Below are 43,625 nucleotides of genomic sequence, written 5' to 3'. Positions count from 1 at the left end.
CATTTTCAGCCCGTGCCGCTAGCCGCAACGCGCTGACCAGCATCGATCCCCGACCTGACCCACCGAAACCCCGCCGAACTGTGGAAGCCGGGTCCGAAGACCTGTGCGCCCCCGAAACAGAAGTCCCCGAACTTGCCCTCGGTGAGCGGGCCTTCGAGATTGTGCTCGCACGACGGGTGGAGAAGGGTGAGGCATCGGGCGAGTGGTTCAGCCGGCACGGCTCCACCCCCATTACAGAGATGCCCGACCGTTGGTCCGACGCCTACAAGGCCATCGTCCAGAAGCGCATCGATGTCATTGAGTCGTCCCGGGCCATCGGCATGGTGGAGCGTCCCGAGTACAAGCGTCGCTGGGCAACAGATGGTTGGGACGTCCTCCAGGAGCGTGCCCTCAAGTCCTGGCTGCTCGACCGCATAGAGAATCGCGACCTCTGGTTCCAGGATGAGCAGCCCACACTGCTCACGCGCGCTCAGCTCACCTCCGCTCTCTCCCTCGACGAGGACTTCGTGTCCGTTGCCGAGCTGTACGCGCCTCGCAAGGAGTTGGCGACCATCGTCACCGAACTCCTCGCCGATGAGCACGTGCCCTTCCTCCCGGCCCTCCGCTACAAGCCCTCCGGCCTGAAGAAGCGCGCCGACTGGGAGCACGTGTGGGAGCTCCAGCGTGAGGAGGACGCTGCTCCGGACGAGCCGGCCAAGCGGAAGATCCGGGACTCGATTCCCGTACCGCCGAAATACACCTCAGCCGACTTCCTCAAGGCGTCCTACTGGCGCGCTCGCGGCAAGCTGGACGTGCCGAAGGAACGGTTCATCTCATATGCGACGGGCGCGATCTCCGGGACGCCCGACCTGTTCGGCTGGGCGGGCTGGGATCACCAGGAGCAGGCGCAGGCGCTCACCACGTACTTCACCAACGATGACGGGCTGTCCTCCGAGGAAATGGCCCCACTCCTCGCTGGCGTCCTGGAACTTCAGCCCTGGCTCGGCCAGTGGCACAACGAGTTCGATCCGCTGTACGGCAGTACGCCCGCCGCTTTCTTCGCCGGTTACCGCGCCACCCAGCAGGGCGAGCACGGTCTGACCGATGACGACCTGCGTGCCTGGCGTCCTGCCCCGGCCGCCCGTCGCGGTCGGCGCCCGGCAGGCAGCTGAGGGACCGCGCAGCACGGACACGGCGTACAGGTCAGACCGGCATGACCTGTACGTCGTACTGCGGGATCCATTTGTTCCGGGTGACCAGGACCATCCCTTCGGCCTGTGCCTGGGCAATCAACATCCGGTCGAAGGGGTCCGTGTGCAGCATCGGCAGTCGGCCGGCCCGCACTCCGTGCGCGGCGGTGATGGGCAGGCCGGCGAAGTGGAGGTCACGCACCTGCTCGGCCAGATCTCCCGGGCCTTCGAACGTGCCGAGAAACTGCTTGATGGTGATCTCCCACGGTGACACGGCGCTGACGTACGCACCGGGATCGGTGTCCAGCAGGTCCTTGACCTTTGGGGACAGTTTCGATGAGTCGTCCAGCCACCACATGACCACGCGGGTGTCGAGTAGCAGTCGCATCAGCGCATCCCAAATGCTTCGGCGATGGTGGCAGGCGGGTCGTCGAAGTTGGCGGGGATACGGATACGGCCCCGGAGCGAGCCACGACCCGGCCGCTGCACCTTCGGCCGTGGCGGCAGCACCTTCGGTACCGGCTCACCAGCCTTGCTGATCGCGACCAGTTGGCCGCCGATCACCTGCTGCAGAGTGCCGGTGAAGCGCGGACCGGCGCTGCGCACGATGCGCTGACGGACCCTCTTCCACAGCCCCCTCACGATGTGACCTCCGGGCCAGCGGTGGGCTGCTCCTGGCTCTCAATGTCACGGGGTGCGCCTGCGGCAATTGCCTCCCCGGTCCGCACGGTCACCGGTTCTGCGGCGTGCAGTCGCAGGGCCGGGCCGTCGTCCAGCCCGATGACGACAAAAAGCCCGCCCGAGGCGTACCGCTCGCTCCGCACGCTGTGGACTGTTCGCCACGTACCCCACACTCGTACGCTCTGCCCAGGCCTGACGGTCACCGCTGCGACGTCCATTTCTGCGGGTGCGGGGTCGATGCCGGGGGCCACCAGCTCAGCCCATACGGTCTTGCCGATCCCCGCCTGACGTTCGTCCACACCCCAGCGGTGTGCCAACGTCTCCACGAGCAGCAGCCCACGCCCGGCAGCATCCATCTCACTGGGCCGCTGCACCTCTGGCCGACCCGCCCCCGCATCGCTCACCTCCAGCCGCAGCAGTTTGCCCCTCCCCCGGCACACGATGCGTACGCCCACCAGCCGATCCCCCGGTGCGGGTACCCGCAGCGCGTTGGTCACCAGCTCCGAGAGCACCAACTCGCTGTCCTCTGCAGTGCCGTGACCGGCTCGCCACTCCCCCAGCTTCGCCCGTAGCACCGCCCGAGCCCTGGGCACGCTGCTGCGGCAGCGAGAGAGCCTGAAGTTCATTTCGTACGGTTCGCCCATCACAGCACCCGCCGATTCCGCGAGCAGTCCGCGCCCCAGGATGAGAGCCAGCGCTCACTCGTCTATCAGTCGTCGCACGCATCCCGTGCAACCGAGCGGACGCACCCACTCTCAGCTTTCGACCGAGTGCGGTACGTCACAGAAGCTAAACTGGACCCTCTGCCAGGCATCGTCAAGTCACCTGCCTGTCAATTGACAACGCAGATAGCAATTGATCGCTATCGGCCAATTTCGGTCCATGATTGCCATCAACTGAACGGTCCGACCGGCTCGTTCGCAGACCCAGGGGGAAGCCATGTCCGGCAACAGCAGCACCTTGCTCATGTCCCGCGTCACTTTCGGCCGAACCCTGCGCCGCCTCCGCAACGAGGCCAACCAACTCACTCTCGCGGAGGTCGCCGCGTCTCTGGCCTGCGATCTCTCACTGATCAGCCGCATCGAGAACGGCAAACGAGTCTGCTCCCAGGCCCACTTCGCCAAGCTCATGGACCTCTATGAGGTACCCGCCTCCCAACGCGACGAACTCGCCGAACTGCACGCAGCCACGCGCGAGCGGCGCCCGCCGTGGTGGTCCCCGTACAGCGACGTGATCAGCGCGCAGTACGAACGATTCCTCGGATTCGAAGCAGCGGCCTCGACTGTGCACGAGTATCAAGTCGGCATCCTGCCAGGCCTGTTGCAAACAGAGGCGTACGCACAGGCCGTCACCGGCGTGGGCTTCACCTCGCTCGGACCGGATCAGATCGATGCCCTCGTTGAGGTACGTGGCCTCCGACAGCGGCACTGTCTGCTGGAGACTTCAGCACCACTGGAGTGTCGCTACGTCATCACGCAAGCCGCCTTGGACTTCCAGGTGGGAGGCAAGCGCACGCATCAGGAGCAGTTGGACTACCTGCTGGAGATCTCGACGCACGAGAGCGTCGAGCTCCGAGTCGTTCCGTACACGAAGGGTGAAGAGGCCGCCCAAATCGGTGCGTTCAGAATCCTGCAGTTCTCGGACGAGGACGTGCCCGACGTGGCCTTCGGCGAGTCGGTCGCTGGTAGTTTGACAATGGACGACCCCCGAGACTTGCGGCGCCTGCATCGCCTCTTCCGCAGCCTCGTGGATGCGGCACTCTCCCCGGACGAGAGCCGCGACATCATCGCAGTTACCAGAAACAAGGAAGACTGACGCATGGAGAAGGCAGACCTCTACTCGATCGACACCTCCACACTCGCCTGGCAGAAGAGCAGCTTCACGGCCAACAACGGCGAGTGCTTCGAGCTGGCGCCCCTCCCCGGCGGCGGCGTGGCGGTCCGCGACTCGAAAAACCCGTCCGGCCCGCATCTCTGCTTCACCCCCGGCGAGTGGCGAGCCTTCAAGTCGGGCATGACCGCCGGAGACTTCGACAACCTGTAACGCTGAGTGCCAGGCGTTCGTCCCGGGCCGCCCTCACCACGCTCAAGACCCCGACCCCGACCGTGGCACCCGGTAGCACACCGCGCCCCACCCCGCGTACCGTAGCCCCATGAGCGCACAGCCTGAGATCACCCAGCGTGATCTCCGTAACCGGTCCAAAGAGATCATGGACGCTGTCCAGGGCGGGCAGTCGTTCACCGTGACCAGGGACGGACACCAGATCGGGGAGCTGATTCCGTTGCGGCGGCGCCGGAGGTTCGTCCCGCGCGAGGAGTTCGCCGGCATGTCGCGTACCGCTCCCGACATCTCCCTCGACGCCTTCCGCGCCGATCAGGACCGTACGGCCGAGCAAGGAACGGACGACCCGTATGTCCGTTGAAGAACCCGCTGCGGCTCCGCCCGTCGCGTACCCGCAAGGCCTGCTCGACACCAACATCATGATCCTTCGCAAGTGGCTGAACCCCGCCGAACTCCCCGCCGAGATGGCAATCAGCTCCATCACTCTCGGCGAGCTCTCCGCAGGACCCCACGAGGTCCGCCGTAACGAGGAGCAGTCCGACTACGACGAGCACGCCGAGCGCGCCAGAAGGCTCGATGTCCTCCAGCGGGCCGAGAACGAGTTCGACCCCATCCCCTTCGGCGTGGAGGCCGCCCGCATCTACGGCAGGGTCTGCGCCGCCGTGATCGGCGCGGGCCGCAAGCCCAGACGGCGGGTCGCGGACCTGATGATCGCGGCGGTCGCGGTCGCCGAGGAGCTTCCGCTGTTCACCACCAACCCGGACGACTTCAAGGGGCTGGACGGCCTCCTCACGGTGGTGCCGGTCACGCGCCCCAAGGTGCTCCACGACCGGTGAAGCGAAAGGGGGGCCGCCCACGCAGGCCCCCTCTGACCAGTCCCTCGTACGATGTGCGCGGGAAAGACGGAATGGAACGGAAGCAGCAGACCCCATGGCCCCGAACGCGTCCCAAGCCCCGCTCCTCCGCGACGTCATCGACATCAAGACGTCGATCTCCACCTCCGACTTCGTTCTGAAGCTCGCCGAGGCGGTCACCGAGGAGGGCGCGGCTCTCGCACTGCGGGACTATGTCGTCACCGAGCGGCTGCTGGAGAACTTCGACGAGGCGCTGGGCCTGATCAAGGCGTCGCTCGACGGGCACACCTCGAAGGCCGCGTATCTGCACGGTTCGTTCGGTTCCGGTAAGTCGCACTTCATGGCCGTGCTGCACGCCCTCCTGCGTGGGGACGAGGCGGCGCGGGCCCGGGCCGACTTCGATCCGGTGCTGGGCAAGCACGAGTGGCTGAGCGGTGAGCGGAAGCGGTTCCTGCTGGTGCCGTACCACATGCTCGGGGCGAAGTCCCTGGAGCAGCGGGTCCTCGGCGGGTACGTCAGCCATGTCAAGGCGCTGCACCCGGAGGCGACGACGCCGCAGGTGTACCGGACGGACTCCCTCTTCGAGGACATTCGCTCGCACCGGCAGCGGATGGGCGACGAGAAGTTCATCGAGGGGCTCGCGGGCGCGGCCGCGGACGACGTGTCCGTCGACGCGGACGACGACGGTGACGACTGGGGCGAGGCCTTCGCCTGGACCTCCGAGCTCCTGTCCACCGCGCTCGCCGCCGAGGAGCTGGACGGCGGTGAGGTCAATCTGGATCTCGTGAATCCGAGCACCCCGGCCGAGCTGCGGGCCAAGCTGGTGCACGATGCGAGCGCCACCTGGTTCCCCGGGTTCGCGAGGAACGCCGCCGAGGACGAGCACGGCTTCATCTCGCTGGACGCCGGTCTCGCCGTGATCGCCGAGCATGCGAAGTCGCTCGGCTATGACGGGCTGATCCTCTTCATGGACGAGCTGATCCTCTGGCTCGCCAACCGCGTGCACGACCAGAAGTTCGTCTCCCGCGAGGCGGACAAGATCACGAACTTCGTGGAGGGCGCCGACTCCCGGCGGGCCGTCCCGATCGTGTCGTTCATCGCCCGCCAGCGCGACCTTCGCGAACTGGTCGGCGAGGAGATCTCCGGCGCGGCCGAGGCCGCCATCCAGGACAGTCTCAGGCTCGCCTCCGGCCGCTTCGACACGATCACGCTGGAGGACCGCAACCTCCCCCAAATTGCTCATGCCCGTCTCCTCAAGCCGAAGGACGCAGAGGCCGCCGGCAAGCTGGACGCCGCCTTCGCCAAGGTCAAGCGGGTCGGGCCGCAGGTGTGGGACGTACTCCTGGGGTCGGACGAGGGGACGACGGGGGCCGACGAGGAGTCGTTCCGGCTGACGTATCCGTTCACGCCCGCGTTCATGGACACACTCGTCCACATCTCGTCCGCGCTCCAGCGTTCCCGTACCGGTCTGAAGCTGATGGGTCAGCTGCTGGCCGATCACCGGGACGACGCGACGCTGGAGAATCTGATCCCGCTCGGCGATCTGTACCCGGTGATCGCGGACGGCGGCGACAAGCCGTTCGTGGACAGCCTGAAGGTGGAGTTCCAGGCGGCGGACAAGCTGTACCGCGCCAAGCTGCGACCGCACCTCCTCGCCACGTACGAGATCACCGAGGAGGACATCGAGCGCTACCGGCACCGGCGCGACTCCCTCACCGATCCGCAGCTCACCAACCGGTGCAGGGGCTTCATCGGTGACGACCGGCTGATGTGCACCCTGCTGCTGTCCGCCCTGGCTCCCAGCGTGCCCGCCCTGCGGGACCTGACGATCCGGCGGCTCGGCGCGCTCAACCACGGTTCGGTGATCTCGCCGATTCCCGGCGCCGAGGTCGGCGTCATCAAGGCGAAGGTCGACGAGTGGGCCTCGCGGTTCGCCGAGATCAAGGCGACCGGCACCGGTGCCAACCCCGGTGTGCGGCTCGAACTGGCCGGGGTGGATGTCGACTCCGTCATCGCCAATGCCGACGTGAACAACAGCCTGTCCAACCGCCGTGCCCTCGCCAAGCGACTGCTCGCCGAGGAACTGGGGCTGCCGCTCCAGGAGCGGCTGGTCGCGGACGAATTGCAGCTCGTCTGGCGCGGCTCGAACCGTACGGTGGAAGTCGTCTTCGGCAATATCGCCGATCACGACATCCTGCCCGACCACGAGTTCTCCCCCAGCCGGGACGGCCAGTGGCGCGTCGTCATCGACCTGCCCTACGACGAGGGCGAGTACGGGCCCATCGAGGACGCCAACCGGATGCGCGAGCTCCGCGCGATGCCCGGCACCCGGCCCCGTACCGTCGCCTGGATTCCCACCCACCTGTCGGCCGCCCGGTTCAAGGACTTCCAGCGGCTGGTCGTCATCGACTACACCCTGGCCGATCAGCGGCGGTTCGACACCGTGTACGCCAGGCATCTGAACGCCGACAACCGGGCCCGCGCCAAGGCGCTCCTCGAAGGGCAGCGGGAAGCCCTCGCCAAGACGGTGAAGGCGGCCTTCAAGCAGGCGTACGGCTGCGCGGACAAGAAGCCGACCGACGTCGACGTGTCGTTCAACGACCACTTCGAACCACTGCCGGACGTCGCCGAGCTGCGGGTGTCCATCGGGATGACGCTGCACGCGGGGGTCCGCCACATCGCGGACAAGCTGCTGGCCCATCAGTTCCCGGCCCATCCGAATCTCGACCCGGAGAACACCGGCACCGCCGTCCGGCCCGCCGATGCCCGGACCGTCTTCGGGTACATCAGGGCGGCGGCGGAGGCCGGTGACCGGCAGGCCGAGATCCCGGGCAAGGACCGCGCGGTGATGCGTCGCGTCGCCGCCCCGCTCGGACTCGGCCAGCAGAAGGAGGCGTACTTCCGGCTGTCGGGCCGCTGGGTGGACCACTTCGGTCTCCAGGCCCGCAACGAGGGCGGACCGGGTGACCTGAGCGTCGTACAGCTCACCGAATGGCTGGACCGGCCCGAGCCGATGGGGCTCGACCCGTTCCTCGCCAACCTGGTCATCGCCGCCTACGCCGAGATGGACGACCGGGTGTGGGTACAGGGCGGTTCGCTGCTGGACCCGGCGCCCGAGCCGTCGGCCGTCAAGCCGCAGTACGCGCTGCGCTCGCAGCCGCTGCCGGACGAGTCGGTCTGGGAAGAGGCCGGGCGGCGCTTCTGGGACATCTTCGGCGAGCGGCCTCCGACGCTGCGCCGGGGGCGGATGGTCGGCCAGTTCGCACGGCAGATCAGCAGCCAGGCCCGCGTCCACCAGCCGCACGCGGCCGATCTCGTACGCGAGTTGGAGAGGCATTCCACCGTGCTCGGTCTGGACGGGACGGACGAGTCCGGCAGGCTCGCTCTCGCCCGGCGCTCGCGCGATCTGCTCGACGAGCTGGTCGGTCTGGACCGGGGGGCGGCAGGCGGTTCGGCCGGCGCCAAACAGGTCATCACGGCCCTCGCCTCGTTCGACCTCGGCGAGGTGTCGGCCGGGCGGTACGGGGCCTCGGTCAAGCAGGCCGAAGCTGTCACCACCGCGATGGTCGGGGCTGCCTGGGACATGCTCAAGCTCGCCCCCAAGTACGGTGCCCGGGGTGAGGCGGTGCTGGAGGCGCTGCGCGGGGCCGCGCAGGCCGACCAGCGCACTGCAAAGCTGGAGGACGCGCTGCGGGACGCCCGGACGGCGATTGTGGTGGTGATCGACCGGAGCAACACGAGGGACGTCCCTCCTGTGGCACCCACCCCGACGCCCGTGTCCACGGCCACCCCTCTCAGGACACCCAATGCGGTGGATCTGAACACCGAAACCAGTCAGCCTCCGGTGCCGACCACGCATCCGGGTCCGACGCGCGCCCCCCGCCGCTCGGGCGGTGGCAGGACGACAGCCGCGCGGGCAATCGCCGAGTTGCAGGCCGAACTGGCCGGGCTGTCGGCCGCGGAGCCCGACGCAACGATCGAGATCAGCTGGCGAGTCGTGGAATGAGGCGCGTGAAGTGAGTACGGCGACGAGCGTGACGGCGTCGGCGACGGCTGCCACGAGCGCGGTGCGGCTGAACACGGCCACCGTGACGCAGTACCTGGCCTCGCAGTCCGGCCTGACAGCCGACAAGCGCCGGGCAGTGCTGCTGCGCGCCGCTCCGGTGTGGGACGGACCGACCGAGGTGACCTGGGGCGAGCAGCGACAGGCGATTGTCAGGGGCGCGCCGTCGCCGCTGGCCGTGCACGAATTGGTGCTGGCGCACCAGGACCGGTCAGCCACGGGCCCGGAGGTGCTGGTGGTGCTGACCGATCGGGAAGAGGCGGAGCTCGGCCCCGATCTGCTGGCCAAGGTGCACAAGCAGCGGGTCAACGCCGTCAATACCTGGGACGTGGTGCGCGAGGCGTTCGGTGCGGTCGACACCGACCGCCGGCTCTACGACGAGAACTGGGCCGCCGAGTCACTGCTCGACGCCGCCCCGCCCGGCGGCTGGCCGCAGCTCGCGGGCGGGATCCTGACCCGGCGTAAGTCACTCACCGCGCTCGCCCTGCGCAGGCTGGGTATCGGCCGGTACGACCCCGACCGCGAACCCCGCGCGTCCTCCCCGGACTTCGCCACCGGATCGGGGGCGGACGCCGACAGCGGTTCGGAGGGCTTCACCGTCGGCCCGCTGTCCTCTGCCGCTGCCGCGAGCGGTGACGGATTTGACGTGCACACTCTGCTGCGGTGGTCCCTGACACCCGGTGGCCCGGAGCGGCTGCTGGCGCTTCGGACGCCCGAACGGGACGGACTGACCCGATTCCTGAGCGAGGAGGACCAGGCCGGGCTCGCGGGGCGTGCCCTGCTCGCGCTGGTCGGTGCGGAACACGGGCCCGACGCCGTGGCCTTCGGTCTGGTCTGCGCCGCTCTGTGGGGGCACGCCGACCCGACAGCGGACGCGGAGGACTACCGGGCCCGGGGGCGGGCCGAGCGCTGGTTCGGGGACGAGCCACCCGCGCGGGGTGAGGCACTGGACGCACTCGCAGCGGCGTTCGGCCGGTCCTGTGAGGAGTTCGTCGCCGGGCTGCTGCTGACGGGGCGGACCGGCCGCGACGAGGTCGCGGCAGGTGCGCGTCGGCTGTCGGGCGCCGCGCTCGACCGGGCGGCGTCCCTCGTCCGGCAGTTCGGCGCGGAACGGGCCGCCCGGACAAGTCCCGTACTTGCGGAGGGACTTGAGGCGTTGTTCGGTGATGCCGGCAGGGCGCTGCTGGGCGGGGACGCGGAAGTGATCGCGCTTGCCGTGAGCGCGCTCGACGGGCATCGGCAGGCGGTGGACCCCGACGCCCGGACGCGTATCGAACGGGCGAAGATGGCCCAGCGGCTCACCCAGTGGCTCGCCACCGGTCCGGCGGTGGAGAGCGAGACCGTGGCAGCAGGCGTCGGCCGTCATGTCGCCGAGACCGGCTGGGTGGACCTGGCGCTGGACCACATCGAGGCGGGGGGCGACCCCGACGCCACTCTGAAGTCCGCCTACGACGCGTTGTGCACCTCTGTGCGTACGCGACGCCGGGCGATCGACCGGCACTTCGCCGAGGCCCTCGCCACCTGGACGGCGAGCGGCACGGAGTCCGGTTCGATGCTGACCGTGGAGACGTTCCTTCCCACCGTGGTCGCCCCAGTGGTGAAGGCCGGGGAGCGGCGTGTCCTGCTGCTCGTCCTGGACGGGATGAGCGCGGCGATCGCCGCCGAACTGGGTGAGGAACTGCGCGAGCACTGGGTCGAGTACGACCCGCTGCCGAAGGCGAAGGACACCCCGCGGCGCCGCGGCATGGCCGCGGCACTGCCCACAGTCACGTCGGTCTCGCGGACCTCACTGTTCGCCGCCCGGCTGGTGTCGGGCACGCAGGCCGACGAGAAGCGGGTGTTTCCCGCCCACCGGTTCTGGGGCGGCGAGGACGTGGCGGTGTTCCACAAGGACGACCTTCGAAGCGAGAGCAGCGGGGACACGGTCGGACCCGAGCTGCACGATGCCCTGGTCGGGGACCGTACGCATGTCGCGGTGGTGCTCAACACGATCGACGACCGTCTCGCCAAGGAGCAGAAGCTCGGTGACGGCGCCTGGCGGCTCGGCGAGATAGGGCGACTGCGGCAGCTGCTGCGGCTCGCTGCCGGGCAGGGCCGTGCGGTGATCCTCACCAGCGATCATGGCCACGTCATCGACCGGCACGGGGTGAAGGCGGACGCGGAGGGCGTGCAGTCGGCCCGACACCGGAGCGTGGGCGGCGTCGTCCGGGACGCGGAGATCGCGCTCTCGGGTCCACGGGTCGTCGCGCCGGAATCGGGTGGCGAGATCGTCGCCCTATGGGACGCCGACACCCGCTACACCGCCCAGAAAGCCGGCTACCACGGCGGGGCGGCCCTGGCCGAGTTCACCATCCCGGTGCTGGCCTTCCTCCCCTTCGGCGCCGAGCCGCCCCATGGCTGGCGTGAGCTGGGCAGTCCGCAGCCATCGTGGTGGTCGCTCACACCGCGGTCGGCCGGGCAGCGGGCGGAGCCCGCGGCCTTGTCCGTGGCCGCCGCACCGAAGAAGCCCGCCAAGCGGGCGAAGGCGGACGCAGTAATCACCCGGAGCCACGATTCGCTCTTCGATGTGGTGGTGACTGCGACGCCCGAGGCACCCATGTCGGACGGTGCGATGCTCTCCGTCGAATTGGTGTCGCCGGACGAGGCTTTGGTCGCTGCGCTGTTGGCGTCCGAACTCTTCGAGACGCAGGTGAAGGTGCTGGCCCGTAAGCCGAACCTGCTCCAGGTCGAGAAGGCCATCCGCGCGCTGCTCGACGCGGGCGGCACGCTCCCGGTGACGGCGCTGGCGCAGCGAGCCGGCGTGCGGGCCAGTGGGGCGGACGGTTTCGGGGCCGTACTGCGGCAGCTGCTGAACTACGACAGCGCCCAGGTGCTGGAGAACCTGCCGGACGGCCGGACGCTGAGGTTGGACGAGGAGCTGCTGCGGGATCAGTTCGGGCTGGGGTAAGAGGTCCGGGCCGAGCGCGCCATGGGCGGCCCGGCCCGGCAGGCGAATCAGGTGATCTGCCGGAGCAACCCGACGAACTCACGAAGTTCTCCGGACAATTTCGGGGTCAGCGGCTTGGCATCGAAATGGGCGATGCTGTTACGGATGTCGCGCACCCGGTCGAGCTGGCGCACGAACTGGCCCCGGTCCACCCCTGGCCAGCCGAGCGCCTCCCAGTTCTGGTCCGCCCGGGTGCGCAGCGCGGGGTTCTGCTGCTCACCGTCCAGCAGCTTCACGTAGCCGTTGAACATGAGATCGGTGATCAGGCCGGTCTGCATCTTGGCTTGATTCGGCTGCACGGCACGAATGGCATCCTCGCCGATCTTCGCACCGAGGCATTTGCGCAGCCTGGACTCGATCTCCCCCACGACGAAGAACGGCCAGGCCGTCGCGTCGAAGCGGTCGGTGATGTCAGCCGCCGTGACGATTCCGCAGAACGTGCCGTTGTTGGCCCTGACCAGCAGATATCCGTCCTCGCTGACCCGGGGCAACAACTGGAAGAAGTCGTGGTGTGCTTCGACGACCGGCGGGTCCTCCACCATCGCCTCCGCGAGGACGGCGTCGGACGTGGTCTCGTACACCTTGGCAACCGAGCTCCAGGTGACGACGCCGTGAAGCGTCGAGCCACCTTCGATGACGGGAATCTGGGAGTACTTCTTCGTCCGCATCAGGTACGTCACCTGGGTCAGCGCCGTGTCCGGCGTCACGGAGAACAGTCCGCCCACCGCGGACGGGATGTCGCCGATACGCAGGGGTCGCGCCGGCAGTCCGCCGGAAGGCAGCTCCTCGGCGTCGTCAGCGGTCTCCTCAGCCGCCCCGTCAGCCGGCTCCTGTACCGCCGTTTGCTTCCATGCCACCACGTGAATATCGGCACCGTGGTTGCACGTGCCGAAGTACGGCAGGGTGGACAGGCCGACGTCCTTGAGCGCCTGCTCGACGCGCGGGACCGTCAGATCGTTGCGCAGGCGAGTGCCGAAGAGCGCAAGGAGCTCCAGGACGGGGATCTGCTTGCCTTTGAGCGCGAGGAGTTGCTCCTCGGTGGGATTCTGCGACATGGCTGCGCTCACCGTTCCGTTGCGTCACGGAAGACGGTCCGCTTACCCATGGCCGCCATCACCAGCTCGAGAAGCTGCTTAGCACGGTTCTCGTAGAAACGCATGAAGTCGCCCTCGTGCAGGGCACTCACGTCGACGAGGTGGGTGGCCACGACGTCCTCGAACCACTCGGGCCGCATGCCGGATTCCAGTGAGAGAGTTTTCAGATACGCGCTGGGTGGCCCCGACATGCTCTTGCTGGCCCTGAGCGACAGCGGCGTCTTATTGACGATGGACGTTGCGTGCAAGGTCCTGGTGGGCGCGTTCTTGGCAATCCACGCCTTGGGGAAGATCAGCCGTACGTCCACTGCATGCTCGACGAGTTGTGACGGAGCAATCGGGGTGTCGGTGAAGTACCAGTCCACGGCTCCCTGCTTGATGAGCAGGGCGTAGATCCCCTTGTAGGCCGCGCTGTTCCGGGTGGCCAGCGTGTCCAGCCGGTCGTCGAGAAAGGCCGCCTCGCCGACTGTGTCGGGGGCAGCATCGGCCTCGCCGCGAATCCAGTCGATCAGTTGCTCCACGTCTCGCGTGAAGCGCGTCTCCAGCGAGCCGCCGTACATCTCGCCGAGGACACCGCACCAGTACCACTGGCTGATCCGCTCTTCTGCCCCCGGAGCGTCCGTCTCATCGGCGATGAGTGCGCGAACGGCTGCAAGCGGGACCAGTTGAGTGCGATACGGCAGATCCCCCGTACGGACGATGGACTGTCGCTCAAGGAAACTACCGACCCAGCCGAAGGCTGCCGCCACACGAGGCGCCAGCCGCCGGAAGTCGGCCAGCGGCAGGTTCAGCAGGTCCCGGCGCTTGCAGGATACAGACGTTCCGGAGCCCGCCCGTTTGGCCTCCCACGTCCGAACCAGAGAGACCGCTTGGAGGAAGTCGCTACTGCTCAGCCCGTCTTCAGGACCGTCCTCCGGACGGCCGAACACGGGGTATGCGGACGTCAGCACCTTCTTGATCTGCTGCCACTCGTCCGGAAGTCGGTAATAGTCCCCATTGTCCGCGACGTGCTCCTGGTTGCCCGCGTAGGTGGCTGTGAGCAACTCGAAGACGTTCAGCGGCACACCACCGGTGTTCACTCGCTCGAACACCGCGCAGACGGCGTCCGTGGTGGTAGTGGCAGCCAGCTTGATCATCGGTACGTCGAACGAGAGCATGTTGTGCAGGACCTGTTCCTGAAACAGCGTCCACAGACCCCAGTTGGCGTCGTTCGCCCGCACGAACTTCTGGTGCCAGGCACCCACTCGCTGCGCATCGAAGACGAAATGCAGCGGAAAGTACCCTTCTGCGCACTCACGCTCGGTCGTACTCAGGTCGAGAACCACCTTGCGAGCGAAATCCCGCTTGAGGACGCGGTCCTCGGGCACGGACACGATCGCGTCGTCACGGTCGGCAGGGGATCCGACCGCCTTGGCGATGTCGACGTAATACCAGCACTTCAGATCCCTGTTGCGGGTATCGCGCGTCTCGACCGGGCCGTCCTGGTGCAACGCCTGGAAGAGCGAGGTCAGCCGCTGTTGTCCGTCCAGAAGCAGGAGGTCCGGGGTGCTGTCCTCAGCAGATTCCGCCCCCTTGAGCGTCCGGGCCTTGAACTGAGAGGTGCCACCGGTGTGGAGGGACATCACCACGCCGAGCGGGTATTTGAGCGTCACCGTCGCGATAAGCGCCCTGATCCGCTCGTCGTCCCACTTCCAGTCCCGTTGGAAATCCGGGAGCTGAAGGGCGCCGGACGCAACGTCCTTGAGTACATCCTTGAGGTTCGGATTATCGAGCGCCACGCCGTGTCTTCCCCCACCTCGGACCAGAACAGTGCAACTGGAAATTTGACCAACCGATCGACCGGGTGTCAATCGATCCGCGACAGCACGGTCTGCAGCGGCGTAATCCAGCCAAGTCCCCTAGAACTCGCACCGGATGGGAGACTGACCGGGTGAGTACCGACAGACCCGAACGAACCGGCCCCATCGGTGCCGCCCGGCGTCGCGATGTGATCGACGCCCTTCGACGGGGCGCCGTTCCCGAGAGCGGCCTCGACCTGCTCGCGACCGGCCTGGACCGATTCGAGGCCGCGCTCGACGCCGAACTCGACGCCGTGGCCTCGGGAGCCTCCGTATTCAAAGCGGTACGGGGCGAGTACGGGTCCGGCAAGACCTTCTTCACCCGGTGGCTCGGGGAGCGCGCCAAGCGGCGTAACTTCGCCGTCGCCGAGATTCAGGTCTCCGAGACCGAGACGCCGCTGCACAAGCTGGAAACCGTCTACCGTCGCCTCACCGAGCGGCTGACGACGTCCGGATTTCCACCGAGCGCGCTGCGCCCGGTCGTGGACGCCTGGTTCTATGCGCTGGAGGAAGACCCACTCGCCGCAGGTGCCGCCGAGGAAGACCTCCCGGACGAGGTCGAACGGCTGATGTCGGCCCGGCTCACCGAAGTCTCCCGGCACGCACCGTCCTTCGCGACCGCGCTGCGGGGGTACAGGACCGCACTCACCTCGGGCGACGAAGTGACCGCCGCGGCTGTGATGGCCTGGCTGGGCGGTCAGCCACATGTGGCCGCCTCTGCGCGCAAGGCCGCAGGAGTCCGCGGCGACCTCGACCATTTCGGTGCCTTCGGATTCCTCCAGGGGCTGCTCACCGTGCTGCGCGACTCCGGGCACAAGGGGCTGTTCGTCGTACTGGACGAGGTGGAGACACTGCAGCGGGTCCGTTCCGACGCGCGGGACAAAGCCCTGAACGCGTTGCGCCAGCTCATCGACGAAGTGCACTCCGGGCGCTTCCCCGGCCTCTATCTGCTGATCACGGGGACTCCGGCGTTCTACGAGGGGCAGCAGGGCGTACAGCGGCTTGCACCATTGGCGCAACGTCTCGCAACAGATTTCACCACCGACCCGCGTTTCGACAATCCGCGTGCCGTGCAAGTGCGGCTGTCCGGCTTCACCCAGGACTCGCTGGTGGGTCTGGGCATCACCATCCGCGACCTGTACGCGGACGGAGCACGCGACCTCGAGCGCGTCAGGGCCGTCGTGGACGACGCGTACATCGCTGAACTGGCCAATGCGGTCGGCGGGGCACTGGGGGGAAGGGTGGGGGTGGCGCCACGGCTGTTCCTGAAGAAGCTCGTCGGCGACGTCCTGGACCGTGTCGACCAGTTCGACGACTTCGACCCTCGTCTGCACTACGCCCTGACCGTGAAGGCGGCGGAGATGAGCGAGGTCGAACTCAACGCAGCGGCAGCCGCCGGCGCCGACGGGGTCGAACTGGAACTCCCGTGACCGAAGCCCCCGATCCACTGGATCTCCTGCACCCGGGGATCGTTCACCACGTGGTGAACACCCTGGGCTGGCCAGGCCTGCGGCCGCTCCAGGAGGAGTCGATCGCGCCTGTCGCCGACGGCTCGGACGCTCTCCTGCTCGCACCGACCGCCGGCGGAAAGACCGAGGCCGCCTGCTTCCCCCTGCTCTCGCGCATGGCGCGGGAGAACTGGACCGGCACCTCCGTGCTCTACGTCTGTCCCCTCAAGGCGCTGCTGAACAACCTGTTGCCACGACTGGAGACGTACACCTCCTGGTTGGGGCGCACCGCGGCGCTCTGGCACGGGGACGTACCGCAGACCCGCCGCAAACGCATCCTGCGCGAACGCCCGGATGTGCTCCTGACCACCCCCGAGTCCCTGGAAGCCATGCTGGTCAGTGTGAACGTCGGCCACCGCTCCTTCTTCTCCGGGCTGCGGACGATCGTTGTCGACGAGGTGCACGCCTTCGCGGGGGACGACCGGGGCTGGCACCTTCTCGCGGTACTGGAGCGGCTGGAGCGCGTTGCAGGACGGCCGGTCCAACGGGTCGGGCTCTCGGCGACCGTGGGAAATCCGGAGCAGCTGCTGACCTGGTTGCAGGGGTCCAGGGGTGGTGCGGGCAAGAACAACGCGCGGGTAGTGGCTCCGCATCTACGTGCGCAGGTGTCGTCGGCTTCGGTATCGCCTCCGCCCGAGGACGTACAACTTGACTATGTGGGCTCACTCGCCAACGCGGCGACGGTGATCGCGGCTCTGCATCGGGGCGAGAAACGGCTGGTGTTCTGCGAGTCGCGCAAGCAAGTCGAGGAGCTCGGCGAGACGCTGCGCGCCAAAGGCGTGACCACCTTCCTGTCCCACGCCTCACTGTCCGTGGACGAGCGACGGCGCGCGGAGGAAGCCTTCGCTGAAGCCCGCGACTGCGTCATCGTCTCCACCAGCACCCTGGAACTCGGCATCGACGTCGGCGACCTCGACCGGGTCATCCAGGTCGACGCCCCCGGGACCGTGGCTTCCTTCCTCCAGCGCCTCGGACGCACAGGACGACGGCCGGGGTCGACACGCAATTGTCTTTTCCTGGCGGTCGACGAGGCCTCGCTGCTGGCGGCTGCTGCCCTTCTCCTGCTCTGGTCGCGCGGCTGGGTCGAGCCGGTCGTCGCGCCGCCGGAACCCCGGCACATCGTCGCCCAGCAGGTTCTCGCGCTGTGTCTCCAGGAACATCGGGTCGGGGACCGGCTGTGGCAGAACTGGTGGGGCGGGCTCGGCCCGTTCGGTCCTTCCGCTGAACCGATCGTGCGCCATTTGACCGATGAGGGCTATCTGGACCGGGACGGTGGGCTGATGTTCATCGGCCCCGAGGCAGAACGCCGTTTCGGCTTCCGGCACTTCATGGATCTCACCGCTGTCTTCACGGTGGCCCCCGAGTTCACCGTACTGTCCGGCCGAACCGAGATCGGCACGACGGATCCCGCTCTGCTCACCGAGGAGGTCGCCGGGCCCCGTCGGCTGCTGCTCGCCGGCCGCAGCTGGCAGGTGACCTACATCGACTGGTCACGGCGGCGCTGCTTTGTCGAGCCTGTCGACGGCGGTGGCAAGGCACGTTGGGGCGGAGTCGGTCTTTCCCGCACCGCGTCGCACGCCCTGACCCGGGCGGCACGGGAGGTATTGCTCGGCGCGACGCCCCCTGTCTCCCTCACCCGGCGCGCCAGTAGCGCTCTCGACCAGGTCAGGGACCGGAACGCAGAGTTGGTTCACTCCGACGCCACGGTCATCATGCGCGGCGGACGTGACACGAATGTGCGCTGGTGGACATGGGCCGGCTACCGGGCCAACGCCACACTGGCCGCCACTCTCGGCGCAGTCGCCGATCCTTTGCAACGCCCCACCGACGCGTACATCCGGCTTCGGGAGAACATCACTCCTCAGGAATGGAAGCAGGCAACCGCGGAAGGCGCCGAGCGGCTGTGTCTCCCTGCGGTGGACCCACGTGCGCTGCACGGGCTGAAGTTCAGCGCAACGCTCCCCCAGCGCCTGGCTGAGGCAACCCTCGCGGCCAGGCTTGCCGACCTCGACGGTGCGGCCACGGCGCTCCGCGAATCCGTCAGATTTACCGCGCAGGGCCCGGAGCGCTGAGGCAGGCGAAGAATTACAGAGGGACACGGCTGCCGCTGTCCAACAGTGGTACGGCTGACCGCGCCGCATGGGCGCGCGCGTCACCCCACGCTACCGTGCGGCCGACTCCCCGCCCGCCCGATCAGCCCACCGGCAGCCCCGGCGCCGGATACGCGTCCATGAGGATCTTCACCTCTCCGCACACCTTGGTGACGGCGGGCTCGTCGCCGGTGCGGGCCGCCTCAACGACGCGGTCGATCCACTCCGCGACCCTGCCCATCTCGGATGCGGGGATCCCGCGTTAGGTCAGGGCTGGGGTGCCGATGCGGATGCCGGACGGGTCGAAGGGCTTTCGGGGGCCGTACGGCACCGCGTTGTAATTGACGACGATCCCGGCCCGCGTCCTCCTCCCCATGACGCGGTCGCCGGTGACCGAGCGGCCGGATCCGGACACGCACATTCCTGCTCTTCTCGGCTCGAAGTGCCCACCCTGCAGACCCTCTTGACAGTTTCTTGGTGAATGCATGCCCCTTACGTAACGGGTTCCTCGCCAGAGTGACGGATTACATGTGCACATCATCCGGCACATGCTCCACACGCGAAGAACCACATCGCAGGGGGTTACATGAGAATCAGCCGCGCCAGACGTCGCGCCGGGCTGAGCATGGCAGCGACACTGCCGCTGCTCGCCGGTGCACTCGCCCTCGGCATACCTTCCGCCAGTGCGGACTCCGCGCCCGGCGGGCGCGACGCACTGCAGGGCACCAAGCCGGCCTGGGCGACCGCCCAGGCCGACCAGGGTGCCACGGCCGACAGCGGCAAGGTGAGTGTCCGGGTCCATCTCGCCGGGCGGGACGCGAAGGGGCTGGCCGCCTACGCCGCCGCCGTGTCCGATCCGCACTCCTCCTCGTACGGGAAGTATCTGAGCGCCGAGGAGGCGCAGGCCCGGTTCGGGGCGACCCAGCAGCAGGTCGACCAGGTCAGCCAGTGGCTGAAGTCGAACGGCCTGACCGTCACCGGCGCCAACCAGCACTACGTCTCCGCCACCGGCGATGTCGCCGCGGCCGAGAAGGCGTTCAGCACCCAGCTGCGCAACTACCGCAAGGGCAGCCGGACCTACCGCGCCCCGTCCTCGACGGCCTCCGTGCCGGCCGGACTGAGCGACTCGGTCCTGGCGGTCTCCGGTCTGGACAACGCGCCGCACAAGTCGAGCCACGACGAGACGCTGCCGCCGCCGGACGCGGTGTTCCGCAACGCCGGCCCCTTCTCCTCGTACTTCGGCTCGAGGACCGCGGCGTCGCTGCCGAGCGCGTACGGGGCCAAGGTGCCGTACGCGGTCAAGGGCTACACCGGCAAGCAGCTGCGTGCCGCGTACGGTGCGGGCAGCTGGACCGGCAAGGGCGTGACCGTCGCGATCACCGACGCCTACGCCTCGCCGACCATCGCGAAGGACGCCGCCGAGTACGCCAGGCGCAACGGCGACGCTCCGTACCGGAGCGGGCAGCTCCGCCAGGTGCTGCCGGCCGACTACACGAAGACCGAGGAGTGCGGGGCGTCCGGCTGGTACGGCGAGGAGACCCTCGACATCGAGGCCGTGCATGCGGTCGCACCCGCCGCGGACATCGTGTACGTGGGCGGTGCCTCCTGTTACGACGCCGACCTGCTGGACTCGCTCAACAAGATCGTCGACCACCGGCTAGCCGACATCGTCTCCAACTCCTGGGGCGACATCGAGGCCAACGAGACCCCGGACGTCGCGGCCGCGTACGACCAGGTGTTCAAGATGGGCGCGGTCGAGGGCATCGGCTTCTACTTCTCCTCCGGTGACGCGGGCGACAACGTCGCGTCCACCGGCACGAAGCAGATCGACGTCCCGTCCAACTCCGCCTGGGTGACGTCGGTCGGCGGCACCTCGCTGGCCGTCGGAAAGCACGACGCGTACCAGTGGGAGACCGGCTGGGGCACGCTGAAGGCGTCCCTCGCGGACGACGGCACGAGCTGGACCGGCTTCCCCGGCGCGTACACCTCGGGCGCGGGCGGTGGCACCAGCTCGACCGTGAAGCAGCCGTCCTACCAGCGCGGAGTCGTCCCGGACGCGCTCGCGCAGGCGAACGGCAAGCCCCGGATGCGTACCGCCCCGGACATTGCGGCGGTCGCCGACCCGAACACCGGCTTCCTGGTCGGTCAGACCCAGACGCTGCCCGACGGCTCGCTCGGCTACGACGAGTACCGCATCGGCGGTACGTCACTGGCGGCCCCGGTCATCGCGGGCGTCCAGGCTCTCGCGCAGCAGGCACAGCACGGCCGGCCGCTCGGCTTCGCCAACCCGGCGATCTATGCCCGGTACAGCTCGACGGCCTACCACGACGTCACCGACCACCCGCTGGGTGCAGGCCGTGACCTCGCGGTGGCCCGGGTCGACTTCGCCAACGGCTTCGACGCGGCGGACGGTCTGCTGACGTCGGTGCGGAGCCTCGGCAAGGACGCCTCGCTCAAGGCGGTCAGGGGGTACGACGACGTGACGGGTGTCGGAACCCCGGCGGCCGGCTACATCAACTCGTACCGCCGGCACTGACGCACGGGTTCGATGTGCACTGCGGCCCCGGAGCTTCGGCCCCGGGGCAGCAGTGTGTGTACGCCGACCTCGACAGATGTGCACGGGCACCTCGGAAGTGGCGACCCCGACGGGCGTCGAGAGCTGTCGGCACGGCATCCGCTCCCGCATGCGAGCCGGTACTGAGGGCTGCCCCGTAATCCCTGGCGGGCGCACAGGGATTACGGGACGGCCCTCAGACGTTCGCGGCCCCGGGCAGCGGCTGCTGCGCCCAGATGACCTTGCCCTCAGGGGTGTACCGCGTGCCCCAGTGCTCGGCGATCTGCGAGACGAGGAACAGCCCGCGGCCTCCCTCGTCCATCGTGGCCGCGTACCTCAGATGGGGTGAGGTACTGCTGCCGTCGGATACCTCGCAGATCAGGCTGCGGTCACGCAGCAGCCGCACCCGGATCGGCGTGGAGGCGTGACGGATGGCGTTGGTGATCAGCTCGCTGAGCACCAGCTCCGTGGTGAACTCCAGCTCCGACAGGTCCCAGTCGGCCAGCTTCTCCGCGACAGCTGCGCGTATCCCGGCTACGGCGGCCGGGTCGAGCGGAACGTCCCATTCGGCGATCTGGTCGGCCGAAAGCGCGCAGGTGCGGGCGATGAGCAGCGCTACGTCGTCCTTGGCCTGGGTGGGAAGGAGTGCGTCGAGCACCGCCCGGCAGTGCTCCTCCGGCGATCGGCCGGGATGGGCCAGGGCCTGGCGGAGCAGCTCCATCCCCACATCGATGTCCCGGGTGCGGTCCTCGATCAGCCCGTCGGTGTAGAGAACCAGCTGAGCCCCCACGGCCAGATCCAGTTCGGCGGTCTTGAACGGCATGCCGCCGAGCCCCAGCGGCGGCCCGGCGGGAAGGTCGGGGAACTCCACGGTGCCGTCGGGGTGGACCAGCGCGGGGAGATGATGCCCGGCACGGGCCAGGGTGCAGTGCCGGGAGACGGGATCGTAGATCGCATACAGGCAGGTGGCTCCCACAACCCCTGCACCGACGTGCGTGCTCCCCTCTTCCTTGTCGATGCGGTCGACGAGGTCGTCGAGGTGACCGAGGAGCTCATCGGGCGGCAGATCGAGCGTGGAGAAGTTGTGCACCGCGGTGCGGAGCCGCCCCATGGTGGCAGCGGCGTGCAGTCCATGGCCGACGACATCACCGACGACCAACGCGACGCGGTTGCCCGACAGCGGGATCACATCGAACCAGTCACCGCTGACTCCGGACTGCGCGGGCAGATAGCGGTGGGCGACATCCAGGGCGTTCTGCTCGGGAAGGGCGCGCGGCAGCAGGCTGCGCTGCAACATCACCGCCAGGGCATGTTCGCGGGTGTACCGACGCGCGTTGTCGATGCTGACCGCGGCGCGGGCGACCAGCTCCTCGGCGAGTGACCGGTCCTCCTCGTCGAACGTCCCAGGCTGCCGCGAACGCCAGAAGTTGGTTATGCCGAGTACCACGCCCCGCGCCCGCAGCGGCGTCGTGAGGAGTGAGTGGATTCCGTACGCGATGACTTCGTCGGTCCGTTCGGGGTCCTGAGCACGCCAGCCGGGCGCGGCGGAAAGGTCGGGCACCACCACCGAACGCCCGGTGGCGAATCCGCGCGCCTGGGGCGTGGAGGGAAGGAAGGAAATGAGCTCGCCGCGCGGGTAGAGCGGGTGGTCGTCCCGGATGCCGCTGATGGCGATGCGGCACATGTCGGCAGCCGTGCCGGTCGGCTCCTCCCCGAGCAGTACGGCGTTGGCGAGGTCGACCGTGACGAAGTCCGCGAAGCGGGGGACGGCCATCTCGGCCAGTTCCTCGGCCGTGCGCGCCACGTCCAGGGTGGTGCCGATACCCACCCCCGCGTCGTAGAGCAGCCTGAGGCGTTCGTTCGCCTGTTCCGCCTTGCCCGACAGCGCCAGGAGCTGGGTGGAGTCGCGCAGGGTCGCCACCGTTCCCAGGGGCCTTCCGTTGTGGTCCGTGCGCCGCTGGTTCACCACCAGCATTCGGTCCCTGGCCAAGTACACCTCGTCCGTGGCCACGCGGCCGGAGACGAGCAGTTCCGCCGTGGCCGGGTCGAGGCTCTCCAGTTCCTCGACCGGACGTCCCTGGGCATCGGGCGGCAGATCAAGAAGCCGTTCGGCCTCGTCGTTCGCCAGCAGCAGCCGACCGTCGTGTCCGACGATGACCACTCCTTCACGGACGGAGTGCAGCACCGCGTCATGGTGCTCGTACATGCGGGTCATCTGGGAGGGATCGAGCCCGTGGGTCTGCCTTCGCAGCCGCCTCGCCACCAGCGCGGCCCCACCTGTGGCCAGGGCGAGCGCGGCCGCACCACTGCCAATAATGATGACCAACTGGTCGTCGACCGCGTTGGTGACGCTCTCGACCTTGAGGCCTGCGGCCACCAGGCCCACGACCGAGTCGTCGGGAGCAGTGACGGGGACGATCGCCTGGACCTCCTGGCCAAGGGGCCCCTCGACGCTTTCCACGTGGACCTGACCCGCCAGCGAAGGTTCGATGTTGCCGACGAACTGCTTTCCGATGAGCTCCGGACGGGGGTGTGTGTAGCGCATCCCCGTCGTGTCCGTCACCACGAGGAAGTCGACGCCGGCCAGTTTCCGCGCCTCCTCGGTGAGTGGCTGCAGCACCTTTGAGGGATCGGGAGATTTCAGCGTGTCCACGATCCCCGGAGAGTGTGCGAACGACTCCGCCGCAGCCACCGAACGGCGCTCCGCCTCGATCTCGGCATCGTGCAACGATTGGAGCACCAGCGCCACCACCGCGCCCGCCACGAGCAGGACAATGACCACCGCCTGCAGGATGAATACCTGCCCGGCTACGCTTCGCGGACCTTTGCCGCTCAGTGACCGAGCCGATCTGCTCCGGGATCGGTCGGATTGGTCGACCATGGCGCCATTTCTAACACTTTCCAGTAGCACGTGCCCATCGGTTCACTTTCATCCGATTTTCATCGACCACCCGTCAGGCCGAGGCGCGCTTCTTGGGGGATGTCTTCTTGGCTGCCGGCTTCGTGCCCGTTGCCGACTTCGCCGTCTTTGCCGCCGCGTTCGCCGCTGTCTTCTTCGTGGCCGCCTTCGTCGTCGACCGTGCGGTGGACTTCTTGGCGGGGGTTCTGCCCGGCGTCGTCTTCTTGGTTGCGGCCTTCCGGCCGGTGCTCGTTGCGGTGGCGGTGGAGGCGGCTTTCTTCTTTGCTCCGGTTCCCCCGCTCTTCTTGCGTCCGGCGAGCGAGGTGACCTTGGCGACCGGGGCACCCTCCGTCTCTTCCGGCTCCTCGCCGCGGGCCTTCTTCGCCGCCCGGACACTGCTCTCCAACGCCGCGATCAGATCGATCACCTTGCCGCCGCCGCGGTCGTCGGAGGCCGCGGGCTGCAGCGCCTCGCCGGATGCCTTCGAGGCGATGAGGGCTTCCACCGCCTCGCGGTAGTCGTCGTGGAGCGTGTCCATGTCGACCTCGCCGAGGGTGGCCATCAGGGCGTCGGCCAGATCGAGTTCGGCGTCACGGACCGTGACGTCGGTCTCCGGGGCCACACCGTCGGTGGCACGGATCTCGTCGGGCCAGAGCAGGCCGTGCATGGCGATCACGTCGTCGACCACGCGCAGCATGCCGAGCCGTTCACGGCCGCGCAGTGCGTACTTGGCGACCGCGACCTTCTGGCTCCGCTTCAGGGCCTCGCGCAGCAGGGTGTACGGCTTGGCCGCCGGAACTCCGTTGGCGGAGAGGTAGTACGCCGCGTCCATCTGGAGCGGGTCGATCTCGGTGGCGGGCACGAATGCGACGATCTCGATCGTCTTGGCGGTGGGAAGCGGGAGTGAGGCCAGATCCTCGTCGGTGATCGGGATCAGCGTGCCGTCGGCATCCTCGTACGCCTTGCCGATGTCGGCGGCCGTCACTTCCTGCTCGTCGAGTTCGCAGACCTTCCGGTAGCGGATCCGGCCGCCGTCGGCGAGGTGGATCTGGCGGAAGGAAATCGAGTGGCTCTCGGTGGCGTTGACCAGCTTGATCGGGATGCTGACCAGCCCGAAGGAGATCGCGCCGTTCCAAATGGACCTCACCGTTCACCCCTGTGTCCCTGGAGATTTCGACAGGCATCGATAGATGGCGATTGAGTCCTATAGATCCCGTAATCATGTGATTCTTATCGTATGACGCCGATCACGGAGGTGGAGGGGCGGCGCCTGGCGCTCAGCAACCTCGACAAGGTGCTGTATCCGGCCACCGGGACGACCAAGGGCGAGGTGATCCACTACTACGCGGTCACGGCGGCCGGGGCCCTGCTCGCACATCTGCACAACCGGCCGGTGTCCTTCCTGCGCTATCCGGACGGGCCGGACGGGCAGCTGTTCTTCACCAAGAATCCGCCGCCCGGCACCCCGTCCTGGGTACGGATCGCCGAGGTGCCGCGGCATGCGGCACAGCAGGGCCGGCAGGTGGTCGTACAGGACCTGGCATCGCTGATGTGGGCGGCAAACCTGGTGGTGGAGTTCCATACGCCGCAGTGGCACGCCGACGCGCCGGGGATCGCCGACCGGATGGTGTTCGACCTCGATCCCGGAGCCCCGGCGACCGTCGTGGAGTGCTGTCAGGTGGCGCTGTGGCTGCGTGAGCGGCTGGCGGCGGACGGGTTGCTCGCGTACGGGAAGACCTCGGGGTCGAAGGGACTGCATCTCCTCGTACCGCTGGAGCCGACCTCCGCCGATCGGGTGTCGGCGTACGCGAAACGGCTGGCGACGGAGGCGGAGCAAGATCTTCCGGACCTGGTGGTGCACCGGATGACGCGGGCGCTGCGGCCGGGGAAGGTGTTCGTCGACTTCAGTCAGAACGCGGCGGCGAAGACGACCGCCACCCCCTACACCCTGCGCGCCAGGGCCGAGCCGACCGTCTCCGCGCCCGTTGCCTGGGCGGAGATCGAGGACTGCCGGACCGCCGCCGAGCTGGTGTTCCTGGCCGCCCAGATGGCCGGGAGGCTGGAGCGGTACGGGGATCTGCTCGGTCCGCTGATCAATCCGAACCGGGCCCGGCCGCTGCCTGCCGCTCCCTGAGCGGAGCCCGTCGGGGCGCGTTCACAGGCCATGGCACCCGCCGTTGGCGTCCGTGCGGGCAAAAGGCTGCATGTGGCGGGTGGATTGTCCGGGCCGTGGTGCACACTCTGCGCAGACACTGCTTCGTGAGGTCGCGTGGGGAGGCGATGGCGTGTTCGCAGGGATCGACGAGGTCGACTGGGCCTCGATGGAGCATGCCTACGGGCCTGCCGATGATGTGCCCGCGCTGCTGCGGGGGCTGGCGTCCGCCGATCAGGCGGAGCGCGAGGGGCCGCTGGACGGCATGTACGGGGCCGTGCACCACCAGGGCGATGTGTACGCCTGCACGCTGGCCTGCATTCCCTTTCTCTTCGAACTGGTCGTGGATCCGGGGATCCAGGACCGGGGCAGCATCGTCGAGCTGCTCACCAGCATCGGCGGCATCGATCTGGACGAGGACGACGAGGAAGAGATCGACGAGGAGGAGATCGAGGGCGCGGCGAACTACGCGATGGCGGCCGCCGCCGTCACCGCGGGCGCCGGGGTGTTCTTCGAGCTGATCGCCGACGAGGACCCGGGGGTGCGGCTCGCCGCACCGCTGGCGCTCGCCACGCTGCACGGCAACCCGGTGCGGGTCCTCGCACTGCTGCGGGAGCGGTTGCCGGTGGAGCCGGACGAGGAGGTGCGGCTCGCGCTCGTGGAGGCCGCCGGGCGGGTCGCGCTGCGGCACCGCCCGCTGGCCGGGCAGGCGGCTGACTGGCTGAGCCGGCTCGCCGCGGAGTCGTACGCCCCGGGGTTGCGGCTGGCCGCCCTCGCCCAGCTGGCCCGGTGCGCGCCGGAAGCGCTGCCGGGTGATGTCGTACGGGTGGTGGCGGGGCTGCTGCGCCGGCTGCGCGCTGCACCGGCCGGTGCAGCCGACGGGGCAGAGGGGACCAACGAAACGGACGGCACGGATCCGACTGCGCCTGCCGGGCAGGGCGACGATCCGGGCCCGGCCGCCGATGCCGCCGAGGAGCGAGGCGCGCCGGTGACCCTGGTGGGTCAGCTGCGGGCGCTGTCCGCCGCGGAGTCGGCGGGGCGTACTGCCCCCTGGACGGCGGACCTGCTGCGGACGCTGCACGTCGGGCTCGACGACCGGGTCGCCGACCGGACGGCGCTGCTGACGGACCAGCTGCGCAGCCCCGACCTCCGGCAGCGGATCGACGCCGTGCGGATGAGCGCCGGGCTGATACGGGCCTGGCGTGGCTCGTACGAGGAGCTGGTCCGGCTCGTGGGCGAGCAGCTCGCCTCCCCGGAGCCAAAACTGGCCGAGGCCGCCTCGCATGTGCTGGAGGAGCTCTTCGGCCTCGCCGCACCGGCCGCGGATGCACTGGCCGCGCGGGTGGTGGCGGATCCCGGGGCCTGGGTGAAGGAGTGGGCGAGCGGACCGCCGGGGCTCGGCAGCGCGGTGAAGGCGCTGGCCCGGCTGGGTGACGCCCGGGCCGTGCCCGCGCTGGCCGCCGCCCTGGAGCGCCCCGAGGTGCCGCACGACGTGGGGTTCGCCATCGGGTATCTGGGGATGGCAGCGGCACCGCTGGCCGGGGTGCTGCGCCGCAGACTCGGCGAGATCGCTCTCGACGAGGGGGCGTACGACCGGGCGAGTCCGCTGCTCTGCGGGCTGACCGCGCTGCGGACGGGCGAGGCGGCGCCGGAGGTGCTGCGGGTGCTGCGTGGTGCGCCGGAGTATCGCGGGGAGTGGCTGCGGACGTCGGCGCTGCGGGCGCTCGGCTCGTTCGGCCCCGCTGCGCACTGCGCCGTACCGGAGCTGCGGGCGCTGATACGCCGCCCGGGGACCGCGGCGGCGACGGAGGCGGCGCAGGCGCTGTGGGCGGTCGACGGGGATGCGGAGGCCGTGCTGCCGGTGCTGATCGAGGGGCTGCAGGCCGAGCATGTGCACGAGCGGCGGTCGGCGGTGACCGCACTGGGCGGGCTGGGAGCCCGGGCGGAAGCGGCGGCGCCACGGCTGCGGGCGCTGCTGTCGCACGACGAGCTGTGGCTGCGGGTCGATGCGGCGGTCGCGCTGTGGGAGGTGTGCGGGCGGGCCGAGGAGTCCGTGCCGGTCATGCTGGCGGCCTGGGAGAAGAACCGTCATGTCAGGGTCCGGGTGGCGGAATGCCTGGCGCGGATGGGTGCTGCTGGTGCAGGGTCGGATGCGGCACACGTGCTGCGTGCCGAACTCGCCTCCGTGCGCCGTCACAACGCGATGGACGGGGGGTACGGCAGCCACGACACATACGAGGACGAAAAGCTGCTGGTGTTCTGTCGGCAAGTGCTTCTGGGGAACACGGGGAAGGGGCCCACAACATGATCATCTTTGGTACGCGAGGCTATCTCTATCAACTGGCCGTTCTGACGCTCGTCTGTGGCTGGTGCGGCAACCCGGCCGCGCACACGCTACGCAAGCGGGTCACGAAGTTCACGCTGTTCTTCGTGCCCCTGTTCCCCTTCTCGACGAAGTACGCGACGCAGTGCACGTTCTGCGGCGGGGAGCAGAAGATCCCGAAGGAGCAGGCCGAGCAGCTGCTGGCGCAGCACGTGGCGGCGCAGGACGGCAACCCGTTCGGGCAGGCGCAGCAGCAGCCGGGGTACGCGCAGGACGGGCAGAACCCCTACCAGCACTGAACAACTACCTCTCCACCAGCACTAAAGGGACATAAAGGACTTCCTTCCGCATAAGGTCGATGGATCACGGGTCTGCGGACTCATGGACCGGACGACTGGGAGGGGAGGAAGCGATGCGCCCGCACCGTCGGGTGACGCGCCGCACGACGGCGGCTCTCGTGGCCACCGTCGGCGCCGCGCTGCTGGCCGGCTGCGGCACCGACAGCGGCCGGCTGCAGAGCGCCGGACCGACCCCGACCGCCATCGGGCCCGCCCGGCGCTGGCCCCAGCTGCCGCCCGCCTCCGCCGCTCCGTACGACTACGGCGAGGGCGCGACGGCGCGCATCCCCGGAATCACGGTCCCGCAGAACAATGTGCGCACACTGGACCCGGTCGCCGTGGTGCAGGCCGACCTGAAGGCCACCACCAGCCGGTCCAGCGGTTCGGACGAACTCCCCGCCGACACGATCCGGAGAATCACCGCGTGCCGCACCGCGCCCGCCGCCTGCCCGGTCCTGCAGCCGTAGACCGGCCTCTCGGCCGCCGCCGAGCTGCTGCCGTCCGGCCGGCCGGCCGGGCTGGTGCGGGACCGGGTCCGCACGATGCGGGCACTGACGGAGGATCTGCTGGAGATCTCCCGGCTCGACGCCCGTACGGAGGAGGTCGATCTCGCCGTGTACGAACTGGCGCCGCTCGCCGAGCGGGTGGTGCGCACGTCCGGGACGGAGACCGAGATCTGCTTCGTGGGAGCGGAAGCCGGCACCGAGGCGAGGAACGTACGGGTCGAGACGGACAAGCGGCGGCTGGAGCAGGTCCTCGGCAATCTGATCGCCAACGCACACAAGCACGGTCGCCCGCCCGTGGTCCTGACGGTCGACGGGCCGGTGGTGACCGTACGCGATCATGGCCCGGGCTTCCCGGACTATCTGCTGACCGGCGGTCCGCAGCGGTTCCGCACCGAGGGCGGCGGCAAGGGCCACGGGCTCGGACTGACCATCGCCGTCGGGCAGTCGGCGGTCATCGGCGCCGAACTCGTCCTCGTCAACGCGCAGGACGGCGGAGCGGAGGCGCGGCTGACGCTCCCGGGGTACGTACGGTTCGACGAAGACGAACCGGCCGGCCAGGACGGTGAGGGCGGCGTCAGCCGGGCCGGGGGCGACGGACCGACCAGCGACGGCCAGGCCGAAGCGACATAAGGGAAATAAGGTCCACCTCTTGCTACGTTGCGTGGCATGACCGCAACGAGGCCGGACGCGCCCCCGCCCGAGCTACGCCTGCCCAAGCGGCGCGGGGTCGAGCTCTCGCTCCTCATCGGGGCCGTCCTCATCTCCGTCTACGGCTACGCCGCCGTCGGCCTCGCACGCAACGACGCGGTCCCGCCCGATGTCGCCGGTTACGGTGCCGGCCTGGGGCTGCTCGCTCTCCTCGCCCATCTCGCCGTCCGCTTCCGCGCCCCGTACGCCGATCCGCTGCTGCTCCCCATCGCCGTCCTGCTCAACGGTCTCGGCCTGGTGCTGATCTACCGGCTCGATCTGGAGACGCCCAAGGACCAGGCCGCACCCACCCAGCTGGTCTGGTCGACACTGGGTGTCGCGCTCTTCATCGTGGTCGTCGTCTTCCTCCGCGACCACCGGGTGCTCCAGCGATACGCGTACCTCTCCGTCGCCGCCGCCCTCGTCCTGATGATCGTGCCGATCTTCTTCCCCGCGGTGAACGGCGCCAAGATCTGGATCCGGGTCGGCGGATTTTCCTTCCAGCCCGGCGAGTTCGCCAAGATTCTGCTCGCCGTCTTCTTCGCCGCGTATCTGGCCGCCAACCGCAATGCCCTCGCCTACACCGGCCGCAAGATCTGGAAGCTCCAGCTCCCCACCGGCCGCGTGCTCGGTCCGATCGTGGCGATCTGGCTGCTCAGCGTGTGTGTGCTGGTCCTCGAACGCGATCTGGGCACCTCGCTCCTCTTCTTCGGCCTCTTCGTGATCATGCTGTACGTGGCGACCGGCCGGACCGGCTGGATCGCGGTGGGACTGGTGCTCGCCGCCGTCGGCGCCTTCGTCGTCGGTTCCTTCGAACCGCATGTGCACAGCCGGGTGCAGGACTGGCTCGATCCGTTCGCCACCATCGCCGCGGGCCGCGGGCCCAGTCAGCTCGCCCAGTCGCTGTTCGCGTTCGCCGCGGGCGGGATGCTCGGCGCGGGGCTCGGTCTCGGCCACTCCATCCTCATCGGCTTCGCCGCCAAGTCCGACTTCATCCTGGCCACGGCGGGCGAGGAGCTAGGGCTGTCCGGGCTGACCGCGGTCTTCCTGCTGTACGCGCTGCTCGTCGCCCGCGGCTACCGGGCCGGCCTCGCCCTGCGCGACCCCTTCGGGCAGCTGCTGTCGATCGGGCTCGCCTCGATCCTGGCCCTCCAGGTGTTCGTGATCGCGGGAGGCGTGATGGGGCTGATCCCGCTGACGGGCATGGCGATGCCGTTCCTCGCCCAGGGCGGTTCGTCCGTCGTCACCAACTGGATCATCGTGGCGTTGCTCATCCGGGTCAGCGACCTCGCCCGCAGACCCCGACCCGACCAGGTGGAGACCGGGGTCGTCGCACCGATCGCGGAGGACCAGCCGTGATCCGCTACATCCGGCGGGCCGCCGCGTTCTGTCTGCTGCTGCTCATGGCGCTCCTGCTGAACGCCGCCCGCATCCAGGTCTTCCAGGCCGACGAGCTGAACGACAACCCCGCCAACCGCCGCCGGACGATCGTCCGTTACGACCAGCCGCGCGGCGACATCATGGTCGGCAAGAAGTCCGTCACCGGATCCCGGAACACCGGTGAGCAGCTCAGCTACGAGCGCACCTACACCAACGGCCCGCTGTACGCGCCGGTGACCGGTTACGCCTCGCAGACGTACGGCACGACGCTGATCGAGAACGCCGAGGACGGCATCCTCTCCGGCACCGACCCTATGCTCGCCCCGCTCCCCCTGTGGAACGAGATCACCCGCAGCCAGCAGCCCGCCGGCAACGTCGTCACCACCGTCAAGGACTCGATGCAGCGCGCCGCGTACGACGGGCTGGGCAGCCGGCGGGGCGCGGTCGCCGCCCTCGAACCGTCGACCGGCAGGATCCTGGCGCTGGTCTCGACCCCCTCGTACGACCCGGGGCGGCTCTCCGGCACGGGTTCGTCGGTCACCGACGCCTGGCGGCAGCTCAACGCGGCGAAGAGCCAGCCGATGCTGAACCGGGCGATCCGGCAGACCTATCCGCCGGGCTCCACGTTCAAGATCGTGACGGCGGCGGCCGCGCTCGACGCGGACGTGGTCACGGACCCCGACGTCGGCACCGACACCCCGTCCCCCTATGTGCTGCCGGGGACCAGCACCACGCTCCCCAACGAGGCACGCGGCTGTGAGGAGGCGTCGCTCGCCGAGGCGATCCGGGTGTCGTGCAACACCGTGATGGCCCATCTGGGGGTGCAGGTGGGGCTGGACGGGATGGTGGAAGCGGTGCGGAAGTTCGGCTTCAACGACACCGGGCTGAAGGTCCCGTCCGGGGTGGCGAAGAGCAACTTCGACACCGACATGAGCAACGACCAGCTGGCTCTGTCGTCGATCGGGCAGTACGACACGACGGCGACACCCCTGCAGATGGCGATGGTGGCGTCGGCCGTGGCGAACGGCGGCGAGCTCAAGTACCCGTATCTGGTCGACCGTACGACCACCGAGGCCGGCACCACCGTCCATCAGAACAACACGCGCTCGTACCACCGGGCGATGAGCCCGCGTACGGCGATGCAGCTGCAGCGGATGATGGTCGACGTCGTGGAGCAGGGCACCGGGTCCAATGGTGCGATCTACGGGGTGACGGTGGGCGGCAAGACCGGCACCGCGCAGCACGGCATCGACAACACCGGTATGCCGTACGCCTGGTTCATCTCCTGGGCCGAGGCCCCGGACTCCGGGCAGCCGGTGGTCGCGGTCGCGGTCGTCGTCGAGGACGCCGCCGCGAAGCGGGCGGACATCAGCGGGGGCGGCAGCGCGGCCCCGATCGCCAGGTCCGTCATGGAGGCGGCACTGCGGGGCTGACGGTACGGGCTGCACGGTTGCGGATCCGGTCGTCTCGCGACGCGGAACGGTCCGTGCGGCGCGGAGCGCGCTGATTACTGTGCGGCCATGACAGCCATCGCGCCGCGGCCCGGCCACGAACTCGCCCAGGTGAACATCGCCCGCCTCGCATTCCCCTTGGACTCCCCCGAGTTGAAGGACTTTGTCGACGCTCTCGATCCGGTCAACGCGGTCGCCGACCGAGCCGCCGGCTTCATCTGGCGGCTCCGGAGCGAGAGCGGGAACGCCACCGACGTACCGGTCTTCGGCGACTCCTGGCTGATTGTGAACCTGTCGGTGTGGCGGGACACGGAGGCGCTGACGGCCTTCATGTACCAGGGGCAGCACCGCGAGCTCCTAGCGCGGCGCCGCGAGTGGTTCGAGCGGGTGGAGGAAGCGATGACCGCGCTGTGGTGGGTGCCGGCGGGTGAACGCCCGACGGTGCAGGACGCCGAGGAGCGTCTGCAGCATCTGCGTGTGCACGGTCCGACGGAGCGGGCGTTCACCCTGCGGACCGGCTTCCCGGCCCCGGCCACCGCCGAGGGCCGGTCAGCCGATCGGCTTGCGTGACTCGGCCCTGACCTCCGCCGTGTCCGCCGCAGCCTGCTCCAGGTCCACGCTCTTCGGGTCCTGGACCGCGGTCTTGGGGGTGACCAGGCCGACGAAGGCCGCCGTGTTGTCATCCCCCCAGGCGCACATGGGGATGGTGCTGGTCACTCCGGCGTCCTTCGACGTCACGACCTGACAGGCCACCGCGATGTCGTAGCCGGCGGGGGTGAACTCCTTGGCGGGTACGACGACGGTCATGCCCTTCTCTCCCGCGGCCCCCTCCAGGATCTTGTCCCGGGTGAACTCGGGCATCTTGATCCGGCCCCACATACCGGAGATGACCAGGACGCCGCCCTTGGCGGAGGCGTACTGGGTGACGACGGCCTGCACATCACGGACGCTGGGGTCAGGGACCTCCTCGACCTCCTTGCCGTCGGTCGACGACGTGTCCTCGGCGAGCGTGTACTCCTCGTCCAGCAGCTTATTCGGCACGGTGAGCCGGTACTCGGCCTCGGGGAAGCCACCCACGACCGACTTGCCGGCTCCGACCAGCTGGAAGGCGGTGTAGCCGAGGGCGCCGACCGCCACCAGTCCGACGGCTGCGATCCCGATGACCATGCCGGTCCGCTTCTTCTCAGGCGACCGGCCGGGTATTCCCGGCTGCCCCCACGACCCCTGCGGCGGTCCCTGCGGCGGCAGTTGCTGCTGCGGATAGCCGTACGGGGGCTGCTGGGCATACGGGTTGTGCCGCGGGTGCGGGGGCTGGGGCGGCCCGTACGGGCCCTGCGGCGGCTGCGGCGGCGTGGTCATGGCACCCAAGTTACGTCACGCGTACGAACGCCGATTCGACACGAGGCGGCGTCAGCTCAACGGCCCGGTGGCTGCGCAGCCACCGGGCCGGCACCCCGTCGACCCCGGTGGCCGCGGCGACGACCCCGCCGGTGATGGCGCAGGTCGTGTCGACGTCACCGGAGCCTTCGGCGGTGGCCCAGAGGGCCGCTTCCAGATCGCCCGGATGCCGGGCCGCGGTCCACAAGGCGAACGGGACCGTGTCGTCGGCCCGGATGCGCTGCCCGCTGCCGAGCAGATCGGACGCCTTCCATGGCTCGGTGGTGAACGCGACGGCGGCGGCGCGCCGGATCCCGTCCCGTACCGGCCCTTCGGGCGTGCGGTCCGCGACTGCCGTCAGCGTGAACCCGCCCCGCACCTGCAGTGCCGCGGCGACGGCCACGGCCACGGCGCCCGCGATGCCTTGCGGGTGGGCGTGGGTGACCTCGGCCGACAACTTCGCCTGCTGTGCGGCATGGTCGAGGTCCGCGTGGAACCGGGCGCCGAGCGGTGCGACCCGCATGGCGGCGCCGTTGCCGAGGCTGCCGCCGTCGAACAGGTCGGGCGCGAGGGTGCGCCAGTCGGCCGGTGCGGTCAGCAGCTCGGGCAGCAGGATGTGCATGCCGTGGCCGTAACCGCGGGCCGGGTCGATGTCGTACGTGAGGGCGAAGCAGGCGGCGAGTCGGTCCTGATCCACCTCGCCGTGGTCGTCGAGTACACGCTGCAGGGCGCGGGCCATGGCCGTGTCGTCGGTCCAGTTCCAGACCGGTTCGGCGGGTGTGCGGCGAACGCGGATCTCGTTGTAGGCCTGCCGGGGCGCGCGGAAGAGCGGGAACCATCGCTCCCCGAACGCATCGCCGAGCGAGAGCCCTTCGAGGCTTCGGCGGGCGGCCGCCGAGTCTGCGAGCGGAGGCGTCATACAGGCCATCCTGGCGCCAGGGACAGTGGGTGTACATCCCTGATGGACGCGTTGGGACAGGGACCGGTCCGGGATCTCGTCGCCCGCACCGGCTGCGGGCGGATCGCGGCCGGACTCCCGGGCCGGCCGCCGGAGACCCTCGTGCCGGGCCGGCTACGCCGCGCCCTCCGCTATCGCGTCCTCGACCTCCGCCACCCGGGCCTGCTCCTCCGCCGTAAACCGGTCGCGGTCCAGCTGCTCGGCGATCTCCTCGTCCTGGGCCATCAGCAGGTCCAGGTTGGAGTCGCCGAGTTCGAAGACGCCCATGTCGACGTAGGCCTTCTGGAGCCGTTCGCCCCACAGTCCTATGTCCTTGACGCACGGCACTATCCGGCTGAACAGCAGCTTGCGGAAGAGCTGCAGATACTCCGAGTGCTCGGAGAGCTCCTTGGCCTCCTGCTTGCCTATGCCGAAGTTCTGCAGCACCTCGACGCCGCTGAGCCGGTCGCGCATCAGGTAGCAGCCCTCGATGACGAACTCCTCTCGCTCGCGCAGTTCGGCGTCGCTCAGCTGCTTGTAGTAGTCGCGCAGCGCCATCCGTCCGAAGGCGACATGGCGGGCCTCGTCCTGCATGACGTACGCAAGGATCTGCTTGGGCAAGGGCTTGGTCGTGGTGTCGCGGATCATGCCGAAGGCGGCCAGGGCGAGCCCCTCGATGAGGACCTGCATGCCGAGGTACGGCATGTCCCAGCGTGAGTCGCGCAGGGTGTCGCCGAGCAGGCCCTGCAGGTTGTCGTTGACCGGGTAGAGCATCCCGACCTTCTCGTGCAGGAACCGGCCGTATATCTCCGCGTGCCGGGCCTCGTCCATGGTCTGGGTCGCGGAGTAGAACTTCGCGTCCAGGTCGGGGACCGACTCCACGATCCTGGCCGCGCAGACCATGGCGCCCTGCTCACCGTGGAGGAACTGGCTGAACTGCCAGGAGGTGTAGTGCTTGCGCAGCTCGCCCCGGTCCTTCTCGGTCATCTTCGCCCAGTGCGGCGTGCCGTACAGCGTGAGGGCCTCGTCCGGGGTGCCGAGCGGGTCGGCGGGGTCGACCTCCAGGCTCCAGTCGATGCGCTTGTTGCCGTCCCACTGCTTGTCCTTGCCCTTCCGGTAGAGGGCGAGGAGGCGCTCGCGGCCGTCGTCGTACTCCCAGCTGAAGCGGGCGGCGCCGGAGGCGGGCACCTGCCACAGCGGTTCCTCGGGGGCGGTGGTGTAGAGGTCATGTGTCGACACGGACGGCTCCTTCGCCTCGCATGGTTCGATAAGTTCCGTGGCGGTTGCGTCAGTTGGCAGGTTCACACGTTGGTAGACACCGGGTCAACAAGTCGTGCGCAAGGGATTGACGGTCTTGCTGACAAGCAGTCTCATAAGAAATGACCGCCGGTAACCCATGTGTGAGGTGCCCTCAGCCATGACGACAGTGACCGGACGCGACGTGCAGACGCTTCGCGACGCACTCGGCCCGCTCCGGGACCGTGAGCAGATCGCCGAACGCCTCCTGGAGTCCTCGGCCAAGCACTCCTTCGACCCGGACACCGAGCTCGACTGGGATGCGGCCGTCGAGGACGGCAAGTGGTTCTGGCCGCCCGAGCTCGTCTCGCTCTACGACACCCCGCTGTGGCGGAAGATGTCCGAGGAGCAGCGGATGGACCTGGCCCGGCACGAGGCGGCGTCGCTGGCCTCGCTCGGCATCTGGTTCGAGATCATCCTGATGCAGCTGCTGGTCCGGCACATCTACGACAAGCCAGTGACCAGCAACCATGTCCGCTACGCACTCACCGAGATAGCCGACGAGTGCCGGCACTCGATGATGTTCGGACGCATGATCCAGTGGGGCCAGGCGCCCAACTACCCCGTACCGCGTGTCTATCACAACCTCGCGCGGGTGCTGAAGACCGTGTCCACCACGCCCGGATCGTTCGCCGCGACCCTGCTCGGCGAGGAGATCCTCGACTGGATGCAGCGGCTGACATTCCCGGACGAGCGCGTCCAGACGCTGGTGCGCGGCGTGACCCGGATCCATGTGGTCGAGGAGGCGCGGCACGTCCGCTACGCCCGCGAGGAACTGCGCCGCCAGATGGTCACCGCACCGCGCTGGGAGCGCGAGTTCACCCGGCTGAGCTGCGGGGAGGCGGCGCGCGTCTTCTCCGTCTGCTTCGTCAACCCGCAGGTGTACGAGAACGTCGGCCTGGACCGCCGCGAGGCCGTCGCCCAGGTGAAGGCGAGCGGCCACCGGACGGAGGTCATGCAGGCGGGCGCGAAGCGGCTGACGGACTTCCTCGACGACATCGGCGTGCTGAACGGTGTCGGGCGCAAGCTGTGGAAGAGGTCGGGCCTGCTGGCCTGACCCGGCTCCCGCCACCGAGGGGAGGGCTCAGGGGGTGTCCGGCGGATCATGACCGGGGCCGCGCACCCGGCCCTGATCCGCCGGACACCCCCTACCCTTCGAGGTATGAGCTCTGCTGCCGCAGCCCCGCCGAACCGCGCGTACCAAAGGCTCAGCGTCGAGGAGCGCCGCGCGCAGCTCCTCGGTGCGGCCCTCACCCTCTTCGCGCACCGGGCCCCCGACGAGGTCTCGCTCGATGAGGTCGCGGCGGTCGCCGGGGTCTCCCGTCCTCTCGTCTACCGTTACTTCCCCGGTGGGCGGCAGCAGTTGTACGAGGCTGCCCTCCGGTCCGCCGCCGACGAACTGAAGCTGTGCTTCGCCGAGCCACCCGTGGGCCCGCCCACCGAACGGGTGACGCGGGTGCTCGGCCGGTATCTCGCGTTCGTCGACGAGCACGACGCGGGGTTCAGCGCACTGCTGCGCGGCGGCAGCGTCGCGGAGACGTCCCGGACGACGGCGATCGTCGACGAGGTGCGGCGGGCGGCGGCCGAACAGATCCTGCTCCACCTAGGCCGCGGCGACACGCAGACCCGAGGACCCCGCCTGCGGATGCTGGTGCGGACCTGGATCGCAGCCGTCGAGGCGGCCTCCCTGATCTGGCTGGACGAGGAGAAACAGCCCCCGGCGGGCGATCTGCGCGCCTGGCTGGTCGACCAGCTGATCGCCCTGCTCGCGGCCACCGCGGCGACGGACCGGGAGACGGCGTCCGTGGTCGCGGAGCTGCTGCCGCTGGAGACCGCCGACGGTCCGGCCGGACGGCTGGCCGACCGGCTCGTCCCGGTGGTCGCCGGCGCGGCGCATCTCATGCCGCCGCACTGAGTGCCCGAACACACCCCTGGGTCAGACTGGGGGCGTGAGAAGCGAGAACACCACCTTCAGGGGCGGCCCGCTGGACGGGCGGGTACTGCCCGTCCTCGTCGGCGCGACCGGCCATCCGCCCAAGTGGTACGAGGTCCCGGTGCCGGCCGCCGACGGCGGACCGGCCACCGTGTACACATACCGGCGGGTCCCGGCCGGATACTCCAAGCGGCTGGGTGTGCAGCGTGGCTGGGTGTACGAGTACGCCCCCGAGGGCCGCGAGCGCCACACTCCCAAGTGGCCCTGGTCGAAACCGAGCTGACCCGCGCGCATCCCGGCTGCGCGCACCGGACCCTCTAAGATCGACGGATCCATGGTCACGAGAACGGTCACAAGGGGGTGCGCCATGGAGGCGCTGCGTCAGGACGATCCACGCCGCTTCGGTCCGTACACCGTGGTGGCGCGGTTCCGCGAGACCGCGAGCGCCGTGCAGTACTTGGCGCATGACGCGGCCCTCGACGACACCGTCGTGATCACCGCGGCCCGACCCGGACTCGCCGCGCTCCCTGCCTTCCGCCGCCGCTTCGAGGCGGAGACACGCACGGCGGACCGGCTGGCGGGCGGCTGGGTCCAGCCGCAGATCGTCACCCGTACGGCAGAACACGCGGACGGGGACACGGACGGGAACGCGGACGGGCAGCTGTGGACGGCCGTGGCGTACGTACCGGCGCTGACGCTCGCCGAGGCGATCGACTTCGTGGGCCCGCTCCCCGAGCGTGCGGTGCGGATACTGGGCGCGGGCATCGCCGAAACGCTCTCCCGGGCGCACGCCACCGGGTCCGTGCTGGAGGGGCTCGCCCCCAGGACGGTGCTGCTGGCCGAGGACGGGCCCCGGCTCACCGCCTTCGGCCCCCTGGGCGCGGCGGCCGACGCGGAGGCCCGGGCGGGCGGGCAGCTGTCCGTGCGGCTCGGCTATCTCACCCCGGAACAGGTCGAGGGCAAGGAAGCCGGACCGGCCTCCGACCTCTTCGTGCTGGGGCTGCTGCTGGCGTACGCGGCGACCGGGACGACCCCGCTCGCCGACGGACCGGCGGCGGAGGCCGCCGAGCGGATCGCCCGTACGGAACCGGAACTGGACGCCGTCCCGGAAGAGTTGCGCGACCTGATCGCGCGTTGCCTGGCCAAGGACCCGGCCGACCGGCCGACCGCGGGCACGGTGGCGGCGGAACTGGCGCTGGAGGGCGCCGCGGGCCTCGCCAAGGGCGGCTGGCTGCCGGAGCCACTGTCCCGAGCGATCTCGGAACAGGCCGGGTGCGTACGGAAGTTGGCGACGGATCCGGATGACGGTCCGACCGACACACCGGCCGGCGCCGCCACCGGCACCCCCGTTGACTCGCCGACCCACAGTCTGCTCGGCGCCCTCGGCCACGACCCCGTCGACGCGTCCCCCGACGGACCCGCCGACGCCCGGCCCGACACCCCTGCCACCAGGGACGACGACGTCCGGACCACCCGCATCGGCAGCGTCGGCAGCCCCCGTGCGCCGGAGCCCGACCGGCCGACCACCCAGCTGTCAATCCCGCGTGAGCGCAGCGGGCCTCCGGCCGAGCTGCCCACCGGCCTGCCGCCCGTCGCACCGCTCGTGCCGCGCCCTCTTCCCGCCCCCACGGCACCGTCCGCACCGGCACCGGCATCGACCGCCCCGACAACACCCCCCACTGCTCCCCCTCCCCCTCCTCCCTCTGCCGGTCCGGCCGAAGCACCCGCTCCCGCTCCCGCAGCCCCCTCCCTCGACCGTCGCACCCTGCTCATCGGTGGCGCCGCCGGCGCTGCCGGGATCGTCGTCGGTGGCGGGGCCGTTCTCGCCTTCGGGTCCGGCACTGCCGAGGACCACGACGATGCCAAGGCCGCCCCGGCCCCCACCCGCCCCACCGTCGCCGGGCTGCCGCCGCAGCCGCGTTGGGTGTACACGCATCCCGACGCCGAGCCCGTGCCGCTCACCGCCGCCCTCTGGCGCGACCGGCTGCTCGTCCTGACCGGCGACACGCAGGCCGTCGGGATCGATCTGCGCTCCGGACACCGCGTCTGGGAGTGTGCGGACGGAGCCAAGGGGCAGGCGGCCCTGCCCGCCGGTGATGACCTCTGCTTCGTCGCCGGGCCGTCCGAGTTCCTCTGGCTGTCGCCCAAGGACGGACAGGTCGCACACCGGGTGGCGTACGAGGACGGGTTCAAGGACGCGCCGTATCTGGCGGTGTCGGACATCGTCGGCCAGTCCGGGCCCGTCATCTGGTTCGTCGGCTCCCACAAGGTCACCGTGAAGGCCAAGAAGCCGAAGAAGGGCAAGAAGCCGGGAAGGGACACCCAGGTCGTCGTGTCGTTCCTGTTCGCGTACGACGTCGTGCAGCGCAAGGAGGTGTGGCGGACCTCCGTACCCACCGGCCGCGAATCGGCCGCCCCCTCCCACCGGTTGATCGCCGTCCGGCCGGACGACATCGTCGTACGTCAGAAGAGTGCGACGCTCACCCCGGCGGACGTCAAGGCCGCCAAGGGCAAAGCGGTCTTCCGCGGCTTCGACCGCGAGAGCGGGAAGCTGCTGTGGACCAAGTCGTTCGGCAAGGTCGGGCCGGACGGGGCAGCCGCCGGCGACGACCAGGGGCTGCTCTACGCGGCGGTGGGCGACGCTCTCGAGTCGTTCGAGATGCCCGGGGGCAAGCCGAAGTGGACCCTGAACGGCACCGCCGGCTCCGTGTTCGGGACCCCGGTGCCGGCCGGAGCGCTCCTGCACACCACCAACCGCAACCAGGAAGTCGGCGCGGTCGACCGGGCCACCGGAAAGCTGCACTGGCGACGGTCGACGGAGGCGGCGCCCGCAGACGCCGCGCCCGCCGTCACCGTCAGTCTCTCCGGCAGGACCCTGCTGGCGGCCGGAGGGACGCAGGTCACCGCGCTCGCGTCGGTGGACGGGCGACGGCTGTGGAAGTTCCAGGACATCGGGGTGCAGGATCCGAAGGGGGCCACGGTCACCGCCCCGTACCGGGTGCTGGCATTCGGGAAGACCGCCGTGGTCCAACGCGGCCGGATCTTCTACGCCTTCCCGGTGGTGTGAACCCGCGGGACACCCGCCTTCCGGGGGAACCCCCGGCCGCCACACCGCGGGGTTCTTGCATCGTCCGACACCCGGTGACCGTATGGATGCGTTGCGCTCACTCATGGGGTAGTCCCACGATCGCCCCGTCATCGGAGGTGATCCCGTGTCCGGCACGGTCCTGCGCACCGTCTGCTCGGCGGCGCTCGCCGCCCTCGTCGTGGCCTCCCCCGCCGTTGCCGCCCCCGTGAAACCGGACCCCGGTCCTTCGGGCGCGGCCACCGGCAAGGGCCCCGACTCCGCCAAGAGCATCGCCGAGCTGCTGACCGAGCTGCGCACGCTGTACCGGCAGGCGGAGGAAGCCACCGAGACGTACAACGGGACCGCGGCCGAGCTGAAGAAGCGGACCGCCGAGGCGAAGAGCCTCGGCTCCGCCCACTCCGCGGCCAGGCTCGCGCTGGCCCGCAGCCACGACGACGCGGGGCAGCTGGCCCGTGAGCAGTACCAGGGGCGGTCCGACTTCTCCGCGTACGTACAGCTGCTGCTGGCCCGTGATCCCGCGCGCGCCCTGGACCAGGGGCATGTGATCCAGCGGGTGGCCGCCGACCGGGCCGCGACCGTGAAGCGGCTCACCGGCGCCGCGAAACACGCCGACGACCTGGCCACCGCATCCCGCAAGGTGCGCGACAGACAGCGGGTGCTGGCGGCGCGGCAGAAGAAGCAGCGCGACACGGTGCGGGCCCGGATGCGGAACGTCGAGAAGCTGCTGGCGACCCTCTCCGCCGAAAAGATCGCCCGGCTGGCCAGGCTGGAGCAGCAGGCCACGGAGAAGGCTCAGGGCGCGCTGGTCGCCTCGGGTGCCCTGTCCTCGTCCCGGCGGCCGTCCGAGCCGGGCGGCGAGGCAGTGGAGTACGCGATCGGGCAGCTCGGCAAGCCGTATGTGTGGGGTGCGGAAGGGCCGGGGTCGTTCGACTGCTCCGGGCTCACCTCGCAGTCCTGGGCGACCGCCGGCCGGCCCATTCCACGGACCTCGCAGGAGCAGTGGAAGCAGTTGCGGAAGGTACCGCTGAACACGCTGCGCCCGGGTGACCTGGTGCTCTACTTCCCGACGGCCACACACGTGGCGCTGTACATCGGCGACGGTCTGGTGGTGCAGGCGCCCCGGCCGGGGACTCGGGTGAAGGTCTCACCGGTGGCGTCGAACCCGCTGCTCGGCGCCGTTCGGCCGGATCCGGAGAACGCATCGCTGGGCGCGTACAAGCTGCCGGAGCTGCCCCGGGGCGCTTCGGACGGCTCGGACACGGGGTACAGCACGTCGTCCGCCCCCGCCGGCGCGTAGGGCAGGCTCCAGGTGCGTCACGTGAGGGCCGACAGGATTCGGCTCGCCCAACGCGAGCGCTGCCGGCCGAATGGCCGTCACCCCCTTCAAGGCAACTCAGTGCTCGGTGCTCCGCCGCCTCGCGAGGGAGCCCGGCTCACTGAAATCCGGCGAGTTCGAGGACAAGCCCCATGTAGAGAGAAATGGAGATCGCCAGCAAGAGAAAAATGATCACGGTGTGGATCGTGCGATGCCGTCGTACCCCGAGGCCGAGATGAGCGCGCGCGGCCGGACTGACGCGCGGCCCACCGTGCGCGTCACCACAGGCGTGTTGCAGCGCGCGCACCAGAGCCCGCTGGCTTCTGAGCGTGGTGAGGCCGATGCGCACACCGTCTCTGTCCCGCACCACGACCGCGCGAAAAGTGCCGTCGTAGCTGAAGCCGGTGAGCAGTCGGACATCTCTTATGCGCGTGAGATCCACGGAACGCTCACCGGTCAGCGTTCGGGCGGTCACACGAGTCATCGAACAACGGACCAACCCGGTTTCCTGGCACAGCTCCGGCAGCAGGAAGGACCCTGCGAGTCCGCCGGTCAGAGCGCAGATGACCGACACGCCGGCCGGAAGCAGGCCTGCCAATGCGAACAGCCACGCCACGAAGGGAGAAAGAATGAGGAAAGCGGCGATGGAGCTCGCGAGCCGTGCCCGTGATCGGGCGACAGCCGGTGCTCTCTCGGTGGAGTCCACGGGAGCAGCGTAAGGGGCAGTTGCCGGCTTGTCCCCGGCCGGGCCGATCAGCTGTCACTGGCGCTTGCCGGGGAAGGCGGCGTCCGTCCGGAGCACCGGAGGGTGCGCGACCGCCGGCGGGGACCGATACGCACAACGAATCTCGGGACCGACTGGAATTTGCCTCCGAGGGTCGCCATTGGTCACCGACAAGCGACCAATGACGACCGCTCAAGCGCTGGTCAGACACCCCATGTCGTTGGGTGTCAAGCGGCATGGGGGTGGGCGTGGTGTGACCAGGCGGTTGCTTCGTCGTAGGTGGTGCGGGTTTTGAGGCAGCCGTGGAGGATGCCGACGAGG

General features: G+C 69.5%; 33 protein-coding genes and 2 pseudogenes. 23 read left to right on the top strand and 12 right to left on the bottom strand.

Going from position 1 to position 43,625, the window contains the following annotated elements:
• Window positions 1–1,151 (top strand): BREX-2 system adenine-specific DNA-methyltransferase PglX (pglX, locus tag ABZV38_RS28745; RefSeq protein WP_356331347.1); only part of this gene is annotated, 1,151 nt, incomplete at its 5' end.
• A gap of 31 nt (window positions 1,152–1,182) precedes the next feature.
• Here the strand turns inward: pglX and ABZV38_RS28740 are convergent.
• Genes ABZV38_RS28740 through ABZV38_RS28730 form a run of 3 tightly spaced genes read right to left on the bottom strand, consistent with a single transcriptional unit; the run spans window position 1,183 to window position 2,476 of the window.
• On the bottom strand, window positions 1,183–1,557 hold the full coding sequence (locus ABZV38_RS28740) for a type II toxin-antitoxin system VapC family toxin (protein ID WP_356331346.1): 375 nt from the start codon (window positions 1,555–1,557) through the stop codon (window positions 1,183–1,185).
• Window positions 1,557–1,811 carry a prevent-host-death protein gene (locus ABZV38_RS28735; RefSeq protein ID WP_356331345.1) on the bottom strand — a complete coding sequence of 85 codons (255 nt, stop codon included), beginning with the start codon at window positions 1,809–1,811 and terminating at the stop codon, window positions 1,557–1,559. Before ABZV38_RS28735 ends, ABZV38_RS28740 begins: the two co-directional genes overlap by 1 nt.
• On the bottom strand, window positions 1,808–2,476 hold the full coding sequence (locus ABZV38_RS28730) for an ATP-binding protein (protein ID WP_356331348.1): 669 nt from the start codon (window positions 2,474–2,476) through the stop codon (window positions 1,808–1,810). The genes ABZV38_RS28735 and ABZV38_RS28730 overlap by 4 nt, the downstream gene beginning before the upstream one ends.
• A gap of 313 nt (window positions 2,477–2,789) precedes the next feature.
• On the opposite strand from ABZV38_RS28730, the gene ABZV38_RS28725 reads away from it, so the two are divergent.
• The 6 genes from ABZV38_RS28725 to pglZ all read left to right on the top strand — a co-directional run bounded on the left by ABZV38_RS28725 (window position 2,790) and on the right by pglZ (window position 11,775).
• Window positions 2,790–3,665: a helix-turn-helix transcriptional regulator gene (locus tag ABZV38_RS28725; RefSeq protein ID WP_356331343.1), complete on the top strand. Its 876-nt coding sequence runs from the start codon at window positions 2,790–2,792 to the stop codon at window positions 3,663–3,665.
• Window positions 3,666–3,668: 3 nt separating this feature from the next.
• Complete coding sequence (locus ABZV38_RS28720) at window positions 3,669–3,893, top strand: DUF397 domain-containing protein (protein WP_356331342.1); 225 nt, start codon at window positions 3,669–3,671, stop codon at window positions 3,891–3,893.
• Between the two features lie 109 nt (window positions 3,894–4,002).
• On the top strand, window positions 4,003–4,272 hold the full coding sequence (locus tag ABZV38_RS28715; protein WP_356331341.1) for a type II toxin-antitoxin system prevent-host-death family antitoxin: 270 nt from the start codon (window positions 4,003–4,005) through the stop codon (window positions 4,270–4,272).
• A complete protein-coding gene (locus ABZV38_RS28710) occupies window positions 4,262–4,747 on the top strand; it encodes a type II toxin-antitoxin system VapC family toxin (protein WP_356331340.1) in 486 nt (161 codons plus the stop codon). Before ABZV38_RS28715 ends, ABZV38_RS28710 begins: the two co-directional genes overlap by 11 nt.
• Window positions 4,748–4,841: 94 nt before the next feature.
• Entirely contained in the window at window positions 4,842–8,771 is a 3,930-nt protein-coding gene (locus ABZV38_RS28705) for a phage resistance protein (RefSeq protein ID WP_356331339.1), read from the top strand.
• Window positions 8,772–8,781: 10 nt separating this feature from the next.
• On the top strand, window positions 8,782–11,775 hold the full coding sequence (gene pglZ / locus ABZV38_RS28700) for a BREX-2 system phosphatase PglZ (protein WP_356331338.1): 2,994 nt from the start codon (window positions 8,782–8,784) through the stop codon (window positions 11,773–11,775).
• 47 nt (window positions 11,776–11,822) lie between these two features.
• Here the strand turns inward: pglZ and ABZV38_RS28695 are convergent, their stop codons facing one another.
• Both ABZV38_RS28695 and ABZV38_RS28690 read right to left on the bottom strand, forming a co-directional pair.
• Window positions 11,823–12,869: a CBS domain-containing protein gene (locus tag ABZV38_RS28695; protein WP_356331337.1), complete on the bottom strand. Its 1,047-nt coding sequence runs from the start codon at window positions 12,867–12,869 to the stop codon at window positions 11,823–11,825.
• Window positions 12,870–12,877: 8 nt separating this feature from the next.
• Window positions 12,878–14,686: a DUF262 domain-containing protein gene (locus ABZV38_RS28690; RefSeq protein ID WP_356331336.1), complete on the bottom strand. Its 1,809-nt coding sequence runs from the start codon at window positions 14,684–14,686 to the stop codon at window positions 12,878–12,880.
• Between the two features lie 152 nt (window positions 14,687–14,838).
• On the opposite strand from ABZV38_RS28690, the gene brxD reads away from it, so the two are divergent.
• Together brxD and ABZV38_RS28680 are read left to right on the top strand one after the other, a co-directional pair.
• Window positions 14,839–16,176, top strand: coding sequence for a BREX system ATP-binding protein BrxD (gene brxD / locus ABZV38_RS28685; protein ID WP_356331335.1), 1,338 nt, complete (start codon window positions 14,839–14,841; stop codon window positions 16,174–16,176).
• The gene (locus ABZV38_RS28680; protein WP_356331334.1) at window positions 16,173–18,326 is read left to right on the top strand and encodes a DEAD/DEAH box helicase; all 2,154 of its coding nucleotides are present in this window, start codon (window positions 16,173–16,175) and stop codon (window positions 18,324–18,326) included. The genes brxD and ABZV38_RS28680 overlap by 4 nt, the downstream gene beginning before the upstream one ends.
• A gap of 121 nt (window positions 18,327–18,447) precedes the next feature.
• Here the strand turns inward: ABZV38_RS28680 and glyA are convergent.
• Window positions 18,448–18,705: pseudogene (gene glyA, locus ABZV38_RS28675) on the bottom strand (serine hydroxymethyltransferase); the annotation flags it as partial.
• Between the two features lie 225 nt (window positions 18,706–18,930).
• Here glyA and ABZV38_RS28670 point away from each other — a divergent pair.
• Entirely contained in the window at window positions 18,931–20,880 is a 1,950-nt protein-coding gene (locus tag ABZV38_RS28670) for a S53 family peptidase (RefSeq protein WP_356331333.1), read from the top strand.
• 214 nt (window positions 20,881–21,094) lie between these two features.
• Here the strand turns inward: ABZV38_RS28670 and ABZV38_RS28665 are convergent, their stop codons facing one another.
• A complete protein-coding gene (locus ABZV38_RS28665) occupies window positions 21,095–23,779 on the bottom strand; it encodes a SpoIIE family protein phosphatase (RefSeq protein ID WP_356331331.1) in 2,685 nt (894 codons plus the stop codon).
• Window positions 23,780–23,852: 73 nt separating this feature from the next.
• Window positions 23,853–24,944, bottom strand: coding sequence for a Ku protein (locus ABZV38_RS28660; protein WP_356331330.1), 1,092 nt, complete (start codon window positions 24,942–24,944; stop codon window positions 23,853–23,855).
• Between the two features lie 90 nt (window positions 24,945–25,034).
• Here ABZV38_RS28660 and ligD point away from each other — a divergent pair, with 90 nt between their 5' ends.
• The 8 genes and pseudogenes from ligD to ABZV38_RS28620 all read left to right on the top strand — a co-directional run bounded on the left by ligD (window position 25,035) and on the right by ABZV38_RS28620 (window position 33,204).
• Window positions 25,035–25,931, top strand: coding sequence for a non-homologous end-joining DNA ligase (gene ligD, locus ABZV38_RS28655; RefSeq protein ID WP_356331329.1), 897 nt, complete (start codon window positions 25,035–25,037; stop codon window positions 25,929–25,931).
• Window positions 25,932–26,082: 151 nt separating this feature from the next.
• Window positions 26,083–28,257: a PBS lyase gene (locus ABZV38_RS28650; RefSeq protein ID WP_356331328.1), complete on the top strand. Its 2,175-nt coding sequence runs from the start codon at window positions 26,083–26,085 to the stop codon at window positions 28,255–28,257.
• The gene (locus ABZV38_RS28645; protein WP_267001869.1) at window positions 28,254–28,571 is read left to right on the top strand and encodes a zinc-ribbon domain-containing protein; all 318 of its coding nucleotides are present in this window, start codon (window positions 28,254–28,256) and stop codon (window positions 28,569–28,571) included. The genes ABZV38_RS28650 and ABZV38_RS28645 overlap by 4 nt, the downstream gene beginning before the upstream one ends.
• A gap of 113 nt (window positions 28,572–28,684) precedes the next feature.
• A complete protein-coding gene (locus tag ABZV38_RS28640) occupies window positions 28,685–29,077 on the top strand; it encodes a hypothetical protein (protein ID WP_356331327.1) in 393 nt (130 codons plus the stop codon).
• A pseudogene (locus ABZV38_RS28635) lies at window positions 29,078–29,746 on the top strand (ATP-binding protein); the annotation flags it as partial.
• Between the two features lie 36 nt (window positions 29,747–29,782).
• A complete protein-coding gene (locus tag ABZV38_RS28630) occupies window positions 29,783–31,162 on the top strand; it encodes an FtsW/RodA/SpoVE family cell cycle protein (protein ID WP_356331326.1) in 1,380 nt (459 codons plus the stop codon).
• Window positions 31,159–32,616, top strand: a complete 1,458-nt coding sequence (locus ABZV38_RS28625) for a penicillin-binding transpeptidase domain-containing protein (protein WP_356331325.1) — start codon at window positions 31,159–31,161, stop codon at window positions 32,614–32,616. The genes ABZV38_RS28630 and ABZV38_RS28625 overlap by 4 nt, the downstream gene beginning before the upstream one ends.
• Window positions 32,617–32,703: 87 nt before the next feature.
• Window positions 32,704–33,204 carry a DUF3291 domain-containing protein gene (locus ABZV38_RS28620; protein ID WP_356331324.1) on the top strand — a complete coding sequence of 167 codons (501 nt, stop codon included), beginning with the start codon at window positions 32,704–32,706 and terminating at the stop codon, window positions 33,202–33,204.
• Here the strand turns inward: ABZV38_RS28620 and ABZV38_RS28615 are convergent.
• From ABZV38_RS28615 to ABZV38_RS28605, 3 genes are all read right to left on the bottom strand, one after another.
• A complete protein-coding gene (locus tag ABZV38_RS28615) occupies window positions 33,184–33,993 on the bottom strand; it encodes a hypothetical protein (protein ID WP_356331322.1) in 810 nt (269 codons plus the stop codon). The genes ABZV38_RS28620 and ABZV38_RS28615 overlap by 21 nt on opposite strands.
• Window positions 33,994–34,003: 10 nt before the next feature.
• Window positions 34,004–34,939 (bottom strand): ADP-ribosylglycohydrolase family protein, encoded by a 936-nt coding sequence (locus tag ABZV38_RS28610; RefSeq protein ID WP_356331321.1) that lies wholly within the window; start codon window positions 34,937–34,939, stop codon window positions 34,004–34,006.
• A 144-nt stretch (window positions 34,940–35,083) separates the two neighbouring features.
• Complete coding sequence (locus ABZV38_RS28605; RefSeq protein WP_356331320.1) at window positions 35,084–36,187, bottom strand: ferritin-like domain-containing protein; 1,104 nt, start codon at window positions 36,185–36,187, stop codon at window positions 35,084–35,086.
• 178 nt (window positions 36,188–36,365) lie between these two features.
• On the opposite strand from ABZV38_RS28605, the gene ABZV38_RS28600 reads away from it, so the two are divergent.
• The 5 genes from ABZV38_RS28600 to ABZV38_RS28580 all read left to right on the top strand — a co-directional run bounded on the left by ABZV38_RS28600 (window position 36,366) and on the right by ABZV38_RS28580 (window position 42,562).
• Window positions 36,366–37,301, top strand: coding sequence for a diiron oxygenase (locus tag ABZV38_RS28600; RefSeq protein WP_356331319.1), 936 nt, complete (start codon window positions 36,366–36,368; stop codon window positions 37,299–37,301).
• A 105-nt stretch (window positions 37,302–37,406) separates the two neighbouring features.
• A complete protein-coding gene (locus ABZV38_RS28595) occupies window positions 37,407–38,159 on the top strand; it encodes a TetR/AcrR family transcriptional regulator (protein ID WP_356331318.1) in 753 nt (250 codons plus the stop codon).
• A 34-nt stretch (window positions 38,160–38,193) separates the two neighbouring features.
• Complete coding sequence (locus ABZV38_RS28590) at window positions 38,194–38,460, top strand: hypothetical protein (protein WP_356331317.1); 267 nt, start codon at window positions 38,194–38,196, stop codon at window positions 38,458–38,460.
• Window positions 38,461–38,544: 84 nt separating this feature from the next.
• Window positions 38,545–41,244, top strand: a complete 2,700-nt coding sequence (locus tag ABZV38_RS28585) for a PQQ-binding-like beta-propeller repeat protein (RefSeq protein WP_356331316.1) — start codon at window positions 38,545–38,547, stop codon at window positions 41,242–41,244.
• A 145-nt stretch (window positions 41,245–41,389) separates the two neighbouring features.
• Complete coding sequence (locus ABZV38_RS28580) at window positions 41,390–42,562, top strand: NlpC/P60 family protein (protein ID WP_356331315.1); 1,173 nt, start codon at window positions 41,390–41,392, stop codon at window positions 42,560–42,562.
• Window positions 42,563–42,698: 136 nt separating this feature from the next.
• On the opposite strand, the gene ABZV38_RS28575 is transcribed toward ABZV38_RS28580, so the two are convergent.
• A complete protein-coding gene (locus tag ABZV38_RS28575) occupies window positions 42,699–43,286 on the bottom strand; it encodes a hypothetical protein (RefSeq protein ID WP_356331314.1) in 588 nt (195 codons plus the stop codon).
• Window positions 43,287–43,625 lie beyond the last annotated feature (339 nt).

The sequence above is a fragment of the Streptomyces sp. NPDC005181 genome (assembly GCF_040608395.1).
In the GTDB taxonomy this organism is placed as follows: Bacteria; Actinomycetota; Actinomycetes; order Streptomycetales; family Streptomycetaceae; genus Streptomyces.
This window is presented reverse-complemented; position numbering and strand designations above follow the sequence as displayed.

Excerpts from the sequence above, each read along its gene's own strand:
- ABZV38_RS28740 (WP_356331346.1), bottom strand. The coding sequence starts at position 1,557 with ATGCGACTGCTACTCGACACCCGCGTGGTCATGTGGTGGCTGGACGAC.
- ABZV38_RS28730 (WP_356331348.1), bottom strand. The coding sequence starts at position 2,476 with ATGAACTTCAGGCTCTCTCGCTGCCGCAGCAGCGTGCCCAGGGCTCGG.
- ABZV38_RS28725 (WP_356331343.1), top strand. The coding sequence starts at position 2,790 with ATGTCCGGCAACAGCAGCACCTTGCTCATGTCCCGCGTCACTTTCGGC.
- ABZV38_RS28720 (WP_356331342.1), top strand. The coding sequence starts at position 3,669 with ATGGAGAAGGCAGACCTCTACTCGATCGACACCTCCACACTCGCCTGG.
- ABZV38_RS28715 (WP_356331341.1), top strand. The coding sequence starts at position 4,003 with ATGAGCGCACAGCCTGAGATCACCCAGCGTGATCTCCGTAACCGGTCC.
- ABZV38_RS28710 (WP_356331340.1), top strand. The coding sequence starts at position 4,262 with ATGTCCGTTGAAGAACCCGCTGCGGCTCCGCCCGTCGCGTACCCGCAA.
- ABZV38_RS28705 (WP_356331339.1), top strand. The coding sequence starts at position 4,842 with ATGGCCCCGAACGCGTCCCAAGCCCCGCTCCTCCGCGACGTCATCGAC.
- ABZV38_RS28695 (WP_356331337.1), bottom strand. The coding sequence starts at position 12,869 with ATGTCGCAGAATCCCACCGAGGAGCAACTCCTCGCGCTCAAAGGCAAG.
- ABZV38_RS28670 (WP_356331333.1), top strand. The coding sequence starts at position 18,931 with ATGAGAATCAGCCGCGCCAGACGTCGCGCCGGGCTGAGCATGGCAGCG.
- ABZV38_RS28665 (WP_356331331.1), bottom strand. The coding sequence starts at position 23,779 with ATGGTCGACCAATCCGACCGATCCCGGAGCAGATCGGCTCGGTCACTG.
- ligD (WP_356331329.1), top strand. The coding sequence starts at position 25,035 with ATGACGCCGATCACGGAGGTGGAGGGGCGGCGCCTGGCGCTCAGCAAC.
- ABZV38_RS28645 (WP_267001869.1), top strand. The coding sequence starts at position 28,254 with ATGATCATCTTTGGTACGCGAGGCTATCTCTATCAACTGGCCGTTCTG.
- ABZV38_RS28640 (WP_356331327.1), top strand. The coding sequence starts at position 28,685 with ATGCGCCCGCACCGTCGGGTGACGCGCCGCACGACGGCGGCTCTCGTG.
- ABZV38_RS28630 (WP_356331326.1), top strand. The coding sequence starts at position 29,783 with ATGACCGCAACGAGGCCGGACGCGCCCCCGCCCGAGCTACGCCTGCCC.
- ABZV38_RS28620 (WP_356331324.1), top strand. The coding sequence starts at position 32,704 with ATGACAGCCATCGCGCCGCGGCCCGGCCACGAACTCGCCCAGGTGAAC.
- ABZV38_RS28615 (WP_356331322.1), bottom strand. The coding sequence starts at position 33,993 with ATGACCACGCCGCCGCAGCCGCCGCAGGGCCCGTACGGGCCGCCCCAG.
- ABZV38_RS28610 (WP_356331321.1), bottom strand. The coding sequence starts at position 34,939 with ATGGCCTGTATGACGCCTCCGCTCGCAGACTCGGCGGCCGCCCGCCGA.
- ABZV38_RS28600 (WP_356331319.1), top strand. The coding sequence starts at position 36,366 with ATGACGACAGTGACCGGACGCGACGTGCAGACGCTTCGCGACGCACTC.
- ABZV38_RS28595 (WP_356331318.1), top strand. The coding sequence starts at position 37,407 with ATGAGCTCTGCTGCCGCAGCCCCGCCGAACCGCGCGTACCAAAGGCTC.
- ABZV38_RS28585 (WP_356331316.1), top strand. The coding sequence starts at position 38,545 with ATGGAGGCGCTGCGTCAGGACGATCCACGCCGCTTCGGTCCGTACACC.